The sequence below is a fragment of the Xanthobacter autotrophicus genome, from assembly GCF_030015065.1.
GTDB lineage: Bacteria > Pseudomonadota > Alphaproteobacteria > Rhizobiales > Xanthobacteraceae > Xanthobacter > Xanthobacter autotrophicus_D.
On record NZ_JAIVFN010000015.1, the window covers coordinates 1 to 51,768 of the forward strand.

The 51,768-nt window shown below is 68.7% G+C and carries 52 protein-coding genes and 1 tRNA gene; 20 read left to right on the plus strand and 33 right to left on the minus strand.

The window, feature by feature from the left end:
• Positions 1-49: 49 nt before the first annotated feature.
• The 3 genes from K9U40_RS05310 to K9U40_RS05320 form a co-directional block, all read right to left on the minus strand.
• On the minus strand, positions 50-562 hold the full coding sequence (locus K9U40_RS05310) for a flavin reductase family protein (RefSeq protein WP_282889167.1): 513 nt from the start codon (positions 560-562) through the stop codon (positions 50-52).
• Between the two features lie 132 nt (positions 563-694).
• Positions 695-2,098, minus strand: coding sequence for an acyl-CoA dehydrogenase family protein (locus tag K9U40_RS05315; RefSeq protein ID WP_282889168.1), 1,404 nt, complete (start codon positions 2,096-2,098; stop codon positions 695-697).
• Between the two features lie 82 nt (positions 2,099-2,180).
• The gene (locus K9U40_RS05320) at positions 2,181-2,423 is read right to left on the minus strand and encodes a hypothetical protein (protein WP_282889169.1); all 243 of its coding nucleotides are present in this window, start codon (positions 2,421-2,423) and stop codon (positions 2,181-2,183) included.
• A 60-nt stretch (positions 2,424-2,483) separates the two neighbouring features.
• Between K9U40_RS05320 and K9U40_RS05325 the strand changes: the two genes are divergently transcribed.
• Entirely contained in the window at positions 2,484-3,614 is a 1,131-nt protein-coding gene (locus K9U40_RS05325) for an aminomethyltransferase family protein (protein ID WP_282889170.1), read from the plus strand.
• 47 nt (positions 3,615-3,661) lie between these two features.
• On the opposite strand, the gene K9U40_RS05330 is transcribed toward K9U40_RS05325, so the two are convergent.
• Positions 3,662-4,603 carry a ring-cleaving dioxygenase gene (locus tag K9U40_RS05330; protein ID WP_282889171.1) on the minus strand — a complete coding sequence of 314 codons (942 nt, stop codon included), beginning with the start codon at positions 4,601-4,603 and terminating at the stop codon, positions 3,662-3,664.
• Between the two features lie 409 nt (positions 4,604-5,012).
• Between K9U40_RS05330 and K9U40_RS05335 the strand changes: the two genes are divergently transcribed.
• The 3 genes from K9U40_RS05335 (at position 5,013) to queD (ending at position 7,259) form a co-directional block, all read left to right on the plus strand.
• Entirely contained in the window at positions 5,013-6,170 is a 1,158-nt protein-coding gene (locus tag K9U40_RS05335) for an alpha/beta hydrolase (RefSeq protein ID WP_282889172.1), read from the plus strand.
• A gap of 67 nt (positions 6,171-6,237) precedes the next feature.
• Positions 6,238-6,873: a 7-carboxy-7-deazaguanine synthase gene (gene queE / locus K9U40_RS05340; RefSeq protein WP_282889173.1), complete on the plus strand. Its 636-nt coding sequence runs from the start codon at positions 6,238-6,240 to the stop codon at positions 6,871-6,873.
• The gene (gene queD / locus K9U40_RS05345; RefSeq protein ID WP_282889174.1) at positions 6,870-7,259 is read left to right on the plus strand and encodes a 6-carboxytetrahydropterin synthase QueD; all 390 of its coding nucleotides are present in this window, start codon (positions 6,870-6,872) and stop codon (positions 7,257-7,259) included. The genes queE and queD overlap by 4 nt, the downstream gene beginning before the upstream one ends.
• Before the next feature lie 28 nt (positions 7,260-7,287).
• On the opposite strand, the gene K9U40_RS05350 is transcribed toward queD, so the two are convergent.
• From K9U40_RS05350 to K9U40_RS05375, 6 genes are all read right to left on the minus strand, one after another.
• Positions 7,288-7,845 (minus strand): NADPH-dependent FMN reductase, encoded by a 558-nt coding sequence (locus K9U40_RS05350; RefSeq protein ID WP_282889175.1) that lies wholly within the window; start codon positions 7,843-7,845, stop codon positions 7,288-7,290.
• A gap of 192 nt (positions 7,846-8,037) precedes the next feature.
• Complete coding sequence (locus K9U40_RS05355) at positions 8,038-9,207, minus strand: DUF1513 domain-containing protein (RefSeq protein ID WP_282889176.1); 1,170 nt, start codon at positions 9,205-9,207, stop codon at positions 8,038-8,040.
• Positions 9,208-9,209: 2 nt separating this feature from the next.
• Positions 9,210-10,304 (minus strand): imelysin family protein, encoded by a 1,095-nt coding sequence (locus K9U40_RS05360; protein ID WP_282889177.1) that lies wholly within the window; start codon positions 10,302-10,304, stop codon positions 9,210-9,212.
• A gap of 18 nt (positions 10,305-10,322) precedes the next feature.
• Positions 10,323-11,543 carry a di-heme oxidoredictase family protein gene (locus tag K9U40_RS05365; protein WP_282889178.1) on the minus strand — a complete coding sequence of 407 codons (1,221 nt, stop codon included), beginning with the start codon at positions 11,541-11,543 and terminating at the stop codon, positions 10,323-10,325.
• An 86-nt stretch (positions 11,544-11,629) separates the two neighbouring features.
• Positions 11,630-13,099, minus strand: a complete 1,470-nt coding sequence (locus tag K9U40_RS05370) for a multicopper oxidase family protein (protein ID WP_282889179.1) — start codon at positions 13,097-13,099, stop codon at positions 11,630-11,632.
• A gap of 10 nt (positions 13,100-13,109) precedes the next feature.
• Positions 13,110-14,396, minus strand: coding sequence for an imelysin family protein (locus K9U40_RS05375; RefSeq protein ID WP_282889180.1), 1,287 nt, complete (start codon positions 14,394-14,396; stop codon positions 13,110-13,112).
• A 549-nt stretch (positions 14,397-14,945) separates the two neighbouring features.
• Between K9U40_RS05375 and K9U40_RS05380 the strand changes: the two genes are divergently transcribed.
• Both K9U40_RS05380 and K9U40_RS05385 read left to right on the plus strand, forming a co-directional pair.
• Positions 14,946-15,788 (plus strand): FTR1 family iron permease, encoded by an 843-nt coding sequence (locus K9U40_RS05380; RefSeq protein WP_282889181.1) that lies wholly within the window; start codon positions 14,946-14,948, stop codon positions 15,786-15,788.
• Between the two features lie 195 nt (positions 15,789-15,983).
• Positions 15,984-16,412 (plus strand): winged helix-turn-helix domain-containing protein, encoded by a 429-nt coding sequence (locus K9U40_RS05385; RefSeq protein ID WP_282889182.1) that lies wholly within the window; start codon positions 15,984-15,986, stop codon positions 16,410-16,412.
• On the opposite strand, the gene modC is transcribed toward K9U40_RS05385, so the two are convergent.
• The 4 genes from modC to K9U40_RS05405 all read right to left on the minus strand — a co-directional run bounded on the left by modC (position 16,312) and on the right by K9U40_RS05405 (position 19,880).
• On the minus strand, positions 16,312-17,514 hold the full coding sequence (gene modC / locus K9U40_RS05390) for a molybdenum ABC transporter ATP-binding protein (RefSeq protein ID WP_414114994.1): 1,203 nt from the start codon (positions 17,512-17,514) through the stop codon (positions 16,312-16,314). The genes K9U40_RS05385 and modC overlap by 101 nt on opposite strands.
• Positions 17,514-18,203, minus strand: coding sequence for a molybdate ABC transporter permease subunit (gene modB / locus K9U40_RS05395; RefSeq protein WP_282889184.1), 690 nt, complete (start codon positions 18,201-18,203; stop codon positions 17,514-17,516). The genes modC and modB overlap by 1 nt, the downstream gene beginning before the upstream one ends.
• Before the next feature lie 133 nt (positions 18,204-18,336).
• Positions 18,337-19,164, minus strand: coding sequence for a molybdate ABC transporter substrate-binding protein (gene modA, locus K9U40_RS05400; RefSeq protein WP_282889185.1), 828 nt, complete (start codon positions 19,162-19,164; stop codon positions 18,337-18,339).
• A gap of 191 nt (positions 19,165-19,355) precedes the next feature.
• Positions 19,356-19,880 carry a DedA family protein gene (locus tag K9U40_RS05405; protein WP_282889186.1) on the minus strand — a complete coding sequence of 175 codons (525 nt, stop codon included), beginning with the start codon at positions 19,878-19,880 and terminating at the stop codon, positions 19,356-19,358.
• A 382-nt stretch (positions 19,881-20,262) separates the two neighbouring features.
• Here K9U40_RS05405 and K9U40_RS05410 point away from each other — a divergent pair, with 382 nt between their 5' ends.
• The 3 genes from K9U40_RS05410 (at position 20,263) to K9U40_RS05420 (ending at position 22,915) form a co-directional block, all read left to right on the plus strand.
• On the plus strand, positions 20,263-21,879 hold the full coding sequence (locus tag K9U40_RS05410) for a DEAD/DEAH box helicase (RefSeq protein ID WP_282889187.1): 1,617 nt from the start codon (positions 20,263-20,265) through the stop codon (positions 21,877-21,879).
• A 146-nt stretch (positions 21,880-22,025) separates the two neighbouring features.
• A complete protein-coding gene (infA, locus tag K9U40_RS05415; RefSeq protein ID WP_012115181.1) occupies positions 22,026-22,301 on the plus strand; it encodes a translation initiation factor IF-1 in 276 nt (91 codons plus the stop codon).
• Between the two features lie 92 nt (positions 22,302-22,393).
• Positions 22,394-22,915 (plus strand): DUF2165 family protein, encoded by a 522-nt coding sequence (locus K9U40_RS05420; RefSeq protein ID WP_282889188.1) that lies wholly within the window; start codon positions 22,394-22,396, stop codon positions 22,913-22,915.
• Positions 22,916-23,060: 145 nt separating this feature from the next.
• Here K9U40_RS05420 and K9U40_RS05425 read toward each other — a convergent pair whose 3' ends face one another.
• The 4 genes from K9U40_RS05425 to K9U40_RS05440 form a co-directional block, all read right to left on the minus strand.
• Positions 23,061-23,270: a DUF3126 family protein gene (locus K9U40_RS05425; protein WP_282889189.1), complete on the minus strand. Its 210-nt coding sequence runs from the start codon at positions 23,268-23,270 to the stop codon at positions 23,061-23,063.
• A 78-nt stretch (positions 23,271-23,348) separates the two neighbouring features.
• On the minus strand, positions 23,349-24,233 hold the full coding sequence (gene cysE / locus K9U40_RS05430; RefSeq protein ID WP_282889190.1) for a serine O-acetyltransferase: 885 nt from the start codon (positions 24,231-24,233) through the stop codon (positions 23,349-23,351).
• Between the two features lie 78 nt (positions 24,234-24,311).
• Entirely contained in the window at positions 24,312-25,064 is a 753-nt protein-coding gene (locus tag K9U40_RS05435; protein ID WP_282889191.1) for an alpha/beta fold hydrolase, read from the minus strand.
• Complete coding sequence (locus tag K9U40_RS05440; protein ID WP_282889192.1) at positions 24,992-26,392, minus strand: hypothetical protein; 1,401 nt, start codon at positions 26,390-26,392, stop codon at positions 24,992-24,994. Before K9U40_RS05440 ends, K9U40_RS05435 begins: the two co-directional genes overlap by 73 nt.
• Before the next feature lie 106 nt (positions 26,393-26,498).
• On the opposite strand from K9U40_RS05440, the gene K9U40_RS05445 reads away from it, so the two are divergent.
• Both K9U40_RS05445 and K9U40_RS05450 read left to right on the plus strand, forming a co-directional pair.
• Positions 26,499-26,732: a hypothetical protein gene (locus tag K9U40_RS05445; RefSeq protein WP_282889193.1), complete on the plus strand. Its 234-nt coding sequence runs from the start codon at positions 26,499-26,501 to the stop codon at positions 26,730-26,732.
• A 376-nt stretch (positions 26,733-27,108) separates the two neighbouring features.
• Positions 27,109-27,315, plus strand: a complete 207-nt coding sequence (locus K9U40_RS05450; RefSeq protein ID WP_282889194.1) for a cold-shock protein — start codon at positions 27,109-27,111, stop codon at positions 27,313-27,315.
• Positions 27,316-27,389: 74 nt separating this feature from the next.
• On the opposite strand, the gene K9U40_RS05455 is transcribed toward K9U40_RS05450, so the two are convergent.
• Positions 27,390-27,977, minus strand: a complete 588-nt coding sequence (locus tag K9U40_RS05455) for a L,D-transpeptidase (protein ID WP_282889195.1) — start codon at positions 27,975-27,977, stop codon at positions 27,390-27,392.
• A 176-nt stretch (positions 27,978-28,153) separates the two neighbouring features.
• Positions 28,154-29,014: an alpha/beta fold hydrolase gene (locus K9U40_RS05460; protein ID WP_282889196.1), complete on the minus strand. Its 861-nt coding sequence runs from the start codon at positions 29,012-29,014 to the stop codon at positions 28,154-28,156.
• Positions 29,015-29,169: 155 nt separating this feature from the next.
• On the opposite strand from K9U40_RS05460, the gene K9U40_RS05465 reads away from it, so the two are divergent.
• The gene (locus tag K9U40_RS05465) at positions 29,170-30,459 is read left to right on the plus strand and encodes a hypothetical protein (RefSeq protein WP_282889197.1); all 1,290 of its coding nucleotides are present in this window, start codon (positions 29,170-29,172) and stop codon (positions 30,457-30,459) included.
• Between the two features lie 385 nt (positions 30,460-30,844).
• Here K9U40_RS05465 and K9U40_RS05470 read toward each other — a convergent pair.
• Both K9U40_RS05470 and gph read right to left on the minus strand, forming a co-directional pair.
• Positions 30,845-30,919 (minus strand) — tRNA-Val (locus K9U40_RS05470).
• 79 nt (positions 30,920-30,998) lie between these two features.
• Complete coding sequence (gph, locus tag K9U40_RS05475) at positions 30,999-31,697, minus strand: phosphoglycolate phosphatase (RefSeq protein WP_282889198.1); 699 nt, start codon at positions 31,695-31,697, stop codon at positions 30,999-31,001.
• Positions 31,698-31,890: 193 nt separating this feature from the next.
• Between gph and K9U40_RS05480 the strand changes: the two genes are divergently transcribed.
• The 3 genes from K9U40_RS05480 to K9U40_RS05490 all read left to right on the plus strand — a co-directional run bounded on the left by K9U40_RS05480 (position 31,891) and on the right by K9U40_RS05490 (position 33,788).
• Positions 31,891-32,355: a hypothetical protein gene (locus tag K9U40_RS05480; RefSeq protein ID WP_282889199.1), complete on the plus strand. Its 465-nt coding sequence runs from the start codon at positions 31,891-31,893 to the stop codon at positions 32,353-32,355.
• A gap of 178 nt (positions 32,356-32,533) precedes the next feature.
• A complete protein-coding gene (gene rpiA / locus K9U40_RS05485; RefSeq protein ID WP_282889217.1) occupies positions 32,534-33,238 on the plus strand; it encodes a ribose-5-phosphate isomerase RpiA in 705 nt (234 codons plus the stop codon).
• A 22-nt stretch (positions 33,239-33,260) separates the two neighbouring features.
• Positions 33,261-33,788, plus strand: a complete 528-nt coding sequence (locus K9U40_RS05490) for a DUF2059 domain-containing protein (protein ID WP_282889200.1) — start codon at positions 33,261-33,263, stop codon at positions 33,786-33,788.
• A gap of 137 nt (positions 33,789-33,925) precedes the next feature.
• On the opposite strand, the gene K9U40_RS05495 is transcribed toward K9U40_RS05490, so the two are convergent.
• Positions 33,926-36,115 (minus strand): glycosyltransferase family 2 protein, encoded by a 2,190-nt coding sequence (locus tag K9U40_RS05495; protein WP_282889201.1) that lies wholly within the window; start codon positions 36,113-36,115, stop codon positions 33,926-33,928.
• Positions 36,116-36,278: 163 nt separating this feature from the next.
• Between K9U40_RS05495 and gor the strand changes: the two genes are divergently transcribed.
• Positions 36,279-37,646, plus strand: a complete 1,368-nt coding sequence (gor, locus tag K9U40_RS05500) for a glutathione-disulfide reductase (RefSeq protein ID WP_282889202.1) — start codon at positions 36,279-36,281, stop codon at positions 37,644-37,646.
• 95 nt (positions 37,647-37,741) lie between these two features.
• On the opposite strand, the gene K9U40_RS05505 is transcribed toward gor, so the two are convergent.
• The 4 genes from K9U40_RS05505 to K9U40_RS05520 all read right to left on the minus strand — a co-directional run bounded on the left by K9U40_RS05505 (position 37,742) and on the right by K9U40_RS05520 (position 41,057).
• Complete coding sequence (locus K9U40_RS05505; protein ID WP_282889203.1) at positions 37,742-38,590, minus strand: SHOCT domain-containing protein; 849 nt, start codon at positions 38,588-38,590, stop codon at positions 37,742-37,744.
• Positions 38,591-38,760: 170 nt separating this feature from the next.
• Positions 38,761-40,053, minus strand: coding sequence for a multidrug effflux MFS transporter (locus K9U40_RS05510; RefSeq protein WP_282889204.1), 1,293 nt, complete (start codon positions 40,051-40,053; stop codon positions 38,761-38,763).
• Between the two features lie 95 nt (positions 40,054-40,148).
• Positions 40,149-40,610, minus strand: a complete 462-nt coding sequence (locus tag K9U40_RS05515) for a hypothetical protein (protein WP_282889205.1) — start codon at positions 40,608-40,610, stop codon at positions 40,149-40,151.
• 27 nt (positions 40,611-40,637) lie between these two features.
• A complete protein-coding gene (locus K9U40_RS05520; RefSeq protein ID WP_282889206.1) occupies positions 40,638-41,057 on the minus strand; it encodes a DUF6152 family protein in 420 nt (139 codons plus the stop codon).
• A gap of 313 nt (positions 41,058-41,370) precedes the next feature.
• On the opposite strand from K9U40_RS05520, the gene K9U40_RS05525 reads away from it, so the two are divergent.
• Positions 41,371-42,807 carry a class II 3-deoxy-7-phosphoheptulonate synthase gene (locus K9U40_RS05525; RefSeq protein ID WP_282889207.1) on the plus strand — a complete coding sequence of 479 codons (1,437 nt, stop codon included), beginning with the start codon at positions 41,371-41,373 and terminating at the stop codon, positions 42,805-42,807.
• Positions 42,808-42,889: 82 nt separating this feature from the next.
• On the opposite strand, the gene K9U40_RS05530 is transcribed toward K9U40_RS05525, so the two are convergent.
• The 4 genes from K9U40_RS05530 to K9U40_RS05545 form a co-directional block, all read right to left on the minus strand.
• Positions 42,890-43,945: a nucleotidyltransferase domain-containing protein gene (locus K9U40_RS05530; RefSeq protein ID WP_282889208.1), complete on the minus strand. Its 1,056-nt coding sequence runs from the start codon at positions 43,943-43,945 to the stop codon at positions 42,890-42,892.
• 112 nt (positions 43,946-44,057) lie between these two features.
• Positions 44,058-44,558 (minus strand): GNAT family N-acetyltransferase, encoded by a 501-nt coding sequence (locus K9U40_RS05535; RefSeq protein ID WP_282889209.1) that lies wholly within the window; start codon positions 44,556-44,558, stop codon positions 44,058-44,060.
• Between the two features lie 266 nt (positions 44,559-44,824).
• Positions 44,825-46,012: an FAD-dependent monooxygenase gene (locus K9U40_RS05540; protein WP_282889210.1), complete on the minus strand. Its 1,188-nt coding sequence runs from the start codon at positions 46,010-46,012 to the stop codon at positions 44,825-44,827.
• A gap of 45 nt (positions 46,013-46,057) precedes the next feature.
• Positions 46,058-46,315, minus strand: a complete 258-nt coding sequence (locus tag K9U40_RS05545) for a zinc-finger domain-containing protein (RefSeq protein WP_282889211.1) — start codon at positions 46,313-46,315, stop codon at positions 46,058-46,060.
• 479 nt (positions 46,316-46,794) lie between these two features.
• On the opposite strand from K9U40_RS05545, the gene K9U40_RS05550 reads away from it, so the two are divergent.
• The 3 genes from K9U40_RS05550 to K9U40_RS05560 all read left to right on the plus strand — a co-directional run bounded on the left by K9U40_RS05550 (position 46,795) and on the right by K9U40_RS05560 (position 50,654).
• Positions 46,795-48,594 (plus strand): ABC transporter ATP-binding protein, encoded by a 1,800-nt coding sequence (locus tag K9U40_RS05550; protein WP_282889212.1) that lies wholly within the window; start codon positions 46,795-46,797, stop codon positions 48,592-48,594.
• A gap of 153 nt (positions 48,595-48,747) precedes the next feature.
• On the plus strand, positions 48,748-49,524 hold the full coding sequence (pcaD, locus tag K9U40_RS05555; RefSeq protein WP_282889213.1) for a 3-oxoadipate enol-lactonase: 777 nt from the start codon (positions 48,748-48,750) through the stop codon (positions 49,522-49,524).
• A 77-nt stretch (positions 49,525-49,601) separates the two neighbouring features.
• Positions 49,602-50,654 carry a cation diffusion facilitator family transporter gene (locus K9U40_RS05560; RefSeq protein WP_282889214.1) on the plus strand — a complete coding sequence of 351 codons (1,053 nt, stop codon included), beginning with the start codon at positions 49,602-49,604 and terminating at the stop codon, positions 50,652-50,654.
• Here K9U40_RS05560 and K9U40_RS05565 read toward each other — a convergent pair whose 3' ends face one another.
• Positions 50,655-50,885 (minus strand): formate dehydrogenase subunit delta, encoded by a 231-nt coding sequence (locus K9U40_RS05565; RefSeq protein WP_282889215.1) that lies wholly within the window; start codon positions 50,883-50,885, stop codon positions 50,655-50,657.
• Entirely contained in the window at positions 50,875-51,753 is an 879-nt protein-coding gene (fdhD, locus tag K9U40_RS05570) for a formate dehydrogenase accessory sulfurtransferase FdhD (protein ID WP_282889216.1), read from the minus strand. Before fdhD ends, K9U40_RS05565 begins: the two co-directional genes overlap by 11 nt.
• Positions 51,754-51,768 lie beyond the last annotated feature (15 nt).

The following is a 51,768-nucleotide window of genomic DNA, read 5'->3' on the forward strand; positions in this document are numbered from 1 at the left end:
GCGGGAGGGGCCGGGCGGGAGGAGGGAGGCGTCCATTCAGCCCTCTGGTTCAGCTGTCTTGCAGCAGGCTCGCCAGCAGCCGGTAGCTGCCGCGGTAATAGAGCAGGGGATCGCCCTCGCCCTCGGCATGCATGTGCACCACACGGCCGACGAAGATCACATGATCGCCGCCGTCATAATGGGCATAGGGCACGCATTCGAACACGGCGTGCGCAGGCACCAGGCGCGGAGCGCCCGAGGGGCCGACCTCCCACGGCGTGCCGGAGAACTTGTCCTCGCCGGCGCGGGCGAAGCGGTTGGAAATATCCTGCTGGCTTTCGAGCAGGATATTGACCGAATAGGCCTTCGCCTTTTCCAGCCGCGCCAGGGAATGGAGCGAGCGCGCCATGCAGAACAGGATCAGCGGCGGATCGAGCGACACGGCGGAAAACGAATTCACCGTGACGCCCATGGGGCCTTCCGCGTCCCTGGCCATCACCACGGCGATGCCGGTGGCGAAGCGGCCGAGGGCGTTGCGCAATTCGCGCGGATCAAGGCGGGCGTCGAGATCAATGGTGGTCATCGAATGGAACTCTCTGAAATGGGACACTCCGTGCATAATAATCCCTCTTGATGGCGGGCGCGCGGAGGGAGACGGCGACGCCGCCGCCGGACGGGTGCGGGAGGGCCATGCGTGTGCCGCCCTCCCGCCTCCTCATGCCACCTTGGCGGGCTGGATCTCGGCGAGGAGCTTTTCGGCGAGCGCCCGCTTCTCGGCCTCGTCCATCTTCTTGATCTCGTTGTTGAGCACCCGCTCGTTGATGGACTTGTTCCAGTAGTCCAGCGAGCCGAAGCCGAGCAGCGAGGCCTTGCCCACGAACTGGCGCAGCACCTCGTTGGTGGGGCCCATCACCCAGCCGGCCTTGCCGTCGCGCAGGTAACGCTCGATCTGGAGTGCGGGGCGGAAGCCGGTGCCGCCGGTGGCGTGGAGCATCTTGTCCACCACATGGGCCACGTTCTTGGCCGCCTCGAACTTCACCTGCCACAGCCAGTGCAGCAGGGCCGAGCGGGGCAGGGCGTCCACGTCGGCGTGGATGGACCAGTCGCAGTTGTTGGTGACGCTGTCGAGCGCCTGCGCCATCTGGAAATCCAGCGCCCGGCAGGCGTTGGTGTCCATGATCGCCTCGCCCACATAGTCCTGGATGGTGGGATAGTCGGCGACGCGCATGCCCACGTCATTGTGGGTCTTGCGGGTGGTGTGGCGCTTGGCGATGTCGATGACCGCCAGCGCGATGCCGTTCCAGCAGGCCGACGAGCAGGTGAGGAAGAACGGGTCCACCACCTCGTCGTTGGATTTCGCGCCGTCGCCGATGGGGCCGACCAAAGCGTCCTTCGGCAGGATGGCGTTCTCCACCACGATGGGACCGGACTGGTTGCCGCGCAGGCCGAGGCCGTCCCATTCGGAGGGATTGGCCTTCACCTCGTCCTTGGTGACGAGGAAGCAGGACAGGTCCGAATAGTCGCCGGCAAAGCCCGGGCTCGTGGTCTGCACGATGTACCAGTCGGCAAAGCCGCCGGAGGTGGTCCAGGAGGCCTTCTTCGTCACCTTCCAGCCGTCGCCGAAGGCCTCCGCCTTGGAGGAGATGGGATACCAGAAATGGGAGCCGGTCTCGGGGTCGGAATAGGAGAGCGTGCCGATCAGCACGTCCTGATCCAGCCGCCTGAGGATGTCGGTGAGGATGGGGTTGTCGTGGTGGCGCAGGAGCGCCGCCGCCGTGGCGCCCAGATGCATGGTGTAGCACATGGCGGTGGAGGGGCAGCCGTAGCGGGCGATGGTCTCCACCACCATGGCGGCGCAGAGGTGATTTTCTCCCAGCCCGCCCAGTTCCTTCGGCACGTTCAGCGCCAGCAGGCCGAGGGAGGCCAGGGCCTTGAAATTCTTGCGGGGGTAGACGTAGTTGGCGTCACTCTCCACGGCGTTGGCACGCAGCGTGGTCTCGCACAGGGCGATGAGCTTCTTCTGCAGCTCCTTCTGCGCCGGCGTGAGCAGCCATTGGGGGTCCCACTCGAACCCGAGCCCCCAGAACTCTTCCTTGCCCCACATCTTCACATCGGACATGATTTCAAGCTCCGCCTGGGCCGGCGCCCCGACCGGGCCGTCCCGCAGTTGCGATCTTCGCGAAGGCGGCAGTCTGTTCCCCTCAGTGAACTTTTTTGACGCCGTAGAAACACTGTGCCGATGATCGCGGCTTGTGCAAGCCCATTCGTTGGGCGTTGTGGTGCTCAATTTTCAGCCGGAAGCGGCCACACCAAGCAGCCATGCGCCTTTGCCCTGCCTTGATATTGCACATCGGGCAGAAATAATTTCTTATCAGGAAAATCAATTGACACTCAAGCGCCGCGCCGCACAGGATGCACCCCGTCGCGGCGGGCGTGCGGCGCATCGCACCCCGTCGCCTTCCCATTCAATGCTGTCCGACAGCTGAAAAGAGAGAGGGGACAGGATGACGAGCGCACCCATCTGGCGCCAATCGATCCTCAATGAGCGTCACCGGGAGCTGGGGTCGAAGCTCGAGGAATCGTGGAACGACATGGCGATCCCCCAGCACTACGCCACCGATCCCTATGAGGAGACGGAGGCGGTGCGCACCCGCGCGGGGCTGTTCGACGTGTCCGCCCTCAAGATCATCAATGTGGGTGGCAAGGACGCCTTGGCCTTCCTGAACCAGCTGGTCACCGCCGACATCGCCAAGGTGCCGGCCGGCCGCTCCGCGATCGCCTCCATCGTGGGCGATGACGGCGGGCTGATCGACGACGTGCTGATCTATGTGGACGGCGACGGCGCCTTCCGCCTCTCCCACGGCGGCGGCGCGCTGGAAGAGGCGCTGCCCCTCGTGGCCGAGGGCTTCGACGTCACCTTCTCCCGCGACAACGACGTGCACATCCTGTCGCTGCAGGGGCCCAAGGCCCTCGACATCCTCGCGCCCCACACCCCCATGGACCTGAAGGGCCTGCCCTATTTCGGGCATGGCAGGACCACGCTCTTCGGCGTTCCGGTGTCGCTGGCGCGGGGCGGCTATTCGGCCGAGCGGGGCTATGAGGTGTTCTGCGCCGCCAAGGATGCCGTCGCCCTGTGGGACCAGATCCTGGAGGCCGGCAAGCCTTACGGCGCGATGCCGGTATCGTGGGACTGCCTCGACATCGTGCGGGTGGAAGGCGCGCTGCTGTTCTTCCCCTTCGACATGCCCCACAAGGACACGACCCCGTTCGAGGTGCTGATGGACTGGTCGGTGGACCTCTCCAAGCCGGACTTCCGCGGCAAGGCGGCCCTCCTCGCCCGCAAGGGCACCGAGCGCACCCACCAGGCCGGGCTGGAGGTGCTTGCCGCCAGGGCCATCGCCCCCGGCGCGAAGATCTTCAAGGACGGGGACGAGGTGGGCGCGGTGAATTCCACCACCTACAGCCGGCACCTCATGAAGTCGCTGGCCCTGGTCTCGCTGCGGCCGGACGTGACCGCCCTCGGCACCGGCGTGACGGTGGTGGACGGCGAGGACAGCTTCGAGGCCAATGTGGTCCGCACGCCCTTCTACGATCCCATGCGCCTGCGCACCCATCCGCTGGACGAGCGAGGCTGACAAAAAAGGGCCGGTCGAACCGGCCCCTTCGTTTTTCCGGCGGCGTCTCAGAGCGGCTTCAGCCCGGCCTCGATGGCGGCCCGGCGGCCTTCCAGGAAGGGCGGCAGCGCCAGCCTCTCGCCGAGATGGTCGGCGTCCTCGTCCGCGGCGAATCCCGGACCGTCGGTGGCCAGCTCGAACAGGATGCCGTTGGGCTCGCGGAAATAGAGCGAGCGGAAATAGAAGCGGTCCACCTTGCCGCTGTTGGGAATGCGCAATTCCTTCAGCCGCCGCGCCCATTCGTCGTACTCGTCGAAGGTGGTCACGCGGAACGCCACGTGATGCACCGCGCCCGCGCCCTGCACGGCGGGGGCAAGGCCCGGCTCCACCTTCACATGGACCTCGGCGGCGGGGCCGCCTTCGCCCATCTCGAACACATGGATGGCGCGGCCTTCCTCGCTGGCATAGGTGCGCACCTCCCGCATCCCCATCACATGGGTCAGCACCGCCGCGGTGGGGGCGAGGTCCGGCACGGACAGCACGATGGGGCCGAGGCCGCGGATCTGGTGGTCCGCCGGCACCGGGCTCTTCGCCCACGGCACGCCGGGGCCGCGCCCGCCATCCACGATCAGGCCGAGGCGCTGGCCCTCCCGGTCCTCGAAGGGCAGCATGTCACGGCCGTCGCGGGTTTCGATGCCGCTGTGGGCGACGCCGGAATCGGCGAGGCGGCCGGCCCAGTAGTCGAGCGCCGCGTCGTCGCGCACCCGCAGGAAGGTGCGCACCGCCGCATGGCTGCCGCGCCGCTCGCGGGGCACCGGCCAGTCGAAGAAGGTGAGATCGGTGCCGGGGCTGGCTTCGCCGTCGGCATAGAACAGGTGGTAGGCCGAGGTGTCGTCCTGATTCACCGTCTTCTTCACGAGGCGCATGCCCAGCGTCTGGGTATAGAAGCGGTGGTTGTAGGGCGCGTCCGCCGAGACGGCGGTGACGTGGTGAAGTCCGGTGAGTTCCATGGCGGTGTCTCCGGGGCAGGGGCTACCTGCATGGGTTCTGTTGACGCCGAGATAGGGCTCCGGCCACCCTTAGGCGAGATTCGAAGCCGCAAAGCGGGTTTGCTGAAACGCAAGAGGGCGGCGTCGTTAGTGGTATCGAACGTGCCTTGGTGCACGGTGTCGCACGCGCGGTGTCGGCCTGACTTGACGGTATCCCCCCATCACGTACCTCCCGCCAAGGCAGTATTCAGCATTGGCCCCGAATTACCGCGCATCCGCGGCTTCGCTGTGCGATGAAGGCTCAGGTCCGGGTCTGAGTGCATGCGACCCGGGTGCGCCTGGAGGGCAATACGTGCAGATTTTCGAGCGGGTGAGGCCGGCGGCCGGCACAGGAGGTCCGGGATCGGCGAGCAGGCGGCGCGCCGCGCTGATGCGCGTAGCTGCCACTTCGGTCTGCCTCATGCTGCTCGCCGGCTGCTCCGACCGTCCCGGCCCGGAGGCGCTGACGCCCACCTCCGCCAAGGCGCCCGGCGCCCGCGAGCATGTCATCCTCGTCGCCTCGACCCGTGAACGGGACCCGCGCCCCGGCGTCATCTTCAACGGCGAGCGCTCCACCGCCCTCAATTTCGCAAAGGTGGACCTCTCCGTTCCGCCCGCCCACAAGTCCGGCGAGATCGAATGGCCAAAGAAGGGCGCCGGCGATCCCGCCACCGACATGGTGGTGCACGAGGCCATCTATCGCGACACCGAGCAGGATTTCCTGCGCGACATGAAGAGCGAGCTGGCGCGCCGCCCCGCCGGCCAGAAGAAGGTGTTCATCTTCGTCCACGGCTACAACACGCAGTTTTCCGAGGCGCTCTATCGCCTCGCCCAGATGGCGCATGACGCCGACGCGCCGGCCGTGCCGGTGCTGTTCACCTGGGCTTCGCGGGCGACCACCGAGGCCTATGTCTACGACAACAACAGTGCCACCGCCGCCCGCGACAACCTGGAAGAGACCATCCGCCTCGCCTTCGGCAGCGGTGCGGACGAGGTGAGCATCATGGCTCACTCCATGGGCAACTGGGTGACGGTGGAGGCCCTGCGGCAGATCCGGATTTCCGGTAAGCCGGTGCCGCAGAACAAGGTCGGCAACATCATCCTCGCCGCCCCGGACATCGACGTGGACGTGTTCAAGAGCCAGCTCAAGCGCTTCGGCAAGCCGGCGAAGCCGTTCGTCGTCATCGTCTCGCGCGATGACAAGGCGCTGGGCTTGTCCGAGTTCATCGCCGGCAAGAAGCAAAGGCTCGGCGAATATTCCAATGATGCGGAGCTGGTGGAGCTTGGCGCGGTCGTGGTCGACATGACCGACGTGAAGGCGCTGGACAGCTTCAACCACGGCAAGTTCGCCCAGCTCGCGGAGATGGCGCCGCAGCTGCGCGGCTCGGTGTTGCGTGGGGAGACGCCCGGCGATGCTCCGGCGTCCCACGGTGCCCTCCAGGGGGTGCGGATCAGCGGCCTCGACCGGCTGCGCCAGCAACAGCCCACGCAGCGGACCGCCGTCGCTGCCGGCGAGGACACGCCCGCGGCGGCGCCGGCCGCGCAATAGCGGCGGACCTGCCCGGCGCGCGCGGCGGCTTCCCCCCCGCGCGCCTTCGGTCTAAAGGCATCGGCCCATGGCCTATGCTGTCAAAGAAATGTTCCTCACCCTCCAGGGCGAGGGCGCCCAGGCGGGGCGCGCGGCGGTATTCTGCCGGTTTGCGGGCTGCAATCTGTGGTCCGGCCGGGAGGAGGACCGCGCCGGCGCCCAGTGCCGCTTCTGCGATACCGACTTCGTCGGGATGGACGGGGAAGGCGGCGGGCGCTTCGCTGACGCCGCGATGCTGGCCGACGCCATTGCCGCCACCTGGGGCGCTGCCGAGCCGGACTGCCGCTTCGTCGTTTTCACCGGCGGCGAGCCGCTGCTCCAGCTGGATGCCGCGCTGGTGGACGCGGTCCACGCCCGTGGCTTCGAGATCGCGGTGGAAACCAACGGCACCGTGGAGGCGCCGGACGGGATCGACTGGATCTGCGTGAGTCCCAAGGCCGGCACGGACCTCAAGCTGACGCGCGGCCATGAGCTCAAGCTCGTTTATCCGCAGGGGGGCCTGGACCCCGAGGCATTGGCGGGACTTGGTTTCGCCCATTTCTTCCTTCAGCCCATGGACGGACCGGACCGCCTGCGCAATACCGAGGCGGCGGTGGCTTATTGCCTCTCGCATCCGCGCTGGCGGCTGTCCCTCCAGACCCACAAGATGATTGGCATTCCATGAGTTTGAGCGCCACCCCGGTGCCGCGGCGCGCGCGCATCACCCAGGGCTTCACCTTCGAGGCCGCCCATTTCCTGCCCCATGTGCCGGAAACCCATCGCTGCCGTCGCATGCACGGCCATTCCTACCGCGTGGACCTGACGCTGGAAGGGCCGGTGGACGCGGTGACGGGGTTCGTGGTGGATTTCTTCGATGTGGAGGCCGCCTTCGGGCCGCTGCTGAAGCAGCTCGACCACTATTGCCTCAACGACATCGAGGGGCTTGAAAACCCCACCGCCGAGATCATCGCCGCCTGGATCTGGGAGCGGGTGAAGCCGCTCCTGCCGTTGCTGTCGTGCGTGCGGGTCTACGAGACGCCATTGTCCTTCGCCGAGTTTATCGGCGACTGAGCCGGCCCGCGTGGCCGCTGAACCGGGATCAGGCGGCCTCGCCGGCCTTCGCCTTCTTCACGAAGCTCTGGAAGGCGGCGAGCTGCTTGCCCACGAAATCCCGCGTGCCCTGGTCGGTCAGGACGCCGTCGGCGACCTTGGTGTGGGCCTGCGCCACCATCACCTCCGGCACGTTCATCACGTGCGCGTCCACCGCCACCAGCACCTGACGCAGATGATATTGCGATCGCGCGCCGCCCATGGTGCTGGGCGAGGCGGACATGATGAGCGTCGGCTTGCCCTTCAGGGGCTGGCTCTTCAGGCGCGACAGCCAGTCCAGCGCATTCTTGAGCCCACCGGGCACGGAATAATTGTATTCCGGCGTCACAATGACGAGGGCGTCGGCCGCCTTCACCCGCTCTCCCACACTGCTCACCTGGCCGGGAAAGCCGGATGCCTCGATGTCTCCGTCATAAATGGGCATTTCCGCCACCGAGGGCAGGAGTTCGATCTTCACCCCCTCGGGGGCGAGGTCGGAGAGGGCGCGGGCGAGCGCCGCGTTGAAGGAGCCTTTGCGCACGCTGCCGACCAGGACGACCCAGTTCATGGCTTGCCTCTTCTTGTCTTGTCCGCCCGCGGCGGAATCGCAGGAGACAACGGTGAAGCCCGCGTTCGGGTTTCACAAGCCGGGCCGAAGAATCATGCCAGCGGCTGTCGTCCTCGACCGGCGCCGGGTGGTCGCCCGATTGCCGCGCCGGCTTGACCAAAGGCCGGCGTGCCACGCTCACGGCCTTTGGTCTCAGCCGATCCGCACCATGTGATTGTCGAAGCGCGGGCCTCCGGTGCGCCGGGCCGCGATCCCGACGCCCTCCGGACTGGCCGAAACCAGGATCACTTCGCCATAGCCGGATGCGGCAACGAAGGTGCCGGCTTCGGGTCCCGCTGCGAGGGCGCAGCCATCGGCCAGGGGGACGGAGCCGAGGAAGCGCCCGTCCGCCCGCCACACCGCCACGCGATTGCCGCGCGGAGAGGCACAGGCCACATGGCGGCCGGAGGGGTCGTAGGCGACGGAGCCCACATAGCCCCTGAGCGCCCGCCATTCCGCGTCCGGCGCGTCGAAGGGCGAGAGCGTCCCGTCGGCGGCGATGCGGAAGAGCAGGGGGCGGGCCTCGCCATCCTTCAGCAGGTCCTGCGCGGCCACCACCGTGCCGCCCGTCCCGTCGCGGGCGAGATGGCGCAGCGACAGGCTGGCGAGGTCCCCCGAGAGCCGGCCCTCGCCGCGCACGGCGCCGGAGGCGGGGTCGAGGAGGCTGATGCCCGAACCGGTGACCTCCGCGTCGCGGGCCTCCGGCGTGTTGGGCTCAATGCCGCCATTGGCCACCACGAGCGCCGCGCCCGATTGCATCAGATCGTGCGGACCATCGCCGCCGCTGGGCCATTCCGAGACGATGACGAAGCCGCCGTCCACGGAGCGCACGGCGACCACGCCGCGGCCCATGGCATGGGTACCCTCTTGCGGGCGCTCGATCTCGTTGGTGAGGAAGAGCCTGCCGTCCGCCGTGAAACGGCCGTGCCCGGAGAACACGCGGCCCGCGCCGGGCGCAAGGGTGGCGACGAGGCCGCCCCTGCGCCGGTCGAAGACGAGGGCGATCTGCCCCGGCCGCCGGCCCACCGCCACGGCCAGCGGGCCGGTGGGGCTCGCCTCGATGCCGTGCAGGCGGGTGGCGGTCTCCGCTTCGGTCGTCGCCGAGAAGGCGCCGTCGAGGCCGACCGCGGCGAAGCCGTCGCTCATGCCGGCCGTCGCCAGCCAGCCCTCGACGAGCGGATCGGCCCCCGGGCCGCTTCCGATGCCGGTCGCGCCCAGCGGACGGATCGCCAGCAGCGCCGCCGCGCCGACAAGGAAGCCGCGCCGTCCCAGCAAGGCATGGCCCGGCACATGGTCGAGCCCGTGGGCGATGGCAGGACGCATGCTCAGTCGCCGTCCAGCGCGTTGAAGCCCAGCGAGATGCCGAAATAGGAGGCGACGGGCTTGTACACGCTGGCCTGCGCCACCTTGAACGCCTTGATGGCGGCCTGCAGGTCTTTCGCGCCCTGCGCGGTGCCGGCGGCGACGCCGATGTCCGCGGGCAGCTTCTCGGCAGCGGTGTCCGCGCCGGCGGCAGCCTTGTTGACCACATATTGGGGCCGGCTCGGCATCTGCGCGCCCACCGCCACCAGCAACGGGCCTGCGCTCCGGATCATGTTCGCTGCGACGCGGCCCGAGCGGCCGGAGCGCCAGCTGTCGGCGAGGGTCGGCCTGGCGTCGGCCGGGCCGGTGCCGAGCACGGGGAGGATCTTGGTGTCGGTCACCCGCTGGTAGGCGCCGGACAGGTCGGTGAGGATCATGCCGGGCAGGGCGCCCACATCGGGAAAGAGGGCCGGGTCGCCCTTGCCGGAGACGATGGCGCCGAACGCGCCCGATGCCTTGTCGCCCCAGGCGGTGCGGATCTCGCCGGCGATGATGGCGAGGTTGCCGGCGATGGCTTTGCCGAGGGCGCAGCGCCGCGCCGCTTCCGGACCAGTCAGGAGGGCGTCAGCCGCGCCGTCCTCATGGAGCAGCCGTTCCAATGCCGGCAGCCCCTGCACCGCCGCGCTCGACTGGGCGAAGCGGGTCGCCTCCAGCCTCCCCCCATCGGGATCGGCGATGATCTCGGCAAGACCGCGGGTGATGGCGTTGCGCCGGTCCGGGAAGAAGGAAATGCGATCGGCCCGCAGCGACAGGCTGATGGGGCCGAAAGTGACGAATTCCACGGCGTTCCAGGCATCTGCCGCCTTGCCATAGGCTTCCTTCAGCGCCGGCAGGCCGGCCGCCGCGGGCTGGGTGCAGAACGATGTCCAGGCGTCCGCCTGCACCCTGGTGGCGCCGGCGAGGGCATCGTAGCGCGGCAAAAGCCAGCTTTCGATGAGCGGCACGGGATCGAGGGCGGGGCTTGCGGCCCGGGCCGGACCGGCGGCCGGGGCGAATGCAAGGCCGAGCGCGAGACCGAGCACGGCGCGGCGCGAGGGGGCTGAAAAGCGGAAAAACATCCGACCGTCTCTCATCAGCTAAAGCGAAGACACGTAACGTACCAATGCGGCCTTGTCCGCCGTGGAAAGCGCGTTGAAGCGCCGCGCGGCCTCGGCGGCCTCTCCAGCGTGCCAGGCGACGGCCTCCGCGATGGTGCGCGCCCGTCCGTCATGCAGCAAGCCCGTGTCGGCGGCGAGCGCCTCGGAGACGCCGGCCAAAGGTGCGGTGCGCCAGTGGGACGCGCCGGCGCCGGGCTCCGGCATGGCGTCGCCGAGGCCGGGCCCCATGTCGTGCAGCAGCAGGTCGGTGAACATGCGCGCCTGCCCGCCATCGCGGGTGGGCAGGGCCGGCCGGTGGCACGTGGCGCAGCCGGCGGAGGCAAAGAGGCGGGCGCCGGCGCGGCGTTCTGGATCAGGGAGGGGCTCCGGGGCTGGCGGTGGCAGCGAAGCGACATAGGCGACCACCCGATCGAGCAATGGCCGGCCGATCTCCAGCGCGTCGTCCGCCGTGCCCTCGGTGCGGTTGGCGGTGCCATGGGGCGCCTCGCGGCAGGCGGTCTGGGTGGGGGTGCAGTCGCCCCACGGCTCGGGATGGTAGGGGTTGGACAGGCCGAGATCGAGGAAGAAGGCTTCGGCGGACTGGCGGGCGAGGTCCGGCTGGGCCGCCTTCCAGCCGAAGCGGCCGATGGCGGTGGTGCCGTCCGGGAGGGTGATGCGGTGGGCGCGGCCCGAAACGCCGTCCTTGCCCGTGGACTGCTCCTTTTCGATGGCGAGGATGGCCGCGTCCGGCACCTGCGCCAGGGCGCCGCGACCCTTCAGGTCCGGAGCCACGCGCAGCGAGAGGCCGCTCGCCGGATCGAGCGGGCCGTAGCCCAGCGCCTGCGGAAGGGGCGCGCGGGCCGTGCGGCCGTCCGGAAGTGGTGTGTCCATCACCCCGATCACGCCTTCCGGTGGGATGCCCGGCACGACATCAATCTGGAACCTGCGGCCATAGACCGGATCGCCGGAGCCGTCCGGCTGGGCGATCACGAGCACGAAGCCGCGTCCCGCCGTCCCGTCCTCGATCTTCGCCGGGGCTCGTCCGTCGCGCGGATGGCAGGCGCTGCAGGACCGCGCATCGAACAGGGGGCCGAGCCCGTCATCGGCGCGGGTCGAAGCGGGAGCTGGCACCCATGGCCGCTTGAACAGCGCCTTGCCGATGGCGATGTCGAGCTTGTCCATCTCCTCGGCCGCCGCGGGCGCCGCAGCCAGCGCAAGCATGGCGAGCGCACAGGCCCAGCCTCGGCCCGAGCTTCGACGCGGATGCACCGCCCGCGCAGATCCCGCTTGCTGCCCGATCCCTCCCATCATGCCACCCGGAACCAGCCCATGAGGCCGGAATCCATGTGCTCCAGGATGTGGCAATGGAACACCCAGTCGCCGCTATTGGCGCGGAAGGCGATTTCCACCGTCTCGTTGGGCTCGGTCATCACCGTGTCGGCGAGATAAGGCGGGATGCCGGTCTTCTTGGTCGAGGACAGGACGCGGAAGACGTGGCCGTGCAGGTGCATGGGATGCACGTGCTTGGTCACGTTGGTAATCGAGAGCCGGTAGCTCTGCCCGTCCTTCAGGATCTCCAGGGGCGGCGGCAGCCGCAGGTCGGCGCCCGCGCCCCAGGACGTGCGGTTGATGGCCCAGAAGGTCTTGTCGCCCACGCAGAAGGAATCGATCAGGGCCTTCGCGAGCGGATCATCCGGCGGCAGAGGCGGCGCGATGGCGGTGGCGCCGGCGGCCGTCTGGACCAGGAAATCGAGCTTCTTCGCCCGCGCCACGTCCGGCAGCGGCACCTTGGCGTCCGGCAACGCCTTGGGCTTGAAAGGGGTTTTCTTGCGGCCCTTGTCCACTCCCACCAGGGTGGTGAGGAGATAAGGCTCGGCGGTGCGATAGTCGTAGACCTTCACCTCCTCGCCGGGGCCGGGCATGCGCACATGCACGTCGAGCCGCATGGCCGGACCCATGCGCCAGACCTCGTCCGGCAGCTTGGACATGGGCAAAGGCGTGACGGCCTGGCCATCCACCGCGATGATGGCGGCGTCGCTGGTCTCGCAGCCGAAATCGACGGTGCGGGTGGAGTCGGCGACGATCACCCGCAGGCGCACGTCACCATGAGCGGGGGCTTCCACCCGGGGCGGCGTCACCGAGCCGTTGGTGGCGCGCACCGTGCCGAAGCTGCCCGCGGTGGAGGCGCCCTCGTCCGTGAACATGGTCAGCCAGCGGCCGTTCTCGTCCAGCCGCCAGTCCTTGACCGCGATGATGTGCTCGAGATCGAAGCCGAGCCGGGCCTCTGCCGGGTCGTCCACCAGCAGCAGGGCCACGAGCCCGCGCCCCACCTGGCCCGTTTCGTCGCAGTGGGGATGGAAGAAATAGAAGCCCGGATCGGGCAGGGGCACATTGTAGGCGAAGCGCCCGCCGGGCGGGATCGGTGCCTGGGTCAGGGGGGCAACGCCGTCGGAGACGTTGGGCACGCGGATGCCGTGCCAGTGCACCGTGGTGTAGTCCGGCAGGCGGTTCTCGAAATCCACCATCAGCCGGGTGCCGAGCGGCGCGCGCCAGGTGAGGAAAGGCGTGCCGTTATAGGCGCAGAAGTGCTGCGTTTTCGGCTTGTCAGGGCCGAGGAGCGGCACCTCGATCTCCGTGGCGGAGAGGGTGAGGTGCCGCACCGGCGCAGTCTTGGGGAGCGTATCGCGGGAGACGGGCATGCCCCCGAGGGCGGAGGGAGCGAAACCTGCCGCCCCCGCCGCCGCGCCGCCGAGCAGGACCGCCCGCCGCGAGATCATCGCCAAAGCCTCACTTCTTCTTCACGGCCTTCGGATCGTCCAGGCTGTCCGAGCCCTCCACCTTGATCTGCAGCTTCAGGGCCGCGACGCCGCGCTCGATGGCGTGCGCCTGGGCGACGAGGGCATCGACGCCGTCCTGGATCAGCCTGGCGCCCTTCTCGTTCCCTTCCGCGAGCATCATGTCGTAATACATCTCACCGGAATCGCCCGTGTCCTTGATCTTCTTCAAGGCTGCGAGGGCCGCGTCCGATTTCTGGTCGATCTCGTCGGCGATCTTGGGATCCGCGGCGCGGATCAGGTCGGCCACCGAGGGGCCGGAAAACACCGTGCCGTCGGGCTTGGTGAAGCGGCCGTAATAGATGTCGCGGATGCCCACCTCGTCGTAATAGTGCGAATTGTGGGTGTTGTCGGAGAAGCAGTCGTGCTCCTCTTCCGTGTCGTGAAGGATGAGGCCGAGCTTCATCCGCTCGCCCGCAAGCTCGCCATAGGACAGGGAGCCGAGACCGGTGAAGATCACCGCCAGCGCGGGCTTGTCCTTCTTCTTCAGCAGCGCGGTGCGGGCCTCGCCCTTCGGCCCCCAGATGGCGGCCATCTCGCTGAGGTCGGCCACCAGCGTCTCGGTGGCGACCTTGAGATACTGGGCGCGGCGGTCGCAATTGGCGTTGGTGCAGGTCTTCAGGTCGTAGTCGGTATAGGGCCGGTTGCCGGCGCCGGGACCGGTGCCGTTGAGATCCTGCCCCCACAGCAGGAACTCGATGGCGTGCCAGCCCGAGCCCACATTGGCCTCGACGCCGCCGGCGGTGTTGAGGCTGTGCAGCAGTTCCGGCGTGATCTTCGAGGTGTCGATGGTCTTCTTGCCGATGCGGATGGACTTGGAGCCGATCACGTTAGCGGTGTAGAGGGGATTTTCATCCGATTTCTCGCCATAGCTCTTCTTGTCCACGTAATCGATGAGGCCTTCGTCCAGCGGCCAGGCGTTCACGTCGCCTTCGATCTTGTCCACCGCCTTGTTGCCGAAGCGGAACGCCTCGGTCTGCTGGTAGAAGACGCGGGCGGCCTTCCAGGCGTCGCGCGCCTTGGCCAGCGTCTCGGCGCTCGGGGCGTCGAGGAAGGTGAGGATGACCTTCTGCATGTCCTGCGCCGTGGCGGCGGAGGAGCCATACATGGCTTCGGCAAGGTCGGCATAGTGGACGATCACGTCGCGCGGCTTGGGCGCGTCCTTCGGAGCCTGGGCGAAAGCTGGGCTCGCGAAAGCTGAAACTGCGGCGACGACTGCGCCAACAACATGCGCGCGCATCGACCTTCTCTCCTTGCAATGAAATTTCGGGAAGGGGCGGGGCAGGGCCCCCTTTCGTGCAAGCTTAGGGATGCGCCCACAGAGCGGCAAGGGCGGCGCGGGACAATGGAATTGTTCTATTGTTCCCGTCTGGCATGAAGACTTGAGTGATCCAAGTTAAAATTAATGCGCGCCTCAGATGATTGACGCTACGCCAATTGGCTGGTGCCTTCAATGCTCGCAAAGGCGCCGCCCATCTGCCGTGCATATCTGCAAATGCTGCGCCTCGATCGGTTGTTGCGTTCCGGACGACGTGATCAACGATCCCGGGGCGGGCCATTTTTATTATTTGAATAATTCAAAACAAAAGCGCTCCGGATGACAGCGCGGTGACGGAGGTGGTAGGCTGTCGCCAGTCATTCGCAGGATTTTTCCTTACGTTACGTCCGCTTTTGCGGTTTTCGACATACTCAAATCAGGGCCTGCCTTCGTCTTTCGTCGTATCCACGCGGGCATTGCGGCTCGCAGGACGAAGCCGGGCCGGGCGCCGACCATGAAGGAACAGTCACCATGATCGCAGCGCTGCTGATTGTCTTCCGCGAGGTGCTGGAGGCGGGGATTGTCACCGGCGTTGTTCTTGCCGCCTCCGAAGGCATCCGCCATCGCGGCCTGTGGATCGGCCTCGGCATCCTGGGCGGCCTCGCCGGCTCGGCGCTGCTTGCGCTGTTCGCGGACAGGATCGCCTCGACCTTCGACGGTTCGGGTCAGGACATCCTGAATGCGACGATCCTGTCGGTGGCCGTGGTCATGCTGGTGTGGACCGTCGTGTGGATGGCAAGCCACGGCCGCCAGATGGTCTTCGAGATGAAGGAGGTCGGGCGCGACGTCAAGGAAGGCCGCCGGCCCCTCGCTGCGCTCGCTATCGTGGTGGGCATGGCGGTGCTGCGCGAGGGCGTGGAGATCGTGCTCTTCCTCTATGGAATCACCACCACGGGCAACGAGACGGCCGGCTCGGTGGTGCTTGGCGGCCTCCTCGGCCTTGCCGGCGGCGCGGCGGTTTCGCTGGCGCTCTACCGCGGCCTCGTGGCTATTCCGCTGAAGCACCTGTTCAAGGTGACGGCCATCATCATCACCCTTCTGGCGGCGGGGCTCGCGGCACAGGTGGTCGGCATCCTGCAGGATGCGGGCTTCATCCAGTCCCTCGTCGACCCGGTCTGGAACACAAGCTGGCTCCTCGCCGACGACAGCGCCCTCGGCCGCGTGCTGCGGACGCTCGTCGGCTATCGCGCCGAGCCGACGGGGATGCAGTTGATCGCCTACCTGGGCACTGTCGCCGCCATCCTCATTCTCTCGGCGGTGGTGAACGGGCGCCTGGCTCCCGCCTCGGGCTCGCACCGGCAGGTCCGCGCCTGAGCGGTTGCCGGGCGCTTCTCGCTCCGGCGCTCGGAGGGCGCAGCCTCGGCCCGGAATGTTCCGTCCACGCCTTGACCGGTGACGCGCGGCGATGCCCCGCTCCGGTCATTCCCGCTGGAAGGCGTTCCCGGCCGGTGGCTCTTCCGGTATGCTGACCCTCCGCCATGGCGCGCCGGGCGCGCGAGGAGGGATGTAGTGGCCAAGAAGGACGGCAGCCGCCTGTTTCTACGCGTCGATTTTCCGGATGGACGTCGTCTCGGTCCCGGCAAGATCATGCTTCTGGAAGCGATCCGCGAACATCGCTCCATCCTGTCCGCCGCCAAGGCCATCGGCATGAGCTATCGCCGGGCCTGGCTGCTGGTGGACGAGCTCGACCGCATGTTCGAGCAACGGGTGATTGTGACTTTCCCCGGCCGCCGCGGCGCGGGCACGGAGGTGACGGCGTTCGGCGAGCGCATCATTGCCCTCTATCGGGCCATGGAGCGCCAGGCGGCGAAGGCGACCCACGCCGCCGTGGATGAGCTTACGAAGTCTCTCGCGGCGGAGTTCCGCCCGCAATCACACGCAGAGCCGGAAGAGTCGCAGCCGGCTGATGCCGCCGGGAAACGGGCGAAGGCGATCTGAATTCGGCGCCGGGCGAGTTGAAGCCCGCCGGGCGGCTGTCCACGGTCACGGCCTTGATCATGGCCCACACCGCCATGCCCGGCTCGAGCGCAAGGCGTTGCACGCTTTCCTGCGTCACCAGTGAATGCAGCTTGCCGTGGGCGAGGGCCACCTCGACGTCGGAGAACGGCCCCTCTGCGCGCGTGATGCTGGCGATGGTCCCGGACAGGCGATTCGTCACCGAGACATCAATGGGGCGCGACAGGGACAGGGAGACATCGCGCGAGCGGATGCGGACTCGCGCTGCGGCGCCGACCGGCCGCCCCACCAGCGGCACGCGCAGCTCGCCGTCCGGGAAGGACACGGTGGAGAGGCCGAATTCCTCATCGTGCGCGGTGACCGTGCAGTCGAGGATGGTGCCGAGATCGAAGCGGCCGAGCACGGGCAGCAGCTCCGGCTGGGACAGCACGTCGGCGAGGCCTCCGCAGGCGATCACCTTGCCGTCGGCAACAGCGGCCACGGCGTCGGACAGGCGCAGCACCTCCTCCACGGAATGGCTCACATAGAGAATGGGCAGCAGAAGCTCGTCCCTGAGCCGCTCCAGATAGGGCAGGATCTCGCCCTTGCGCATCTCGTCGAGGGAGGCGAGGGGCTCGTCCATCAGCAGCAGGCGGGGCTGGGAGAGCAGGGCGCGGCCGATGGCGACACGCTGCTTCTCGCCTCCGGAAAGCGTGTGCGGCCGGCGCTTCAGGAGATGGCCGATGCCGAGCATGTCCACCACCGCATCGAAGCGGATGGTACGGGCCCGTCTGGACCGGCGCTCGCCATAGCGCAGATTGTTCTCCACGGTCATGTGCGGGAACAGCCGGGCGTCCTGGAAGACATAGCCGACGCCTCGCCGCTCCATGGGCAGGTCGATGCCCTGCTCGCTGTCGAAGAACACGTCGTCGCCGACCGCGATCCGGCCCCGGTCCGGGCGCACGGATCCGGCCACCACCTGGATGATGGTGGTCTTGCCCGATCCGGAGCGGCCGAACAGCGCGGTCACCCCGCGCTCGGGAGCCGAGAAGTTGACCTCGAGGCGGAAACCGGTATTGCGCGCGAGGCAGACGTCGATCTCGATCATATCTGCCCCAGCGCCAGCTTGATGCGGCGGTCCGCCATCTCCGCGAGGATGAGGGAGCCGAGCGCCAGGATCACCGACACCACCGTGAGCCGCAGCGCCATGGCGTCGCCGTCGGGCATGTGGGTGGCGCTGTAGATGGCCAGCGGGATGGTCCGCGTCTGCCCCTCCACATTGGACACGAAGGTGATGGTCGCGCCGAACTCGCCCAGCGCGGAAGCGAGCGAGATGAGGCAGCCCGACAGGACGCCAGGCATCATCAGCGGCAGGGTGACCGTGAAGAAGGCATCCAGCTTGGTCGCGCCCAGGGTCCGCGCGGCGGTCTCGATGCCCTGGTCGATGCCGCCTATGGCGAGGCGGATGGCGTTGACCGTCAGAGGAAAGCTCACCACGGCCGCGGCCACGGTAGCGCCGGCGGTGGAGAAGATCAGCGAGATGCCGAACCACTCGTTGAGATACTGGCCGAGATAGCCGCGGTTGCCGAGGGTAATGAGCAGGAGATAGCCGACCACGACCTTGGGCAGGACCAGGGGCAGGTGCACGATGCCGTCGAAGATGCCCTTGCCGGGAAAGTCGAACCGCGCCAGCACCCAGCCGACGAGAATTGCGGGCGGCAGGCTCCAGATGGTGGCCCAGAAGGCGACCTCCAGGCTGAGCCTGACGGCCGTCCATTCTTCAGGGGTAAGCATGGGGCAGTCTTCCGGATAGTGGCGGTTCTGGGCTTGGCGCCTCGTGAGCTTAAGCCGAAGCCGCGGACGTCGGGAAGCAAGTCCCGTTCCGTCCCGGCCCTGACCGGGACGGAACGGGCGGCTTCCGATGGGTTCACTTCACCGTGAAGCCGTACTTCTTGTAGATGTCCTTCGCTTCCGGCCCCTGGAGGAAGGCGAAGAAGGACTTGGCGGCGGGCGTATCCTGGCCCTTCACGAGGGAGAAGGGATATTCCACCGGGGGATGGCTGTCGGACGGGAAGACGGCAACGACCTTCACATTCTTGGCGACGGCGGCGTCGGTCGCGTAGACCACGCCATAGGGCACCTCGCCCCGCTCCACCAGGGCAAGCGCCGCGCGCACGCTCTCGGAGCCGACGATGCGGGGGGCGACCTTGTCCCACAGGCCGAGGTTGGTGAAGGCGGTCTTGGCGTAGACGCCAACCGGCACGCTGTCCACGAGGCCGGTGGCAATACGCCCGTTGGCGCCCAGGAGGGCGTCGATGTCCATACCCTTGGCGATGGTCACGGGCTTGGCCTTGTCGGCGGGCGCCACCAGGACGAGGGCATTGCCGAGGATGGTCACGCGGGTCGCGGGCAGGGTGAGGCCCTTGCCGTCGGTATAGTCCATCCACTTGAGGTCGGCGGAGGCGAAGATGTTCGCCGGCGCACCGGCCTCAAGCTGCTTGGCGAGGGCGGAGGAGGCGGCGAAGGAGAACTTCACCGGGGCCTTTTCGCCCTTGGCTGCATAGGCCTTGGCGATATCCTCGAACGCGTTGGTGAGGCTCGCGGCGGCGAACGTGGTGACCGTGGTCTCGGCACCGGTGGTCGAAACCTTGGCCGGCTCTTCGGCCCGAGCGGGAGCAAGACTTGCGCCGGCAAGACTTGCAGCGGCAAGCAGAAGGCCGACTATGAGGCCGCGACGCAGAAGGAAGCTGGACATGGCAAAGGTCCCCTTTGGTATGTCCGTTCATATACAGCATGCCGTAACGAAACAAGTAGGCGGGGTGCGTCTGGGGTCAGGGGTAGGCCGGTGAGGGCTGCGGGAATGCGCGAATTATGCTGCATTGCGGCATCTCGCCGCGCCCGTCAGCAAGGTGCAGGGCGCAGCCGGTCTGGCGCGGCTCAAGGTGCTCAAAAGCCCAGCAGCTTGAACGCGGCTGCTCCGGGCGCGAGCATGGCGAAGGCCCAGAGTGCCGCGCTGGCGACGTTCGCGAGCTGGAAGTGGCTCTGGCGCATGGCCAGCACGCCGGCCACCAGCGGCACCACCGCGCGGATCGGCCCGAAGAAGCGGCCGATGGCAACGCCCCACACGCCGAAGCGATGGAAGAAATCCTCTGTCCGGGTCACCAGGTCCGGTCGCCGCGACAGGGGCCAGACGGTCTTGGCCCGGTCCTTGTAATGAAAGCCGAACCAGTAGGAGATGGTATCCCCCAGGGCCGCCCCGGTGGCGGCCGCGAGCCAGATGGGGAAGAAGTGCAGCCCGCTGGCCTCGACCAGCGCACCGATGGCCAGCAGCAGCACCGTGGCCGGAATGAAGAAGGAGATGAGCGCCAGCGATTCGCCGAATGCGAGCCCGAAGACGATGGGCGCGGCGAGGGTGTGGTTCTCCTGAATGAAAGCGGTGGTGGCCGCCACAAGGGACTGAACGTCGATCATCTCTCCTCCAGCCGCAAACATCGGAGCGACGGCGGCGACCCGCAAGGGGGGCGGCGGTCCGCGCCGTCCGGACGATGTCCGGCCGGGATGTCTTGCCGGAGCAGTGCGGCGAAAAAGCTGCATTCGCCTTGAAATTGTCATGGGAATGGGCCATACCGCCCGTCGTAGCGCCCCGGACGGATTCTCAGGTCCCCCGTGCAGCGCGCTCGGGCCGCGTAGCGGAGACCGCCGGAGCTTCCCATTTCAGAAGCGTCGCGAGCGGCTTTGCCCGACTTCTATGATTGTCCATGGACACCCCAGGCCACGCGGGATGTCGAATATCCCCGCGAACCGCGCTGCGCCCCTGCGTGCGCCGGTGTCGTTCGCATATGAAAGTCAGAGCTTGACCTCTTTTTCGCACCTCGGCCTCGCCGAGCCCATCGTTCGCGCCCTCACTGAAGCGAACCACGTCACTCCCACCCCCATCCAGGCCGAAGCCATCCCGCAGATTCTCGCGGGGCGTGATCTGATCGGCATCGCCCAGACCGGCACCGGCAAGACCGCCGCCTTCGCCCTTCCCATCCTCGACCGCCTCGTGCGTCATCCGCACCGCCCCGAGCCCAAGTCGGTGCGCGCCCTCGTGCTCTCGCCGACCCGCGAGCTGTCCGGCCAGATCGTCGAGAACTTCGAGAAATTCGGGCGCCATGCCCGCATTTCCGTGACGCTTGCCATCGGCGGCGTGCCCATGGGCCGGCAGATCCGCGCGCTGTCCCGCGGCGTGGACGTGCTGGTTGCGACCCCCGGCCGCCTGATTGATCTGGTCGAGAACAATGCGGTGCGCCTCGACCAGGTCGAGGTTCTCGTTCTCGACGAGGCCGACCAGATGCTGGACATGGGCTTCGTCCACGCCATCCGCGCCATCGTGCGCCGGCTGCCGCACAAGCGGCATTCCCTGTTCTTCTCCGCCACCATGCCGCATGCCATCGCCGAACTGGCGGGTTCCATGCTGCACAATCCGGCGCGCGTCGCGGTGACCCCGGTCGCCAAGACGGCCGATCGGGTGGAGCAGCGGGTGATCCTGGTGGACAAGCCCAACAAGGGCCAGCTCCTCGCCGAGGTTCTCTCCACCGAGGAGATCGACCGCGCCCTCGTCTTCGCCCGCACCAAGCACGGCGCGGACAAGGTGGTGCGGGTGCTCGCCAAGGCCGGCATCGCCGCCGAGGCGATCCACGGCAACAAGTCGCAGAACCAGCGCGACCGCGTGCTCGCGGCCTTCCGCGAAGGCACGATCCGCACCCTCATCGCCACCGACATCGCCGCCCGCGGCATCGACGTGACCGGGGTGAGCCACGTCATCAATTTCGACCTGCCCAACGTGCCGGAGAGCTATGTGCACCGCATCGGCCGCACCGCGCGCGCCGGCCGGGAAGGCATCGCCATCTCGTTCTGCGATCACGAGGAGCGCGCGTTCCTGCGGTCCATCGAGAAGCTCATCAAGATGCAGCTTCCCGCCAGCGACCGCCGTGGCGCGGGTACCCGCTTCGCGGTGCCCCAGCTTGAGCCCATCATCCTCGAGGACCGGGACGAAACCGCCGAGCGGAACGACTATATCGGCCGCTCCGGCCGGCAGAACTTCCGCGGCCAGCGCCCCCGTCAGGGTGGCGAGCGGTCCGAGGAGCGGTCCGGCGAGGCGCGCTCCCGTCCCCAGCGTGGCGGCCACGGCCGCTTGGACGAGGCGCGGCCCCAGGCCGAACGGCCGCACCAGCCGCGCGGCGAGGGCCGTCCGGCGGGCGGTCGTCCGGAAGGGCGTGCCGAGCATGCCGCGAACCATGGCGGCGGCAACGGCGCGGGGCATCGCTCCGGTCAGCCGGCGCGGCCCGAGGCTCGCAGCCCGCGGCCCGAGCGTGGTGGCCAGCGCCCTGCGGGCGACATCGGTGGCCTCGGCTTCATGCAGGCCGTGCCGAACCGCGGCCAGCGGCCCGAGGCCCGGCCGGGCGGCGCCAAGCGTCCGGTGCGCTGAGACGCATGGCGGGTTGATGGATCACTGATGGGCGTGGCTGGCGAAAATGCGTCGCCGCGCCCATCTCAGCTATGGGCGTGCGGGCGTTTTCGTGAGATAAGCCCGGCAATTCCGCCCCGGAGAACGGGGCATCTGGAGACGACTATATGGCGAAGGAAGAACTGCTGGAGTTCGAGGGAACGGTGACCGAGGTGCTCCCGGACGGCAATTTCCGCGTGCGCCTCGATAATGATCATCAGATCCTGGCCTATGCGGCCGGCAAGATGAAGAAGAACCGTATCCGCACCATCGAGGGTGATCGCGTGGTGGTGGAAATGTCTCCTTATGACCTCGATCGCGGCCGCATCAATTTCCGCCACAAGGCCGAGGGCAACGCCCCGCCGCCCGGCGCCCGCCGCCAGCAGAATTTCCGTCGTCGCTGATCTTCCGGTCCGCCGCGTCCGTTTCCGTCGCGGACCTGTCCCTTTGGTCGCGGCGGTGAGCCGCGACGATGGGATGAGGCAACGGGGGCGACATGGAACTGCGACTTGCGAAGGCGATCATGGTGGCCGCGGTGTCGGCCTTCTGTCTCCTGGTCGCCTATGACAATCTCGTGGACTACGAGTCCAACTATGCGTTCGTGCGCCATGTGCTGAGCATGGACACGACGTTTCCCGGCAATGCCCTGATGCATCGCGCCATCACCGACGAGAGGGCGTGGCGCATGGCCTATGCCGCCATCATCGCGGCCGAGGCGACGAGCGGGCTTCTCCTCGGCATCGGATCCATTGCCATGCTGGCCCGCCTCGGTGGGCCTGCCGCCCGCTTCGAGCGCGCCAAGCGCTTCGCCTATCTCGGCGGGACGCTGGCCTTCCTGGTCTGGTTCTTCGGCTTCACGGTGGTGGCGGGAGAGTATTTCGCCATGTGGCAGTCGCGGGAATGGAACGGCCAGCCCGCAGCCTTCCGCTTCTACATGGCCGTGCTCGGCGTGATGGTCCTCGTGGCCCTGCCGGAGCGTGAGATCGAGGACGCCGACGCTCCGTCGCCGCGCTCCTGAACCTCCGCCAATCCTGAATTTGCTTTGACCACCTGGCTTACGTCCCGGGCGCCCGAGGCCCGCACGCCGCCTTGCAGAGCGTGGACGCCAGCACCGGACGGGCCCACGCCGGCGGCCGCCCGGTAAAGGGCGGCCTGCCTTGGCCTCACTCCAGATCCGTATCGAGGATCGCCATCTGGAAGTTGTAGGAAAGGTCGCCGTCCTCGTCGTCCCTGAACAGGACACCGATGAACTCCTCGCCCAGATAGACCTCGGCCGAGTCCTTCTTCTTCGGGCGCGCAGTCACCTTGATCTGCGGATTGCCGAACAGGGTCCGCAAATAGCGCTGCACGCGCTCGAGCTCGGTCTTTTCCAACTGTGTCCTCCTTGCGAACGGATGGCCGCGTTATGGCGGCCAGGGCGCGCGCATTCAAGTCGCGGCGGGCGGCAGCCCTCAGATATCGGCGCCAGACCAGATGTTGTCCTCGAACATCTGGTCCATGGAGCGGGACGGCTCGGCGCAGCCGGCCTCGCCCACCACCTTGGCCGGAATGCCCGCCACCGTGGTGTTGCGCGGCACCGGCTTGAGCACGACCGAGCCGGCCGCGATGCGGGCGCAGCGGCCCACCTCGATATTGCCCAGAACCTTGGCGCCGGCGCCGATGAGCACGCCGCGCCGGATCTTCGGATGGCGGTCGCCCGTCTCCTTGCCGGTGCCGCCGAGCGTCACCCCCTGCAGGATGGAGACGTCATCCTCGATCACCGCGGTGGCGCCGATGACGACGCCGGTGGCATGGTCGAGGAAGATGCCCCGGCCCATGGGCACCTGCGGGTGAATGTCCACGGCGAACACCGACGAGGCCTGGCTCTGGAGATAGAGGGCGAGGTCGCGCTGGCCGTTGGCCCACAGGAAATGGGACAGGCGGTGGGTCTGGATGGCGTGGAAGCCCTTGAAATAGAGCACCGGCTCCAGCGCCCGGGTGGCCGCCGGGTCGCGGTCCACCACCGCCATGATGTCGGCGCGCAGGGCCTGGGAGATGGTCTTGTCGCGGGCTGCGGCCTCAAGCCAGGCGGCTCGGATGGCGCTGGCCGGAACGTCCGCATGATCGAGGCGGGCTGCGATGCGCTCGCCGATGACCGCTTCGAGGCTCGGCTGGCCCAGCACCGCTCCGATGAGGAAGGCGGCGAGCAGGGGCTCGCGCTCGGCGGCTTCTTCCGCCTCGTTGCGCAGGCGCGCCCAGACCGGGTCCACCACGTCGTGCCAGCGTTCCGTCCCTGCCTTGGTGAGCTTGGGGGCGAACCCGTCCGCGACCGGGGCGGGCATGGGTGACTGCGGCATTCCTGCCTCCTCGACGATGCAACTTGGCGCCTGTTCTAACACAAGCGGCGCGAAGGGGAGAGAGTCCCGGCGGTCGCTTCAGGGGCGGCGCTTCAGGAATTCGAGAGCGCCCGCCTTGAACACCTTGTCGCCCACGGCGGGGTTGTGGTCGCGGTTGGGGATGTCCAGCATGGTGCCGTCCGGCAGCAGGTCCACCAGGGGCTGGCCGGGCCCCGACACCAGGTCGCGGGTGCCGATGGCCACCAGCACCGGCTGGAAGATGCGTGCCACTTCCTCGCGGGTCAGCACCTGCCGCGAGCCGCGGATGCAGGCGGCCAGCGCCTTCAGGTCGGCCTTGTTGGCGTCGGCGAAGGCGCGGAACATGCGGCCCATGGGATCGGCGACGGCGTCGAGGCTCGGCGCCTCCAGCGCGTCGGCGACGGTCTGGGGCAGGCCCACCCCGTCCACCAGGTGGATGCCGAGCCCGCCCATGATCAGCGAGCGCACCGCCTGCGGGAAATGCAGCGCCATCTGCGCCCCCACCCGCGCCCCCATGGAATAGCCGACCACGTCGGCCCGCTCGAGCCCGAGATGGGCGAGGAGGCGCTGGGCATCCTCCGCCATGATGCGGGTGTCGTAGAGGGCTGGGTCGTAGAGCTTTTCCGACTCGCCGTGGCCGCGATGGTCGAAGCCGATGGCCCGGTAGCCGGCCTCCGTCAGGGTGCGGGTCCAGGAGGGGCCGACCCAGTTGATCTCCTTGGTGGAGGCGAAGCCGTGGATCAGGAGGACCGGATCGCCGGAGCCGATGTCGAAATAGGCGAGATCGACGCCTGCGGAAGAGAAATGGGGCATGGGGGACCTTCGCGGGGCACCGCCACGGGCGGCGCCTCCGATCTGGGCGGATGACGGGGCGGGAAAGTAGAAGCTCGCTCCTGTTGTGCCAAGTCCGCCGGAGGCGATGGGGCCGCCGGCTCCGCGCCCTCATGCGCCGGTGACGGGCTGCGGGCCAGCTCCCGCGCGGCCTCCACGGCCGCGAGCACACGGGCGGTCGCGGCCTCAATGCCGGCCGGGGCCGCAGGCGGCATGGCCGCTGCCTGTGCCGGCTCCGGCGTCTTGTGCCGATGACGGGCCATCTTGGGGCGCTTCCCGCGCCAGCAGCGGCGGGCGCAGGCGACGCAGAGGGAATTGAAGGACGAGACGAGGGCGAAGGCGTAGAGGGCCGCCGCGAACGCCCACCAGATCAGGTGGAACAGCGCGCCGGTGATGGCGATGGCGCCACGTCCCAGCGTCTTGAGGATGGCGAGGGTCTGGGACCCCTTGGCCTCGGCGAGGCGGGCGACGCGCGCGAGATCCCGCCCGTTGTCCGCCACCTTCAGGCCTTCGAGGGCGGCGCGGGTGCCGGCCTTCGCCTCGATGCGCGCGGCATCGTCCAGCAGGCGGGTGAGGTCGGTGAGGCGCTCCGTGCGGATCACGCCCTTCACCGCGGCGGCATCCACGCTCGATGGGGCCGCCGCGAGGCGGCGCAGGGCGAAAAAGTCCACGCTCTCATGCACGGCGCGGGTGAAGCTGCGGGCGAGCGAGGCAGAGAGGCGCCCGGTGCGCCTGGCTACCTTCACCAGAGAGATGCCGATCCGCACCGGCAGGCTCGCGCCCACGGTGGCGTAAGTGCCGGCGGTGACGGCGATGCCCACGGCGGAGAGGCCGAGGATCAGCTCGTCCGCATCCTCGCCGCGCGCCAGCTTGAGGCCCTCGCGGCCGGCGTCGCGGATGTCGCCCCACACCATGAGGTCGCTCGCCGCCGCTCCGGCGAGGCCGGCAGGGTCGCGCGGCTCGCCGGTGACGAAGCCGAGGCCGAACGCCCTGGCCGAGTGCATCGTCTCGGCCAGGGCTCCGGTGGCCTCGGTCACTTGCGTGCGCAGTTCAGGCGGAATGGGGAGGCCGCGGGCATCGGCGAGTGCGAGGAAGGAGGCGGCGAGCGCGGCATCGTCTTCAGCCAGCGCCTCCGCGATGGACCGGGGCGCATCCTGCGCGGTGAAACCGGTCAACCCCAGATCGGCGAGGGCGGCGGGATCGTCCCGCGCGGCGACGAGCTTCACGCTCTCCTTCGCCACCGGCAGCAGCCAGGGCGTGCCGGCGAGGAGCGTTGCGAACAAGGCGAGGGCGGCGAGGATGCGGGCCATGATGTGTCCTGACCGACATTGTCGCATCCGATCGGGGCGAAGGTGAAGGGGCGGGCTGCCCGGCTCCGGCACGCGTGCCCTGCTTCCCTTTTCTCGCCTTGCCCTTTTGCCTCCGCAGCTGTCGGAAGAAGAGCTTCCGGGTGGCGATGCGCTTTATCTGTCCACAGTCAATAACTCCATTCCTGTCCATTTACGCACCGCTGTCATTCCTGCCCATGGCATGAAAAATGCGCGAGCCATGCGGGTTGAGTTCGCTCCGGTGCTCAATGCTGCAAAGATCGGTCCGGCGGAGATCTTCGATGATCGCTTCGCCACGAAGGCGGTGGCCGGCGGAAAATAAGGGGGCTGCGCGCACTATTTTGGGTGCCGCCCTTGAAAGGCCGTTATTGGCTCCTATCTCTCACTCAACCCAAGCCGCCGGACGCGGCGCGCTTTCCAGCGCGAACGTATTCGGGAGACGGACGGATGTACTCCGATCCCGCCGCGGCCAGGGTGTTCGTTCCTCCGCTTTCCATTCCCATGGATGTGCGGAGGGGCGAGCTGAGCGGACAGTTCGTCATCGGCCTCTTCTTCGTTTCCTTCGGGCCGCGACGCAAAAGCCTTCCAATTCGAACTCGTCCTGAACTACGCCCCGCTGCGCCGCGACGAACGTCGTGCGCGGGGGCGACCGGCGTATCGCACGGCTGAAGACCGGCATGCGCGCACAGGAGGCCACCATGGCCACGGGCACCGTCAAGTTTTTCAATTCCCAGAAGGGTTTCGGCTTCATCCAGCAGGATGAGGGCGGCCCGGACGTCTTCGTGCACATCTCGGACGTGGAGCGCTCCGGCCTCTACGGCCTGAACGACGGCCAGAAGGTGTCCTTCGACATCGTCGCGGACAACCGCGGCAAGAGCAAAGCGGCGAACCTCACCGCCCTCTGAGCGTTTCGCGCTAACGAAAAGCCCCGGCCATCGGAAGATGGCCGGGGCTTTTTGCGTTTCGGGCCGTGTCGGGATCAGCGCAGCACGTACACCGTCGCGCCTACCCGGACGCGGCTGTAGAGGTCCATCACATCGTCGTTGGTCATGCGGAAGCAGCCCGAGGAGACGGCCTGTCCGATGGTCTCCGGCTCGTTGGAGCCGTGGATGCGGTAGAGGCTGGAGCCGAGATACATGGCACGTGCGCCGAGCGGATTGTCGATGCCGCCGGGCATGTAGCGCGGCAGATCGGGCCGGCGCTTCAGCATCTGCGCCGGCGGCGTCCAGCCCGGCCATTCCCGCTTGGCGCTCACGGTCTTCACGCCCGACCATTGGAAGCCCTCGCGTCCCACGCCGACGCCATAGCGGATCGCCTGGCCGCGCGCGGTCACGTAATAGAGCCGGCGCTCGGACGTGCGGATCACGATGGTGCCCGGCGCGTATTTGGCGTCGATGGACACCATCTGCCGGCCGATGGGCGAGGACGTGCCAACATAGCCGACATCATTTCCACCGAACAGCTTGTTGAAATTGAAGATTTCGTAGCGGTCATCGGCCCGGGCCGGCCCCGCCGCCACGAGCGTCGCCGCGATTGCGGCCAGGGCGAGGGATCTGAGGTGCGTCATGGGTCTTGCGTCTCGGCTGAGGAACGAAGGGACACACGGATGAGCGGGGATCCGCTCGGGGGAGTGCATTTTGTCGCCACAAATTGGACATCACTGCAACCGCTTTATGGCGCGGCAGTTCCGCCCGCACGGGAGTGTGATCCGCTTTTCGCGCCGTTGCGCTCCTTCGGCAACGCTCAAGCCTTGCCCGCTACCTCCCGGGCGAACGCGGCCAACGTGGCGTTGAAGCGGTCCGCCGCCTCGATAAACGGCGCGTGGCCGACACCCTCGTAAAGATCCAGCCGGGCCTGGGGCGTAATCTGCGCGATATGTGCCGCCATGGCCGGGGCCACCACCTCGTCGAGGGTGCCGTGGACCACCAGGGCCGGCACGTCGAGGCGGGCGAGCGCGGCGCCGTATTCCGCCGGCCGTCCGAACAGGGCGCCGCGCACGTGATGCGGGACGATCATGTTCACCGCCAATATCTGCTCGAACAGGGACTGCGGGATCGGCGCGGCGAAGCAGCGGCGCACGAAGGCGCGGGTGGCGGCGATGTTCTCCGCCACGTCCGGGCTGCACATCTGGCGCATCAGTTGGTTGCAGCGGCCGAAAAGGTGCCGCTCGTTGGAGACCACGGCATCCACGAACACGATGCCTCCGATGCCGTCCGATCCGAACGTGGCGAGATAGTCGCCGATGATGCGCCCGGCATAGGACCAGCCCACCAGCACCGGCCGTTCAAGGCAGAAGGCGCGGATCACCGCATCAAGCTCGCCGGCCCACAGTTCCGGCGCCTTGTAGCAAGCGGGGTCGGCCGGCTTGTCGGAGGCCCCGTGGCCGCGAAAGTCGTAGGTGACCATGCGGCAACCGGCGAGAAGCGGACTTGCCGTCTGCCGTGCCCAGCACAGGCCTGATTGGGAAAAGCCGTGGATGAAGACGATATCTGGTCCTGTCTGTGCCCCGAAGGCTTCGGCCGCGATGGTGAGGCCGTCCGGGGTCGTGACCCGGGCGGTGCGGCGGGCGGGGACCTCCGGAGGGATGGAATCGGGTGCGCTCATCTGGTTTCCCTCGCAGTGTGCCGCTTGAACTTTCAGGCGCCGAGCCCAGAGCCCGCGGCGCCCGCGCCTTGGCTCTGCCCCGCCGCCGCCTTGGGTCCGCCCCCGCGCCGGTGCTATAGAGCGCGCCCAATGCCGCCATGCAAAATGAGAGGCGAATGATGCGCAACCTTCTCGTTTCCGGAGCCGGGCGTCTTGCCTTTGTGGCCGCCTTCGGCCTGGTCGCGCCCTTCGCGGCACAGGCCGCCGATCGGTACATGGCGACGGGGCTGCCTTTCTTCGATCCCTATCGCGTCTCCATCGCCAGCATTGATGTGGCCGACGGCAGGGTGACCGGCACCCTTGCCGCGCCGGTGGGCGATCCGCGTCCGCCGCTGCCTTTGTCCGGCACGCTCGCTAATGGCCTGCTCACGCTCAATGTGGGCCAGGGCGCCGAGAGCTACCGGGTCGTCTTCAGCGAGAACGAGCGCGGGCTGCACCGCATCTTCGAGGAGACGACGAGCATTCCCGGCATCGATTCCGTCACCCTGTTCCGGCCCCCGGCGGGCTTCTCGGAACCGGCGCTCGCGCTCCAGCACGATCCGGAGGACTGGTGCGGGCGCGTCTATGGCGGGCTGTCGGTCGAGTTCCGCGCCAAGGATCTCGCCGCGGCGCCCGAGGCGCCGGCTGCGGTGGCGGATCTGGATCTCGTGGTGGTGCCGCAGCAGGGCGGCACCACCACGGTGAAGCTGAAGGAGGCCTGGAGCCGCCTACGCCTCGCCGCGCTGGGGGGCGACGACGTGTCCGTGGATGTGGCGGTGCCCGTGGGCAGCGAGGCGAAGCACGCCGAGGACTTGCGCCGCGTGCCGCAGGTGTCTTCGGTGATGCTGCCCGCCTTGTGCGGCGAGATGGCCCTGGCCACCATTCCGCGCGCCCGGGTGAGCGAGGCGGACAAGATTTCCGAGGCGAAGCTGAAGTCCTATGCGGAGGGTCTGCTCTCGCGCCTGCTCTCCGGCGCGGCGCCCGAGGCCGCGGCTGCAGGGCCGCGCAAGTTCAGGCTCGCTGGAGCCGTGGTGCCCGGCGCGGCCGGCCCGGTCTTCAAGGCGACCGTGACCGGCGAGGCGGAGGCGACGCGTCTCGGCAAGGGCAGCTTCGACCAGTTCACCCTGACGCTGGAGCCCGTGGTGACCGCGGACGATGCGGCCGATACCCTCTCCCTCATTCCCATCGTCTCCGACCTGAAGAGCGCCCGGAAGGCCGGCCCGCAGCCGCCGGCCGATTCGGCTTTCCGGTCGGCGGACGATTCGGCGCTGGTGGCCGGCATCAGCCAGCGCATCGTCTCCTTCATCGCGACGGCCGAGGGTACGCGCTGCGCCTTCCTGACCCAGACCGCCTTCGACGAGCCGGACGGCAGCATCTCCTGCACCAATGTCGCGCTCGATGACGTGAGCCACCCCGACGACAATTGAGCGTGGGCACGGCGCTGCGTGCTCGGTCGCGTTTCGTGGTGGCATGCGCGCAGTGCAGATGAACAAAACGGCCTTGCCGAAGGCTGGAGCGTTTTCGAGCGAGAAACCGGTTCGCGTGAAGAACGCGCGTTCACACGAAGACATGGAGCGTTTTCCCGGTTCCATGGAACGGGGAAACGCTCTGGATCAACATGCGCGCGGCCGAATAAGAGCGCCGCGAGCGCCTTCCGTCACTCCGCTTGAGACGTCGGATCTCTCACGTCCGGGGGAGAGCGAGGCCAACTTGTCCCCGTCGCCGCTGCTGCGGGGATTCTTCATGCCTCTCAGGCGTCACGCATCGGTGGCTTGCGCCAGGCCGCGCGCTTCGGAATGTGCGAGGAAGGAATGGTGGGCGATGCAGGGATTGAACCTGCGACCCCTCCCGTGTGAAGGGAGTGCTCTCCCGCTGAGCTAATCGCCCGCGCCATTTGCGAGGAGCGCCGTTTAGGCCGGCGCGCCCCTTTCTGTCAAGTGCCGCTGCTTCCGGCCTGTGGATGACCTCACGCCATCGGGCGCGTCAGAAGCGCATCCACGGCCCGCTCCAGCTCGTCGAAGTGATGGATCAGCGCATCCGCGCCCAGCTCGGACGGCGGGGTTTCGGTATATCCGAAGGAGACGGCCACCACCGGTACGCCGGTGGCGCGGGCCGTGAGCACGTCGGTGATGCTGTCGCCCACCATGATCGCCTGCGCCGCCGAGCCGCCGGCCGCGGCAATGGTGGACAGAAGCGGCAGCGGGTCCGGCTTCGAGCGCGGATAGGTGTCGGCGCCGGTGATCACCGAAAAGCGATCCGTGAGGTCCAGCGCGTCGAGCAGCAGCCGGGCGAGGTGCTCCAGCTTGTTGGTGCACACGGCAAGGCTCGCGCCCTTCGCCGAGAGGCGGTCGAGCGCGTCGAGGAGGCCGGGAAAGGGACGCGAGCCGATGGCGATGTTGTCGGCATAGTGGGCGATGAAGCGCTGGGTCATGGCTTCCACCTCCGCGTCGGGCAGGGCAACGCCCTCGCTCTTCAAGGCGCGCACGATGAGCATGCGGGCGCCGCCGCCGATCATGTTGCGCGCCTCGGTGCGGTTCACCGGGGGGATCTTGTGCGCCGACAGCACCAGATCGAGGGCGTCCAGCAGATCCGGCGCGGTATCGACCAGGGTGCCGTCCAGATCGAAGGCGATCACGGGGCGGGTGGAAACGAGCGGGGCAGTCATGTTCGGGCCTCTTCCTCGGGGACAGACAGGGGATGGGGGGCGCCGACCCCACCCTCTGCCTTAAATCCTGCCGCTTTTTCGCGCGAGCGTCCGTTCCGTTCGCGGGGCTGCGGCTGCATGGCGCAGCCCTTCAGCGGGCTCCGGCCGGGCCGGTGTGCGCCCGGGCGGGTCGTGAGGACCCATGGAGGCTTGAATGCAGGGGATTGCTATCGTCGCGGCAGGGCTGGGGAAGCTGCAGCCGGCGGCGCGCCGCTCGCTGGCGGTACTGGCCTTTGCCGGGCTTGTCGCAGGAGCCGGCGGCGCGATGGCGCAGGCGGCTTCGCCGGCGCAGGGCGGCTACGATTTCGCCGCCCCGCCGTCCGCCCAGGCCAACCGGGTCTATGGGCTCAACCGCCAGACCGGGGAAATGAACGTCTGCCAGTTCGAGAGGCCCGAGGGCAGCGTCGTGGGCATCACCCACTGCTTCGCGCAGGGCGAGGGGGCGGGACCCCAGAAGGCGGGCAACTACGTCCTGGCGCCGACCCACTATGAGGGCGAGACCGGCATCTTCCGGGTCAATCGCGATACCGGCGAAATGAGCATCTGCTACGTCCGCGAGACCACGCGACCGCAGGGGGGTACCGATTCGAGCCTCGTCTGCACGCCGCCCGCGCGCTGAGCTTGGCTCTTGAGGTCGCGCCGCGCCCTGGGGGGTGCCGGGCCGCTTGTCGGCGGACCGGATCGGAGCTAGAGCCGGGATGTGGCGGGGCGACCCGTCCCGCATCAACGAAACGCCTCAAGCCCGACGCCGCACCCTTGAGCTGCGCGCGAGGGGCACCGGAACGGAAACTCCCATGGTGCACGCCGAAGACCAGAAGCGCCGCGCGGCCGCCCACGCTTTGACCTATGTCACCGAGGGCATGCGCCTCGGCCTCGGCACCGGCTCCACCGCCCGCCATTTCGTGGAGCTGCTGTCCGAGAAGGTGCATGCCGGCCTCAACGTGCTGTGCGTGCCCACCTCCGAGCAGACCCTGTCGCAGGCGGTGTCCCTCGGCGTGCCGATCGCGACCCTCGACGAGGCCGGCCCGCTCGACCTGTGCGTCGACGGGGCGGACGAGATCGGCCCCGGCCTCGCCTTGATCAAGGGCGGCGGCGGTGCGCTGCTGCGGGAGAAGATCGTTGCCAGCGCCGCGCGCGAGATGGTGGTGATCGCCGATTCCTCCAAGAAGGTGGACGTGCTCGGCCGCTTCCCCCTGCCCATCGAGATCGTGGATTTCGGCGTCGCCTCCATCGAGCAGCACGTGGCCGCGGCGGTGCGCAAGGCCGGCTGCGAGGGGGCGGTAAAACTGCGCCGCGACGGCGACGGCCATCCTTTTGTCACCGATCAGGGGCACCTCATCCTCGACGCCCATCTCGGCCGCATCCCCGACCCGGCCGCGCTCGCCCGCGCGGTGGAGGAAGTGGCCGGGGTGGTCGAGCACGGGCTGTTCCTCGGCCTTGCCCGCCGGGCCGTGCTTGCCGGCACGGACGGCATCACCGTGCTGGAGCCCGGCAGCTTCTGATTTCCGCTTCCCGGAGAGACCCATGTCCTTTTCCCACAGCGGCCGTTTCGGCGTGCGGCTCCTTCTTGCCGCGGCCCTCGCCGTGCCGGCCCTGCCGGTTCCCTTCGCCCTGGCCCAGCAGGCGGCGAAGCTGGCCGCAACCCATCTCCAGCTTGCCCGCGACCTTGTGGCCGTGAACGGCGAAGCGCGCGCCTTCGACGGGATCATTCCCAACATCGTGGACGGCGCCGCCCTCTCCTTCGTCCAGACCAATCCCGACCTCGCCGGCCAGCTGCGCGAGGTCGCCATCCTGGTCCGGCCGGAGTTCGAGCAGCGCCGGTCCGAGATCATCGACATCCTCGCCACCGCCTATGCCAACCGCTTCTCCGAGGCCGAGCTGAAGGAGGCCATCGCCTTCTATCGCTCGCCCACCGGAGCCAAGCTGGTGCAGGACCGTCCGGCCATCGTGCAGGAGGCGGTGCAGGGCATCCAGGTGTGGGGCGCCCAGGTGAATGCCCAGGCGGTGGAGCGGGTGCGCGCGGAGATGCGCAAGCGCGGCGTCGATCTGTGAGGCCCGCACCGGGCAACGCCTCCTTCGGGAGGCGGCCCGGCTCAGGCCGCGACGACCAGGGCTCCCGGCGCAACGGCGCTTCGGGGGCCTTTTTTCGCATGAACGCCCCCGAAAGGCGTGGCGCGGCTTGACCCGCGTCAGATGGCGTCGGTGCGGGCCTCCCGCGACCCCTGCGGCGCATCCGCGAGGGCCGCGAACAGGTTCTTGCGGTCGAGGTTGGGGCTGGAGTGCGGATCCACCAGGGTTCGCGTGTGCCACGCCGCGTCAAACCGCTCGTGCTGTGCCTTCAGCCGCTCCCGGTGGGCCTTGTTGCGCGAGCGCCCGCGCGAGGCCGATTCGTGATGGATCAGCAGCGCGAACGGCGTGGTCACCACCTCGTAGCCGGCGCGGCGGGCGCGCAGGCACAGGTCGATGTCGTTGCAGTCCTCCTGGAACCGCTCCGCGTCCAGCGGGCCGATCTCGTCCCACACATCCCGGCGGATGAGCTGGCACGCGCCGGTGACCGCCGAGACGTCCTGCCGCACCAGCAGCCGGCCCTCGGGACCGGGCGTGTCGGGCAAGGCGTGGGCGAACCAGTGGGAGGCGTAGCCGAACAGGCCGATGACAACGCCCGCATGCTGGATGGTGCGGTCGGGATAAAGCAGCTTCGCTCCCACGATGCCGACGCCGGGGCGCAGGGCCAGCGCCACCATCTCGTCGAGCCAGCCATCCTCGATCACCTCGATGTCGTTGTTGAGGAGCAGGATCAGCTCGCCGGTCGAGACCGCAACGCCGTTGTTGCAGATCCGCGGATAATTGAAGTCGCCGTCGTCCCGCACGATCTTCGTTTCGGGCCATGAGGCCGTGATCTCGGCGAACAGGGCGAAGGTCTCCGGCTCCACCGAGCCATTGTCCACGATGATGATCTCGAAGTTGCGGTAGCGCGTCTTCCCGACCAGCGAATCGAGCGCCATGCCCAGCAGGGATGCGCGATCGCGGGTCGGGATGACGATGGACACCTTGGGTGGCGCGGCGGGCAGGGGAAAGTCCGGCCGCAGGAAATGGGTGCCGGGCTCCGGCACCACCGTGACCGGCACGCCGAGCACGCCCGACAGCGCTTCGGCGGCGAGCCTCGCGGTTTCGGGCGCGACGAAGCCGGGCGCCCGCTCCGGGCCCGAGAAGGCGATGCGCGGCAGGTGCCGCACCGCGCCGGCGCCGATCTCCGCCACCGTGCGCAGGAGGAGGTGATAGATGGCGGCCGAGCCGAGGCGGGGGTCTATCCCGAGCCGGCGGGTCCGGCCGGCCCGCAGCACGGTGAGCGCGCCCATATAGGGCGAGGCTTCCAGCAGATGGCGGTTGAAGGCCGGCTTGAAGACCCCCGCGAGCGGCGTGCCCGACGCGTCGCAGACTTCCTCGTCGGTATAGAGCAAGTGGCAGTCGGGATGCGCCGCGAACGCCGCGCGGATCAGGGCCACGGCGTCCCGCGTGGGCCTGCCCTCCGTATCGAGCAGGCACACGAGGCCGTCCTCCGGCGCCTCGGCGGCGGCGAGGGCGGCCGCGAGCAGGCTGGCGTCGTCCGCGCCTGCCGACGGCACGATCCGGCCCGTATGGCCCACCGCTCCTTCCAGCGCGGCACCTTCGCGCGCCATGCGGTCGGGGCTCGCCGCGACGACCCAGGAGAAATTCCGATCCGTCTGCGCCTTCAGGGCCTCGGCGCAGCCGGCGATCCGGGCGAGCGGGCACCCGTCTCCCGCGGTGGACAGGAAGACGACGGCCGGCGCCGCTCCCGGGGCGGGGATCTCGGTGAAGTCCTCCACGAAGGCGGCGCGGAAGCGCTGGTATTGGACCCGCTTCAAGGGCAGGCGCGTCTGGGCGGTCTGGCCCACGGCCAAAAAGCTGAGGCCCAGATGGCGCGCCGCGCCCTCCGCCTGCCGCCAGCGGCTCCTGAGGCCCTTCAGTCCGCCTTCGGGCGTGGCGAAGGATCCGTTCCGGAAGGCATGGAGCTTCAGCAGCAGCCGCCCGGCGGGGAATTGCCCGCGTACCGGGTAGTAGCCCAGCCTCACCGCGCCGGAAGACACACCCTCTCCCGCGACGACGATCCGCGCGGTGCCGGCCGGCACTTCCGCCGCCACCGGCTCGTTCGCGTCCGCGGCGAAGGTAGCGAGGGGCGTGCCGCGCTTGTCCTCCATGCGCACCGCCAGCGGACCGGTGACACCCGAGGCGACCAGCACCACCACCGCGCCCCCGGCGCCCGGCAGGCGCAGGATGAGGGGGGGAAGAAAGACCGCCGCGCCCGGCTCGGACTTGACGGCACGCAGGGGCCGCGGCGGGATCACGTCGTTCAGCATGGGATGCGGTCCCGCCCTTTCACGGCTTGTTTCGGCTCAAGTCGCCGCCCGACCTGTCCGGCCGTGGCGCCGGCCCATGGAGCAAGACCATGGCTTTCGCTTGACGGATGGGACCGCCGGCCGTTTTGTGGCGGCCGTTGCGCGGCGCGAAGGACGGATTGGAATGTCACGGCGAGAAGTCGACCTGTTTGTCATCGGCGCGGGCTCGGGCGGAGTGCGCGCGGCGCGCATCGCGGCCCAGCACGGCGCCCGGGTGATGATGGCGGAGGAATACCGCGTCGGCGGCACCTGTGTCATCCGTGGCTGCGTGCCCAAGAAGCTGTTCGTGTATGCCGGCCGTTTCGCCCACGATATCGAGGACATGGCCGGCTTCGGCTGGCGCGTGACCGAGCCGGAGTTCGACTGGCTCACCCTGGTCGCCAACAAGGACAAGGAGATCGCCCGCCTCGAGGGCATCTACCGCCGCAATGCGGAGAATGCCGGGGTGGAGGTGGTGGCCTCCCGCGCCGTGGTGGCGGGGCCGAACACGGTGCGCATCCTCGCCACCGGAGAGGAGATCGACGCCCGCTACATCCTCCTCGCCACCGGCGCCCGGCCGGCGCTGGGCCCCGCCATCGAGGGCTGCGAGCTCGCCATCACCTCCAACGAGGCGTTCAACCTCACCCACTTCCCGAACCGCATCCTGGTGCAGGGCGCCGGCTATATCGCCGTGGAGTTCGCCGGCCTGTTCCGTGCGCTCGGCGCCGACGTGACCTTGGTCTATCGGGCCGACAAGGTGCTGCGCGGCTTCGACGGGGAGATCCGCGACCATCTGGAAGCCGAGATGACCCGGGTGGGGATCCATCTCGCGCCCGGGCGCACGCTCACCTCCATCGAGGTGATCAGCGGGGGCAAGCGGGTCACGCTGTCGGACGGCTCGGTGATCGAGGTGGACGACGTGATGCTCGCCCTCGGCCGCATCCCCAACACGAGCCATCTCGGCCTCGACGAGGCGGGGGTGAAGCTCGACGACGTGGGCGCCGTGGTGGTGGATGAAAAGGGCTGCACCAGCGTGCCCTCCATCTATGCGGTGGGCGACGTGACCAACCGCATCAACCTCACCCCTGTCGCCATCCGCGAGGGGCATGCCTTCGCCGACACGGTGTTCGGCAACAAGCCGTGGACGGTGGACCACACCCTGGTGGCCACGGCCGTCTTCTCCGAGCCCGAGATCGGCACGGTCGGCCTGTCGGAGGAGGCGGCCCGCGCCCTCGGCCGGCCCATCGACATCTACAGCACGTCGTTCCGGCCGCTGAAGGCGACCCTCTCGGGGCGCGAGACGCGCACCTTCATGAAGCTGGTGGTGGACCAGGAGAGCGACGTGGTGCTCGGCTGTCACATCATGGGCGATGCGGCGTCCGAGGTGATCCAGCTCGCGGCGGTGGCGCTGGGGCTGAAGGCGAAGAAGGCGGATTTCGACCGGACCGTCGCCGTGCACCCCACGTCCGCGGAGGAACTGGTGACGCTGCGTACTCCGACGCGCAGCGTGTGACCCGCTTGAGCGCGATGTGAACCGCCTCCCGCTCGAAGCACAGGCACGCGCCGATCAGCTTGCATTTTATACTGTTCGGCGCGTGGCCTTCGGGGTCAGAGCCGGTTCAGCAGCTCGGCTTTCTTGGTGCTGAACTCCTGGTCGCTCAGGATGCCCTTGGCGTGGAGGTCGGCCAGCTTCTCGATGGCGGAGATGACCTCGTTCTGGGCCAATGGCGGCGGGGCGCTGCCATAGGTCTGCGGCTGCGGGGCGGTGTCGTAGACCGGAGCCTGAGGGGCGTAGGCCGGAGCCTGCGGCGCGCCGCTCACGATGGGCAGGTTGGAGACGAACACCGTGCCGTACTGGCTGGTGAAGGTGAGCGAGCCCGATCCGCCCTGCTGCTGGGAGAAGCCGCCGATCTGGTGGTCGAGGCTGTCATAGACCGTCACCTGGCCGTTGAGGTCGATGGCGAGGCGGTGGATCCCCGGGAAATAGGCATAGCGCACCGAATTTTGCGCGCCGGTGCTGGCGGGCTGGCCGAGTTCGGCCGGCCACCAATTGAAGCTGCCCGACGGGCCCGGCACGAACAGGCTGGGCTGGCTGCCGCCCATCCCGCCGCCGCTCGATTGCCATTGCCCGCTGCCGGAATAGCCGCCGCCCTGGTTCTGGGACTGGAAGCTGCCGGTCGTGGTCAGGCCGGGCTGGCTGGCGACGAGGTTGGACAACTCGCTGCACAGGCCATCGACGCGGCCCTTCAGGTAGTTGTTGAACATGTCCGAGACCATGGTCATCCCGCCCGCCATCCACTGGCCGGAGCCGCCAAATTCGGGATGGCTGAACTGGGCCATGGTGCCGTTGCCGGCAATGACCGAGAACAGCATGGATGTCACCGCGTCCGGGCTGAACCCGGTGCGCTGGGAAATGGCGTTGATGGCCGCCTGGCCTTCGGGCGAAAGTTGAGGCATGAGGCTCCTGTCGTCGTTCGGACTGCGGGCGCGGGATCGCGCTAAACTGTAGGCGCAAGCATTTCTTCTACCACGGCTTGCGGACAGTTCGCCGACAGAATGCGAGGCAGGAGGGCAGGGCACCCATGCGCCCGGCCGGGGCGGGGTTGAGCGTCGGTCCGGGTCGCCGGCTACGGGTTGTGGGCGAACAGCCGGCCCTTTTCGGCCCACAGCACGAACGCCAGCGCGATCGCGCTCAGAACCAGATAACCGAGGCTCAGTGGCAATACAGTACCGTCGAAAGCGTGGCCCACGAAGAAAGCGAGCATGGACGCCATGAGCGTGGTGAAGCCTCCGATGAAGGAGGATGCGGTTCCCGCCACCGCGCCCAGCGGCTCCATGGCCATGGAGTTGAAATTCGGCACCGTGAGCGCGAACAGGAACTGTGCCGCCCCGACGAGGCCGCAGAACAGCAGCAGAGGAGGCTTGCCGCCGAAGGCGATGCTGGCGGCCACCATCATCGCGCCGACGGCGATGAAGCCGCAGATGCCGCCATGCGACAGTCGCCGCATCCCCACGCGCCGCACCAGCGACGCATTGGTGAAGGAGGCCACCGCCATGATGCCGGCCACCGCCGCGAATGCCACGGGGAACAGGTTTCCGAGCTGGTAGATGTCGGTCTGGAACACCTGGGACGCCGAGCCCACATAGGCCATCAGCGATCCCATCATCAGGCCCATGGCCACTGCGTAGCCCGCCGAGCGCCGCGTGGTGAGGGTCAACACCACCGCCTTGCGGATGGCCCGGAACGAGAAGGGAATGCGGTATTCGGGATGCAGCGTTTCCGGCATGCGCAGGCTGAACCAGGCGAGCAGCACGAGCGCGAGGGCCAGCATGGCGATGAAGATCAGGTGCCAGGAGCCGAAGGCGAGGATGAGGCTGCCCAGCGCCGGCGCCAGGATGGGGACGGTGAGGAACACCATCATGGCCAGCGACATGATGCGCGCCATCTCGCGCCCCTCGAACCGGTCGCGCACGATGGCGATGGCGAGCACGCGCCCCGCCGCCGCCCCCACGCCCTGGATGAAGCGCGCCGCGATGAGCACCGTGAAGTCCCGTGTGAACAGGGCGAGCAGGGTGCCCGCGGCATAGATGGCGAGGCCGGCGAACAGGATGGGCCGGCGGCCCAGCACGTCGGAGACGGGGCCGTAGAGGAACTGCGCGGCGCCGATGCCGAGCAGGTAGGCATAGACCATCACCTGCACGTCATTGGCGTTGGCGAGCGCGAAATCCGCGCGGATGGCGCCGAAGGCAGGCAGGAGATTGTCGATGGAGAAGGCCGTCATGCCCATGAGCAGGGCGACGAGGGCGACAAACTCCACGAAGGCCGGACGCATGGGCGCCCTGGGCTTTCCACCGGCCGGCTCAGGCGCGAGGGGAACGGGTGCGGACCGCTGCGCTGCGGCGCGGTGGGGCTGGGACATGACACGCTCGGGCGTTGGACGTGTCCCGCAACAGACACGGAAGTCAGGAGGGTCCGCGGAAGGGCCGGCAGCAGGCTGCGGGCGCGCGGGGAGCCTCACACATAGGCGATGGTGCGCCCCAAGAGAAGAGCCGCGACCCAGGCGAGGAGGGAGACGCCCGCCGTGATCCGCGCGCCCGCCGTGATCCTGCGCTCCCGCAGCGCCGGCCCGAAGGCGAGGTGGAAGACGGCGATATTGGCGAGTCCGATGGCGATCAACGCGAGCTTGCCGAGAAACGCCGGGTTGCGCACCAGCGGACCGGCTTCGGCGGCGAACAGCACGATACCCGAGACCAGCTGGACCGCAAGCCCGAGGGCGGCGAGCGGAATGCCTGCCTGCATCACGAAGGGCGCCGCCCGCTTGCCCCGGAGCACGGCGATGTCGAACGTCGCCGAAGCGCCCACCAGCAGTGCCGCGCCAAGGACGTGGGCGAGATTCGCCGCCGGATAGAGCCACGGGCTGGCCCTCGCCGCCGCGCCGAGTGCCGAGCCCTCGATGGCCGCTGCGATAGTGGTCACGGTTTCCAAGGTTATCTCAGTTCAAGGTTATCTCAGTTCGATGGTCTTGCCGTCGACGGTGATGCGCTCGGCCCGCATCTCGTTGGGCGTGCGGGTCGAGGGATAGCCGTAGACGCTCACGGTGGTCCCCGGCTTCAGCATGTCGGCGGACAGCCCGCGCGCCTGCATGCGGGAAATGGGAGCAAGGGTGGCCTCCCAGGTTGCGCCCTCATGCTGCATGGAGAGGTGGGCATGCGGGTTCGCCCACTCCATGTGGATCACCGGCCCGGTCATGGTGAAGGCCTTGGCGGTATCGTAGCTGCCCCAGCCGTGATGGGCGGCCGCCGTCCCCGCCGAGATGAGAAGCGCGGCCAGGGCCATCGGTCCCAGCCGTCTTGGCCCGGTGCGCCGGACATCCGTGGACACGCCGGCGGACGGAAGGCGCGCCGGGGGCGGGTCGTTGGGCATGGGGCTCTCCTTCGGCCACGGGGCTGTATCACGGAAAAGCCGGGCCAGCATGGGGGGATTCCGCAACGGAAAGAAGGCGGCGGCGCCGCCGGGCGGATCACATGCCCGTCACCGTGGTCGGTCACCGCCGTCCGCCGCGGGCGTCTGCTGCCCTTGGCGTCATGGATGGAAGCGGCTTTTGCGGCGCGTCCTTTCGGCGCGGCGCGGGTTCGTGTATAAGCCCGCCTTCCGGCCCCGCGAACACAAGAGGAACGTGAGGGTTGGACCCGGCGCCGGACGAGCCGGCCCGGTTTATGAGAACATGGAGAGTGAAATGGTGACCCGCCCGCAATCCGCTCCTGTCCCTGGCGCCGAGGCTTCTCGCCGCGCCGAAGGCTGGCGTCCGGATAGCTGGCGATTTTATCCCGGCGTGCAGATGCCCGATTATCCGGACAAGGCAGAACTCGCCGAGGTGGAAGCCAAGCTTGCCTCCTACCCGCCCCTCGTCTTCGCCGGCGAGGCGCGCCGCCTGAAGGCGGAGATCGCCAAGGTCGCCCGCGGCGAGGCCTTCCTGCTGCAGGGCGGCGACTGCGCCGAAAGCTTCGACGAGCATTCGGCCGACAACATCCGCGATTTCTTCCGCGTCTTCCTGCAGATGGCGGTGGTGCTCACGTTCGCCGGCGGCTCGCCGGTGGTGAAGGTGGGCCGCATCGCCGGCCAGTTCGCCAAGCCCCGGTCCTCGGATACCGAGACCGAGAACGGCGTGACCCTGCCCAGCTACCGCGGCGACATCGTCAACGACATCGCCTTCACCGCGGCGGCCCGCGTGCCGGATCCACGCCGGCAGATCGAGGCGTACCGCCAGTCGGCGGCCACCCTCAACCTGCTCCGCGCCTTCGCCAACGGCGGCTATGCCAACCTTGAGAACGCCCACCAGTGGATGCTGGGCTTCGTGAAGGACAGCCCGCAGTCCTCCCGCTACCAGGAACTGGCGAACCGCATCACCGAGGCGCTCGACTTCATGCGCGCCTGCGGGATCAATCCGCAGAGCCACCCGGAAATGCGGACCACGGACTTCTTCACCAGCCACGAGGCGCTGCTGCTGGGCTACGAGCAGGCGCTGACCCGGGTGGATTCCACCTCCGGCGACTGGTACGCCACCTCCGGCCACCTGCTGTGGATCGGCGACCGCACCCGCCAGCCGGACCATGCGCATGTCGAGTATTTCCGCGGCATCCGCAACCCGATCGGCATCAAGTGCGGCCCCTCCATCACCGGGGACGGCCTCATCCGCCTGCTGGACATGCTGCAGCCCGACAACGAGCCGGGCCGCATCACCCTCATCTGCCGCTTCGGCGCCGACAAGGTGGGCGAATACCTGCCCGGCCTGATCCGCGCGGTGGAGAAGGAGGGGCGCGTGGTGGCGTGGTCGTGCGATCCCATGCACGGCAACACCATCAAGGCGGCGTCGGGCTACAAGACCCGGCCGTTCGAGCGCATCCAGTCGGAGATCCGCTCGTTCTTCGACATCCATGCGGCCGAGGGCACCTATGCCGGCGGGGTGCATCTGGAGATGACGGGCAAGAACGTCACCGAGTGCACCGGCGGCGCCCGCGCCATCTCCGACGAGGACCTGCGCGATCGCTACCACACCTATTGCGATCCGCGCCTCAACGCCGAGCAGGCCATCGAGACCGCCTTCCTGGTGGCCGAGCTGCTGAAGCGCGAGCGCCTCGCCCGCGGCCGCCCGGAGGTGGTGGCGGCGGAGTGATGCGGACCACGTGATCCATGGAAACGGCGGGCTTTGGCCCGCCGTTTTCGTTTTGGGCCCAGGCTGGGCAGCGAAGTGCGCCTCACAGCAGTCCGGCATCTGTGGCGTCGAACAGGGGCCGGGCCGCTTCGAAGACGGCGCGGGGGAGCATCCGCAGGTCATCAGCCTCATACGGCAGATGCGCGAGCTCCCGCGTGACGATGCGGCCGACCGCCTTGGCCTGGGCCTCATCCCGGCGCCGCTTCAGGGGATCACGACCGGGCTGGCGCGAAAGCCAGAGCTTGTGCGCCGCGAAGACACGTGGATCCGTGGCGACGATCCGCACCGGCGCACCCTTCTCGTCTATGGCCACCGCCTCGAAAGCAGGGGCGCTTTCGAGCCAGGCGAGACCGTCGATGGGAATGGCCGTCAGTTCTTCCTCGGATGCGCCGATGCGCACGTCGCCCCTGCGCCACGGCGGATCGACGGCAGGGGGGATGAGGTCCACGAGATAGCCGTCGCGGTTTGCGGCCCTGAAATTCTGCCGCGTCCGCTCGAATGACCTGTCGATCTTGCGGAGCAGGGAAATGAGCGTGCCGTCTTTGATATCCGCCGCGGCCGCGAGCCGGAGGGAGCGACGTGCATCCATCAGCAGATCCATGTCTTCCGTCGTGGTGATGCTGGCGTCCACCGTGACCCCGGCCGCTGCCTCGTAGGCGTATATGGCATTGGTGCCGACGATGCGCAGTCCTCGCCCGAGCAGGCCGGCCGCATCTATGGCCCGGATGATGCGGGCGCCGAGCAGCGGGACCCGGCCGAGCTGCAGCGCGCGGTTGACCGAGGCCTGCCGCGCCAACACCTCCCGGAGGGCTTTCTCTCGCGCGGTGGCTTCGTCGCGCTGGGCGTCCCACTGCGCCTTGAGGCGTTCGGTCTCGGGGGCGCGGATGCCTTCCGTTTTCTGACGACGAATTCCGGCGCTGTCATAATAGCTGCGGAGCAGGTAATCGCCGTCGCCGCTGCGATGCCAGACCAGGGAGCCGCGGAAACCGGACAGCCGCTCTCTGGCGTCCCGCCACGCCTGATAACGCTGCGCCGTGTTCACGCGCTCGCGCAGCTGGTCCCTATTTAATTCATTTATTTCAATGTTATCAACAGGCATGGCGCCTTTTTGCCCCAAGTGTTGCAAGGATAGGATATCCGGTCGGCCGAGGCTTGCAACACTTGGGGTCGGAAATCGTTTTATCTGTTGATATATATGATTCTAAATGACTTTATCCGGAGGCGCTCACCATCCCGGCAACGCCCGCGAACGCTCCCTCCGCCAGCTCCGCCACCAGCAGCCGGGCCGGATCCACCGGGCCGGGCAGGGTCACCTGGCCGATGGGGACGCGTTTGAAGCCGAAGCGGGCATAATAAGGCTCGTCGCCGACGAGAACCACCAGCCGGTGGCCACTGTCCTGCGCCGCCTTCAGCGCCACTTCCATCAGCCGGGCGCCGATGCCCACCGACTGGAACGGCGGCTCCACCGTGAGCGGGCCGAGCAGCAGCGCCGGCGTGGTGCCGATGCGCACCCGGGTCAGCCGCACCGAGCCCACCAACATGTTGCCGACCCGCGCGGTGAAGGAGAGCGCGCGCTCGTGCGGCGCCTGTTCCCGGATGCGGAAGGCGGTGCGGGCGAACCGGCCGGGGCCGAAGGTGCGTTCGTGCAGCTTGTCGATGTCGTAGTCGTCGGCCGCCGTCTCGACGGCGATGAACAGGGGAAGCTCGGTCATTCAGGGGCTCGTTTCGCGGGCAGGACGAAAGGCCCGCGAGAGAGCCGGAAGGATCACCGACCGGGTCGTCAGGCGGGCAGCAAGGCACGGGCGGTGGTGCGCACCGTGTCCTGTCGTCGTCGCTGAAGGCGGATCGCCATGGCTTCCTGCACGAGAACATCTTCCTCGGGAGAGTGGGCGGGCCGATACCACGGTCGTGGGGGAAGGTCCAGTGCGGCGCAGGGGCGGGCGCGCATTTCGCACCGGCTGGCGCGGGTCGGCCCGCGTCAGGCGCCGTAGATCCAGCCGTAGCGATCGAGCAGGGCCGGGCCCTGGCGGCGCAGCACCAGGTCGCGGGCGATCCGGGGCGCGCCGGAGAGGTGGTAGATGATGCCGTTGCGCCGGGCCTCGCCCTGGATGCGCGAGGTGCGCCCGCGGCGCTCTCCCTCATAGGCGCGCAGGGCGGTGGCGGCATCGCTCTCGCGGGTGAGCGCGCCGGCGAGGCTCACCGCATCCTCGATGGCCTGCGCGGCCCCCTGGGCGAGGAAGGGCAGCATGGCATGGGCGGCATCGCCCAGAAGCGTGACGCGGCCGGAGCTCCAGCGGGGCAGGGGGTCGATGTCGTAGAGGCCCCAGCACAGGAAGTGGGAAGCGCTCTCCAGCAGCCGGCGCACCTCGCCGGTCCAGGAGGCGAAGGCGGCATGCACGGCGGCGCTGTCCCCCGGCGCGTTCCAGCGGGCCACCGGCTCGGTCTGCCTGACGATGGCGACGAGGTTGAGCGTCGCGCCCCCCTTCACCGGATAGACCACGAGGTGGGCGTCGCGCCCGAGATAGAGCCGAACCTCCGGCGGGTGGCCGTCCGGCACCGGCACGGTGGCGCGGAACGCCAGCCGGCGGGCGAACACCGGCGGCTGCGAGAGGCCGAGATGGGCACGCACGGACGAGCGCACGCCGTCGGCTCCGACGAGAATATCCGCGCCGTGGGCGATGAGAGTGTCGCCCTGCTTCACCACTGCCCGCACGCTGCCGAAGGCCGGCTCCACGGCGGTGAGGTCACAGCCCAGCGCGATGGCGCAGCCGGCCTCCTGCGCCGCCTCGGCGAGGAGGGTCTGCAGGTCCGCCCGGTGGACGACGAGGAAGGGCGCGCCGTAGCGGCTGGCGGCGGGGCCGTATTCGGCGCGGGTGAGGGGGGCGCCGCTGCGCCCGTCGCGCACCTCGAGGGCCCGTGGAGCCACCGCCACCTGCTCAAGCCGGTTGAGCAGGCCGAAATCCCGCAGGATGCGCGTGGCGTTGGGGGTGAGTTGGAGGCCGGCGCCGACCTCCTTCAGCTTCCGCGCCTGCTCCACCACCTGCACGGCGAGGCCGGCGCGGGCGAGGGCGATGGCCGCCGCAAGCCCGCCGATCCCCGCGCCCACCACGACGGCGCTGCGCGCCGCGCGGACGGGCTTCGGCTTGAATGGGATGGGCTCGGCCATGGCGGCATCCGGCTCCGCGCGGGGCGCCGGCGGATCAGCTTTCGGTCAGGCGGCGGAGGCCGCCGGGGTGTCGTGCCACTCACACTCTTCCGGCTTCGCAGTTCCGGCGGCAAGGGCCGGATTGTAGCGGTAGAGGGTGGAGCAATAGGGGCAAACCGCTTCGGTGTCGCCGCCGAGGTCGATGAAGATGTGCGGATGGTCGAACGGCGGCTTGGCGCCGACGCACATGAATTCCTTGCTGCCCACCTCGATCAGGGTGACGCCGAGGTCGTTGCAGAAGTGGGGAATGCCGGTGTCCGCCATGGTTCCGCCCGTGCGCGTTCAAAAAAGCGCCGCGACCTTAGCGTCTGATGCGCGCCGGTGAAAGGCCCCGGACCGCGGCAGATCGGCCATGGCCGGTTTGCGGCAACGGCGCCGCCTCGACGAACGGTTTCGTCGCGGTTATCCTTGCGGCAGATGAAGAAAGGGGAGGGTCGTGTCCATGAATCACATCATGTCCGGCGGGCCATCCCGAGCGTTCTTCGGTCTTGCGCGCGGCTTTTTCCGGCGCACACACCACACGGATGTGATCCCCAGGCGTCCACGCCGCTAGGCCGGCGGCCCTTCCAGCGCACGCGGTCCTCCTTCGTTCCGGCGCGCCGTCTTGGCGACCGGCAGGATGACGGCGGCTGCCGCCGAATCCGTCCACCATTCAAGGCGCGCCTCGCGCCGCCTTTTCCTTGTCCGAACCAGGGACCGGCCTCTTGCGCATGCCCTCGTGCCGCGCCGGCCGGAATCATGTCATGTCGCTCTTTCAGACTCACCGGCGCGGGGTGTCCTTCCGCGCGGTTTTTGCCTTTCTCCTCGGCCACTGGCGGCGCCGGAAGGGTGTCATCGCCGCCACCACCGCCGCCGTGCTCGTCGCCACGCTGGCGGAAGTGTTCGTGCCGCTGTTCGCCGGCCGGCTCATTGATGCGCTCTCGGGCCCGGACCGGGCGGCCGCGTGGCAGGCAGCGACAACCGCCTTCCTCGCCATCGTGGCCCTCGGCGCGGTGATGGTCGCCGCCCGGCACGCCACCTACGTCATCATCGTCAAGCTCACCCTGCGCATGATGTCGGACCTGGCGGCCGATGCCTTCGCACGGGTCCAGCGCTTCTCGGCGGACTGGCATGCGAGCACGTTCGCCGGTTCCACCGTGCGCAAGATCTCGCGCGGCATGTGGTCCCTCGACGTGCTGCACGACACCCTGCTGGTGGCGCTGTTCCCGTCCGTGGTGGCGCTGGCCGGCTCGGCGATCCTGCTTGGCCTCCACTGGCCGGTGATGGGCCTCGTCGTGGCGGTGGGCGCGGTGGCCTTCGTGGCGCTGACGCTGGTGCTGTCGCTGACCTATGTGGCGCCGGCCGCCCGGCTCTCCAATGCATGGGACACCCGCGTCGGCGGCGTGCTGGCGGATGCCGTGGGCTGCAACGCGGTGGTGAAGGGCTTCGGCGCCGAAGAGCGGGAGGAGGCGCGGCTTGCCCGCGTGCTCGCCAAGTGGAACGGGCGCACGCTGCGCACCTGGATGGCGGGCACCTGGGCCGGCACGGCGCAGCTTCTGGCGCTGGTGGCGCTGCAGACGTCCATCATCGGCACGGCGCTGATGCTGTGGCGGCAGGGCGCGGCGAGCGCGGGCGACATCGCCTATGTGCTCACCACCTATCTCGTCGTGCATTCCTACCTGCGCGACATCGGAATGCATGTGCACAATCTCCAGCGCTCGCTCAACGAGCTGGAGGAACTGGTGGAGATCCACCAGCAGAGCGTGGCCATCGCCGATGCGAAGGGGGCCGTGCCCATCAGAGTGGAGGACGGGCGCATCGCCTTCGAGCACGTCACCTTCCACTATCGCGGCCATGACAAGCCGCTCTTCGACGACCTGAACGTCACCATCGAAGGCGGCGAGCGGGTGGGCCTCGTGGGCCATTCCGGCTCGGGCAAGACCACGTTCGTGAAGCTGATCCAGCGCATGCACGACGTGACCGCCGGTCGGGTGACCGTGGACGGGCAGGATGTGCGCGCGGTGACGCAGGGTTCGCTCCGGCGCGCCATCGCGGTGGTGCAGCAGGAGCCAGTCCTGTTCCACCGCTCGCTGATGGAGAACATCGCCTATGGCCGTCCCGACGCCTCCTTCGGAGAGATCCGGCGGGCGGCGGAGCTGGCCAACGCCTCCGGCTTCATCAAGCGCCTGCCGCGCGGCTACGGCACGCTGGTGGGCGAGCGAGGCGTGAAGCTCTCCGGCGGCGAGCGCCAGCGCATCGCTATCGCCCGCGCCTTCCTCGCGGATGCGCGCATCCTGATCCTGGACGAGGCCACCTCCAGCCTCGATTCGGAATCGGAGGCGGCCATCCAGGAGGCCATGGAGCGGCTGATGGTGGGGCGCACGACGCTCGTCATCGCCCACCGCCTGTCCACGGTGCGCTCGCTCGACCGCCTGCTGGTGTTCGACCGGGGGCGGATCGTGGAGGAGGGCGACCATGATGCCCTCGTGCGGCGCGAGGGTGGCCTCTACCGCCGCCTGTTCGAGCGGCAGGCCATGGAACTGGCGCGCGGTCTCGCGGCGTGAGGGCAGGGTGAGGACAAGTTGTGGGCAAACGGGGGGCGGCGCGCAGGCGCCGCCCCCTGTCTCCGGGCTGCGAATCGAACCGTTCTCCCCCTTGCGCCACTCCGGGAAGGCGATACACCTTATCTGGCATAATGAATCCAGAAGAGGTGTGCGGTGCCGCTCATCGACATTTCCGGGGAGCAGTTCCACGTCGAGCTTACGGGCGCCGAAGGCGCGCCGCCTCTCGTTCTGTCCCATTCCCTGGGCTGCACGCTGGGCATGTGGGACGAGGTGGCGCCGCTGTTCGCCCGCACCCGACGCGTCATCCGCTACGATGCGCGCGGCCATGGGGCCAGTGCCGCGCCCGATCAGGTCTATGCCATGGGCGACCTGGGCCGCGACGTGCTGGCGATCCTCGACCGGCTTGGCCTTGCGCACGCCGATTTCTGCGGCCTCTCCCTCGGCGGCATGGTGGGGCAGTGGCTGGCGCTGAACGCGCCCCAGCGCCTGACGCGGCTGGTGCTCGCCAACACCACCGCCCATGCCGGCCCGCCCCGCTTCTGGGACCAGCGCATCAAGGCGGTGCGCCGCGACGGCGTGGAGCCCATCGCCTCGTCCGTCATCGACAGCTGGTTCACGCCCGAGTTCCGCGCCAGGGCGCCGGCGCGGGTGGCCTCCGTGCGGGCCATGGTGACGGGCACGAGCCCCGCCGGCTACATGGGCACCAGCGCCGCCATGCGCGACATGGATTTCCGCCACGACCTCAAGGCGGTGCGCACGCAGACGCTGGTCATCGTCTCGGACGGCGACCGTTCCACGCCGCCGGCCTGGGGCGAGGCCATCGCCGCCGCCATCCCCGGCGCGAAGCTGGCGCGGCTGCCGGGCGGGCATCTTTCCGCCATCGAGCAGCCGGAGGCATTCGTGCGCACGGTGGAAGCCTTCCTCGGCTGACATTCAGCCGACACCTGAGCCGGTGACATTCGCGCGCGCCTGTGGAACATGCGCGGCGGATGGACCGGGAGGACAGGATGGGATCGCCGGAGACCGGGACCCAGCGCCACGACCACGAGAATGACCATGACCATGCCGGTGGCCACGCCCACGGCGACGGCGCACATGGTCACCTGGGGCAGGCGCACGCGGGCCACGCGCACGCGGAACACGCTCACTCAGGCCACGGCCACTCAGGCCACGGCCACGACCATGCCGTTCCCGATTCCCTGCGCGCCTTCGCCATCGGCGCGGGGCTGAATTTCGGCTTCGTCCTGGTCGAGGTCGTCTTCGGCCTCTATGCCGGCTCCCTCGCGCTCTTGGCCGACGCCGGGCACAACCTCTCCGACGTGCTGGGCCTGGTGCTGGCCTGGGGCGCGGCGTGGCTGTCGCGGCGGGCACCGACGCGCCTGCGCACCTATGGCTACGGCCGCTCCTCCATCCTCGCCGCCTTGGCCAACGCCATGATCCTGCTGCTGGGCACCGGCGGCATCATCCTGGAGGCCATCTCCCGCCTCTCCAGTCCGGAGCCGGTCCAGACCGGCATCGTCATGGTGGTGGCGCTGGTGGGCGTCGCGGTGAACATGGGCACGGCGCTGATGTTCATGGCCGGCCGCAAGGGCGACCTGAACGTGCGCGGCGCCTTCATCCACATGGTGGCGGATGGCGCCATCTCGCTGGGCGTGGTGGTGGCGGCGGGGGTGATCGCGCTCACCGGCTGGCTGTGGCTCGACCCAGTGGTGTCGCTCGTCATCGCCGTCGCCATCATCGCCGGAACCTGGGGGCTGCTGCGCGACAGCCTCAACCTCGCCTTGGACATGGTGCCGGCCGGCATCAATCCCGAGCAGGTGGAGGCCTTCCTCGCCGCCCGTCCGGGGGTGAGCGAGGTGCATGACCTGCACATCTGGGGCCTCAGCACTACGTCTGTGGCGCTGTCCGCCCATCTGGTGCGGCCGGGGGCGGCGCTCGACGACGATTTCCTGGACGAGACCTGCGCCGAACTTAGGGCGCGCTTCGGCATCGCCCATCCGGTGCTGCAGATCGAGGAGGGGCGGATGGCCTGCGCCCTCGCGCCAAGGGACGTGGTGTGATCAGGCGGCCTTCGCCGCCTTGAGCCCTTCCAGGGCTTCCTTGGCGATAGGCGAGAGGCCCTCGCCGCCATGGGCGATGTGCTCGGCGATCTTGGTCCGCATGCGCGGGTCCCAGAACTTCTGGATGTGGATGCGCGTGGCCTCCACCGCCTCCGCGTGCTTCTGCGCCGAGAAGGCGGTCGCGATCTGGTTCGCCATGTAGACGAGCTTTTCAGCAGTGCTATGCGACATGGTTCTGCCGTTCCGGTGAGGGGAGCGCGATGCGCCCGGGATGGGTGAAGATCTCGAAGCCGTCGGCGCGCACGATGGCGCAGAGCGTGATGCCCGCCGCTTCCGCCGTGCGGATGGCCAGCGAAGTCGGCGCGGAGACGGCGGCAATGACGCCCACGCCCAGCACGGCGGCCTTCTGCACCATCTCGATGGAGACGCGGCTGGTCAAAAGCAGGATGCCGCGCGCGGTATCGAAGCCGGCTTCCGCCGCCTTGCCCACCAACTTGTCGAGTGCGTTGTGCCGGCCCACGTCCTCGGCCAAAGCGAGGATGCCGCGGCCGGGCTCGAAATAGGCCGCCGCGTGCACCGCGCGGGTCTCATGGTTGAGGCTCTGGAGCGGGCCGAGGGCGGCCATGGCGTCAAGCAGCGTCGCCGGTGAGAAGGCGGTGTCCGCCGTCACCAGCGCCGCCGGCTTAACCGCCTCGGCAAGGCTTTCCACCCCGCACAGGCCGCAGCCGGTGGGGCCGGCGAGCGCCCGGCGCCGGGCGGAGAGATGCTTCATCTTCTCCTCGGCGATCCACATGCGGGCCTCGATGCCCTCCTCCACCACGATCACCTCGCGGGAGAGGATCTCGGCGGCGGACGCGACGATGCCCTCGGTGAGGGCGAAGCCCAAGGCGAAATCGGAAATGTCCGTGGGACTCGCCATCATCACCGCATGGGTGGTGCCGTTGAAGGTGAGGGCGACCGGCACTTCCTCGGGCACCGCCCGCTCGCCCGTCGACACTGCGCCGTCCCGCACCTGCACGCGCTCCACCCGTCGCGCCGGGGGCGGAGCGGGGAGGGCGGTGTCCTGCGGCAGCGGGCAGGTGACGGGCGTGTCGGTCATCTCAAGGTTTCAAAT

What these genes read in the sequence shown, in the direction of transcription:
- queD (WP_282889174.1), top strand. Translation starts at nt 6,870, where the DNA reads ATGAGTTTGAGCGCCACCCCGGTGCCGCGGCGCGCGCGCATCACCCAG.
- K9U40_RS05325 (WP_282889170.1), top strand. Translation starts at nt 2,484, where the DNA reads ATGACGAGCGCACCCATCTGGCGCCAATCGATCCTCAATGAGCGTCAC.
- K9U40_RS05525 (WP_282889207.1), top strand. Translation starts at nt 41,371, where the DNA reads ATGGTGACCCGCCCGCAATCCGCTCCTGTCCCTGGCGCCGAGGCTTCT.
- K9U40_RS05460 (WP_282889196.1), bottom strand. Translation starts at nt 29,014, where the DNA reads ATGAGCGCACCCGATTCCATCCCTCCGGAGGTCCCCGCCCGCCGCACC.
- K9U40_RS05465 (WP_282889197.1), top strand. Translation starts at nt 29,170, where the DNA reads ATGATGCGCAACCTTCTCGTTTCCGGAGCCGGGCGTCTTGCCTTTGTG.
- K9U40_RS05520 (WP_282889206.1), bottom strand. Translation starts at nt 41,057, where the DNA reads ATGCCCAACGACCCGCCCCCGGCGCGCCTTCCGTCCGCCGGCGTGTCC.
- K9U40_RS05535 (WP_282889209.1), bottom strand. Translation starts at nt 44,558, where the DNA reads ATGACCGAGCTTCCCCTGTTCATCGCCGTCGAGACGGCGGCCGACGAC.
- K9U40_RS05440 (WP_282889192.1), bottom strand. Translation starts at nt 26,392, where the DNA reads ATGGCCCGCATCCTCGCCGCCCTCGCCTTGTTCGCAACGCTCCTCGCC.
- queE (WP_282889173.1), top strand. Translation starts at nt 6,238, where the DNA reads ATGGCCTATGCTGTCAAAGAAATGTTCCTCACCCTCCAGGGCGAGGGC.
- modA (WP_282889185.1), bottom strand. Translation starts at nt 19,164, where the DNA reads ATGTCCAGCTTCCTTCTGCGTCGCGGCCTCATAGTCGGCCTTCTGCTT.
- K9U40_RS05435 (WP_282889191.1), bottom strand. Translation starts at nt 25,064, where the DNA reads ATGCCCCATTTCTCTTCCGCAGGCGTCGATCTCGCCTATTTCGACATC.
- K9U40_RS05450 (WP_282889194.1), top strand. Translation starts at nt 27,109, where the DNA reads ATGGCCACGGGCACCGTCAAGTTTTTCAATTCCCAGAAGGGTTTCGGC.
- K9U40_RS05405 (WP_282889186.1), bottom strand. Translation starts at nt 19,880, where the DNA reads ATGATCGACGTTCAGTCCCTTGTGGCGGCCACCACCGCTTTCATTCAG.
- K9U40_RS05365 (WP_282889178.1), bottom strand. Translation starts at nt 11,543, where the DNA reads ATGCTTGCGCTGGCTGCGGCGCCCGCGGCGGCCGAGGAGATGGACAAG.
- K9U40_RS05480 (WP_282889199.1), top strand. Translation starts at nt 31,891, where the DNA reads ATGCAGGGGATTGCTATCGTCGCGGCAGGGCTGGGGAAGCTGCAGCCG.
- fdhD (WP_282889216.1), bottom strand. Translation starts at nt 51,753, where the DNA reads ATGACCGACACGCCCGTCACCTGCCCGCTGCCGCAGGACACCGCCCTC.
- K9U40_RS05420 (WP_282889188.1), top strand. Translation starts at nt 22,394, where the DNA reads ATGGAACTGCGACTTGCGAAGGCGATCATGGTGGCCGCGGTGTCGGCC.
- K9U40_RS05560 (WP_282889214.1), top strand. Translation starts at nt 49,602, where the DNA reads ATGGGATCGCCGGAGACCGGGACCCAGCGCCACGACCACGAGAATGAC.
- K9U40_RS05335 (WP_282889172.1), top strand. Translation starts at nt 5,013, where the DNA reads ATGCGCGTAGCTGCCACTTCGGTCTGCCTCATGCTGCTCGCCGGCTGC.
- infA (WP_012115181.1), top strand. Translation starts at nt 22,026, where the DNA reads ATGGCGAAGGAAGAACTGCTGGAGTTCGAGGGAACGGTGACCGAGGTG.
- K9U40_RS05490 (WP_282889200.1), top strand. Translation starts at nt 33,261, where the DNA reads ATGTCCTTTTCCCACAGCGGCCGTTTCGGCGTGCGGCTCCTTCTTGCC.
- K9U40_RS05350 (WP_282889175.1), bottom strand. Translation starts at nt 7,845, where the DNA reads ATGAACTGGGTCGTCCTGGTCGGCAGCGTGCGCAAAGGCTCCTTCAAC.
- gor (WP_282889202.1), top strand. Translation starts at nt 36,279, where the DNA reads ATGTCACGGCGAGAAGTCGACCTGTTTGTCATCGGCGCGGGCTCGGGC.
- K9U40_RS05330 (WP_282889171.1), bottom strand. Translation starts at nt 4,603, where the DNA reads ATGGAACTCACCGGACTTCACCACGTCACCGCCGTCTCGGCGGACGCG.
- K9U40_RS05310 (WP_282889167.1), bottom strand. Translation starts at nt 562, where the DNA reads ATGACCACCATTGATCTCGACGCCCGCCTTGATCCGCGCGAATTGCGC.
- K9U40_RS05375 (WP_282889180.1), bottom strand. Translation starts at nt 14,396, where the DNA reads ATGCGCGCGCATGTTGTTGGCGCAGTCGTCGCCGCAGTTTCAGCTTTC.
- K9U40_RS05360 (WP_282889177.1), bottom strand. Translation starts at nt 10,304, where the DNA reads ATGTTTTTCCGCTTTTCAGCCCCCTCGCGCCGCGCCGTGCTCGGTCTC.
- K9U40_RS05355 (WP_282889176.1), bottom strand. Translation starts at nt 9,207, where the DNA reads ATGCGTCCTGCCATCGCCCACGGGCTCGACCATGTGCCGGGCCATGCC.
- K9U40_RS05455 (WP_282889195.1), bottom strand. Translation starts at nt 27,977, where the DNA reads ATGACGCACCTCAGATCCCTCGCCCTGGCCGCAATCGCGGCGACGCTC.
- K9U40_RS05495 (WP_282889201.1), bottom strand. Translation starts at nt 36,115, where the DNA reads ATGCTGAACGACGTGATCCCGCCGCGGCCCCTGCGTGCCGTCAAGTCC.
- cysE (WP_282889190.1), bottom strand. Translation starts at nt 24,233, where the DNA reads ATGCCGCAGTCACCCATGCCCGCCCCGGTCGCGGACGGGTTCGCCCCC.
- K9U40_RS05530 (WP_282889208.1), bottom strand. Translation starts at nt 43,945, where the DNA reads ATGCCTGTTGATAACATTGAAATAAATGAATTAAATAGGGACCAGCTG.
- K9U40_RS05320 (WP_282889169.1), bottom strand. Translation starts at nt 2,423, where the DNA reads ATGCGCCGCACGCCCGCCGCGACGGGGTGCATCCTGTGCGGCGCGGCG.
- K9U40_RS05505 (WP_282889203.1), bottom strand. Translation starts at nt 38,590, where the DNA reads ATGCCTCAACTTTCGCCCGAAGGCCAGGCGGCCATCAACGCCATTTCC.
- K9U40_RS05550 (WP_282889212.1), top strand. Translation starts at nt 46,795, where the DNA reads ATGTCGCTCTTTCAGACTCACCGGCGCGGGGTGTCCTTCCGCGCGGTT.
- K9U40_RS05380 (WP_282889181.1), top strand. Translation starts at nt 14,946, where the DNA reads ATGATCGCAGCGCTGCTGATTGTCTTCCGCGAGGTGCTGGAGGCGGGG.
- K9U40_RS05545 (WP_282889211.1), bottom strand. Translation starts at nt 46,315, where the DNA reads ATGGCGGACACCGGCATTCCCCACTTCTGCAACGACCTCGGCGTCACC.
- K9U40_RS05565 (WP_282889215.1), bottom strand. Translation starts at nt 50,885, where the DNA reads ATGTCGCATAGCACTGCTGAAAAGCTCGTCTACATGGCGAACCAGATC.
- K9U40_RS05540 (WP_282889210.1), bottom strand. Translation starts at nt 46,012, where the DNA reads ATGGCCGAGCCCATCCCATTCAAGCCGAAGCCCGTCCGCGCGGCGCGC.
- K9U40_RS05315 (WP_282889168.1), bottom strand. Translation starts at nt 2,098, where the DNA reads ATGTCCGATGTGAAGATGTGGGGCAAGGAAGAGTTCTGGGGGCTCGGG.
- gph (WP_282889198.1), bottom strand. Translation starts at nt 31,697, where the DNA reads ATGACTGCCCCGCTCGTTTCCACCCGCCCCGTGATCGCCTTCGATCTG.
- K9U40_RS05510 (WP_282889204.1), bottom strand. Translation starts at nt 40,053, where the DNA reads ATGTCCCAGCCCCACCGCGCCGCAGCGCAGCGGTCCGCACCCGTTCCC.
- modB (WP_282889184.1), bottom strand. Translation starts at nt 18,203, where the DNA reads ATGCTTACCCCTGAAGAATGGACGGCCGTCAGGCTCAGCCTGGAGGTC.
- K9U40_RS05370 (WP_282889179.1), bottom strand. Translation starts at nt 13,099, where the DNA reads ATGATCTCGCGGCGGGCGGTCCTGCTCGGCGGCGCGGCGGCGGGGGCG.